At 61.0% G+C, this 57,107-nt stretch carries 51 protein-coding genes (2 of these 51 cut by a window edge); 34 read left to right on the top strand and 17 right to left on the bottom strand.

Going from position 1 to position 57,107, the window contains the following annotated elements:
- Positions 1-956, top strand: partial view of a bile acid:sodium symporter family protein gene (locus ACIPL2_RS22570; protein ID WP_401359862.1) — the 3' portion only. Its footprint begins 67 nt before the window's first position; only the last 956 of its 1,023 coding nucleotides appear in the window; the start codon falls outside the window, past its left edge; its stop codon occupies positions 954-956.
- On the opposite strand, the gene ACIPL2_RS22565 is transcribed toward ACIPL2_RS22570, so the two are convergent.
- The gene (locus ACIPL2_RS22565) at positions 943-2,220 is read right to left on the bottom strand and encodes an acetyl-CoA C-acetyltransferase (RefSeq protein WP_401359858.1); all 1,278 of its coding nucleotides are present in this window, start codon (positions 2,218-2,220) and stop codon (positions 943-945) included. The genes ACIPL2_RS22570 and ACIPL2_RS22565 overlap by 14 nt on opposite strands.
- A gap of 217 nt (positions 2,221-2,437) precedes the next feature.
- Between ACIPL2_RS22565 and ACIPL2_RS22560 the strand changes: the two genes are divergently transcribed.
- Together ACIPL2_RS22560 and ACIPL2_RS22555 are read left to right on the top strand one after the other, a co-directional pair.
- Positions 2,438-3,790, top strand: coding sequence for a 3-oxoacyl-ACP reductase (locus ACIPL2_RS22560; RefSeq protein WP_401359856.1), 1,353 nt, complete (start codon positions 2,438-2,440; stop codon positions 3,788-3,790).
- A 2-nt stretch (positions 3,791-3,792) separates the two neighbouring features.
- Positions 3,793-4,647, top strand: a complete 855-nt coding sequence (locus ACIPL2_RS22555) for a MaoC family dehydratase (RefSeq protein WP_401359853.1) — start codon at positions 3,793-3,795, stop codon at positions 4,645-4,647.
- Positions 4,648-5,267: 620 nt separating this feature from the next.
- Here the strand turns inward: ACIPL2_RS22555 and ACIPL2_RS22550 are convergent.
- Genes ACIPL2_RS22550 through ACIPL2_RS22535 form a run of 4 tightly spaced genes read right to left on the bottom strand, consistent with a single transcriptional unit; the run spans position 5,268 to position 7,567 of the window.
- Complete coding sequence (locus tag ACIPL2_RS22550) at positions 5,268-5,825, bottom strand: DUF4136 domain-containing protein (protein WP_401359850.1); 558 nt, start codon at positions 5,823-5,825, stop codon at positions 5,268-5,270.
- 54 nt (positions 5,826-5,879) lie between these two features.
- On the bottom strand, positions 5,880-6,503 hold the full coding sequence (locus ACIPL2_RS22545) for a DUF4136 domain-containing protein (protein WP_401359848.1): 624 nt from the start codon (positions 6,501-6,503) through the stop codon (positions 5,880-5,882).
- A 12-nt stretch (positions 6,504-6,515) separates the two neighbouring features.
- Positions 6,516-7,265 (bottom strand): methyltransferase domain-containing protein, encoded by a 750-nt coding sequence (locus ACIPL2_RS22540; RefSeq protein ID WP_017336359.1) that lies wholly within the window; start codon positions 7,263-7,265, stop codon positions 6,516-6,518.
- Positions 7,265-7,567 (bottom strand): MazG-like family protein, encoded by a 303-nt coding sequence (locus ACIPL2_RS22535; protein ID WP_007951009.1) that lies wholly within the window; start codon positions 7,565-7,567, stop codon positions 7,265-7,267. The genes ACIPL2_RS22540 and ACIPL2_RS22535 overlap by 1 nt, the downstream gene beginning before the upstream one ends.
- Before the next feature lie 272 nt (positions 7,568-7,839).
- Between ACIPL2_RS22535 and ACIPL2_RS22530 the strand changes: the two genes are divergently transcribed.
- A complete protein-coding gene (locus ACIPL2_RS22530) occupies positions 7,840-8,133 on the top strand; it encodes a hypothetical protein (protein ID WP_059405721.1) in 294 nt (97 codons plus the stop codon).
- Positions 8,134-8,202: 69 nt separating this feature from the next.
- Positions 8,203-9,552 (top strand): MATE family efflux transporter, encoded by a 1,350-nt coding sequence (locus ACIPL2_RS22525; RefSeq protein WP_401359844.1) that lies wholly within the window; start codon positions 8,203-8,205, stop codon positions 9,550-9,552.
- Between the two features lie 8 nt (positions 9,553-9,560).
- Here ACIPL2_RS22525 and ACIPL2_RS22520 read toward each other — a convergent pair whose 3' ends face one another.
- The 6 genes from ACIPL2_RS22520 to ACIPL2_RS22495 all read right to left on the bottom strand — a co-directional run bounded on the left by ACIPL2_RS22520 (position 9,561) and on the right by ACIPL2_RS22495 (position 16,397).
- Positions 9,561-10,337 (bottom strand): DUF4123 domain-containing protein, encoded by a 777-nt coding sequence (locus ACIPL2_RS22520; protein ID WP_401359842.1) that lies wholly within the window; start codon positions 10,335-10,337, stop codon positions 9,561-9,563.
- The gene (locus tag ACIPL2_RS22515; RefSeq protein WP_401359840.1) at positions 10,334-11,650 is read right to left on the bottom strand and encodes a type VI secretion system Vgr family protein; all 1,317 of its coding nucleotides are present in this window, start codon (positions 11,648-11,650) and stop codon (positions 10,334-10,336) included. Before ACIPL2_RS22515 ends, ACIPL2_RS22520 begins: the two co-directional genes overlap by 4 nt.
- Positions 11,651-11,884: 234 nt before the next feature.
- Complete coding sequence (speA, locus tag ACIPL2_RS22510) at positions 11,885-13,798, bottom strand: arginine decarboxylase (RefSeq protein WP_401359837.1); 1,914 nt, start codon at positions 13,796-13,798, stop codon at positions 11,885-11,887.
- Positions 13,799-14,011: 213 nt separating this feature from the next.
- A complete protein-coding gene (locus tag ACIPL2_RS22505) occupies positions 14,012-14,383 on the bottom strand; it encodes a translation initiation factor Sui1 (RefSeq protein ID WP_008031278.1) in 372 nt (123 codons plus the stop codon).
- A gap of 385 nt (positions 14,384-14,768) precedes the next feature.
- On the bottom strand, positions 14,769-15,326 hold the full coding sequence (locus ACIPL2_RS22500) for an NUDIX hydrolase (protein WP_401359835.1): 558 nt from the start codon (positions 15,324-15,326) through the stop codon (positions 14,769-14,771).
- 3 nt (positions 15,327-15,329) lie between these two features.
- A complete protein-coding gene (locus tag ACIPL2_RS22495) occupies positions 15,330-16,397 on the bottom strand; it encodes a DUF2333 family protein (RefSeq protein WP_401359833.1) in 1,068 nt (355 codons plus the stop codon).
- Positions 16,398-16,983: 586 nt separating this feature from the next.
- On the opposite strand from ACIPL2_RS22495, the gene gcbA reads away from it, so the two are divergent.
- The 16 genes from gcbA (at position 16,984) to ACIPL2_RS22415 (ending at position 37,312) form a co-directional block, all read left to right on the top strand.
- The gene (gene gcbA / locus ACIPL2_RS22490) at positions 16,984-18,654 is read left to right on the top strand and encodes a diguanylate cyclase GcbA (RefSeq protein ID WP_401359830.1); all 1,671 of its coding nucleotides are present in this window, start codon (positions 16,984-16,986) and stop codon (positions 18,652-18,654) included.
- 52 nt (positions 18,655-18,706) lie between these two features.
- Positions 18,707-20,653, top strand: coding sequence for a methyl-accepting chemotaxis protein (locus ACIPL2_RS22485; protein ID WP_401359827.1), 1,947 nt, complete (start codon positions 18,707-18,709; stop codon positions 20,651-20,653).
- Positions 20,654-20,821: 168 nt separating this feature from the next.
- Positions 20,822-22,561, top strand: coding sequence for a protein-disulfide reductase DsbD (locus tag ACIPL2_RS22480; protein WP_401359825.1), 1,740 nt, complete (start codon positions 20,822-20,824; stop codon positions 22,559-22,561).
- Between the two features lie 131 nt (positions 22,562-22,692).
- Positions 22,693-23,145, top strand: coding sequence for a type II 3-dehydroquinate dehydratase (gene aroQ / locus ACIPL2_RS22475; RefSeq protein WP_074873434.1), 453 nt, complete (start codon positions 22,693-22,695; stop codon positions 23,143-23,145).
- Positions 23,146-23,193: 48 nt separating this feature from the next.
- On the top strand, positions 23,194-23,655 hold the full coding sequence (accB, locus tag ACIPL2_RS22470; protein WP_401359823.1) for an acetyl-CoA carboxylase biotin carboxyl carrier protein: 462 nt from the start codon (positions 23,194-23,196) through the stop codon (positions 23,653-23,655).
- A 17-nt stretch (positions 23,656-23,672) separates the two neighbouring features.
- Positions 23,673-25,031, top strand: coding sequence for an acetyl-CoA carboxylase biotin carboxylase subunit (gene accC, locus ACIPL2_RS22465; RefSeq protein WP_017336341.1), 1,359 nt, complete (start codon positions 23,673-23,675; stop codon positions 25,029-25,031).
- Positions 25,032-25,188: 157 nt separating this feature from the next.
- Positions 25,189-25,485 carry a helix-turn-helix domain-containing protein gene (locus ACIPL2_RS22460; protein ID WP_401359820.1) on the top strand — a complete coding sequence of 99 codons (297 nt, stop codon included), beginning with the start codon at positions 25,189-25,191 and terminating at the stop codon, positions 25,483-25,485.
- Positions 25,486-25,487: 2 nt separating this feature from the next.
- Complete coding sequence (locus tag ACIPL2_RS22455) at positions 25,488-26,729, top strand: Fic family protein (protein ID WP_401359818.1); 1,242 nt, start codon at positions 25,488-25,490, stop codon at positions 26,727-26,729.
- A gap of 261 nt (positions 26,730-26,990) precedes the next feature.
- Positions 26,991-27,869, top strand: coding sequence for a 50S ribosomal protein L11 methyltransferase (gene prmA, locus ACIPL2_RS22450; protein ID WP_401359815.1), 879 nt, complete (start codon positions 26,991-26,993; stop codon positions 27,867-27,869).
- 30 nt (positions 27,870-27,899) lie between these two features.
- The gene (locus ACIPL2_RS22445; RefSeq protein WP_401359812.1) at positions 27,900-29,105 is read left to right on the top strand and encodes a DUF3426 domain-containing protein; all 1,206 of its coding nucleotides are present in this window, start codon (positions 27,900-27,902) and stop codon (positions 29,103-29,105) included.
- 185 nt (positions 29,106-29,290) lie between these two features.
- Positions 29,291-30,301 carry a tRNA dihydrouridine synthase DusB gene (gene dusB, locus ACIPL2_RS22440; protein ID WP_401359810.1) on the top strand — a complete coding sequence of 337 codons (1,011 nt, stop codon included), beginning with the start codon at positions 29,291-29,293 and terminating at the stop codon, positions 30,299-30,301.
- Positions 30,298-30,618: a DNA-binding transcriptional regulator Fis gene (fis, locus tag ACIPL2_RS22435; RefSeq protein ID WP_007907419.1), complete on the top strand. Its 321-nt coding sequence runs from the start codon at positions 30,298-30,300 to the stop codon at positions 30,616-30,618. The genes dusB and fis overlap by 4 nt, the downstream gene beginning before the upstream one ends.
- 81 nt (positions 30,619-30,699) lie before the next feature.
- A complete protein-coding gene (gene purH / locus ACIPL2_RS22430) occupies positions 30,700-32,307 on the top strand; it encodes a bifunctional phosphoribosylaminoimidazolecarboxamide formyltransferase/IMP cyclohydrolase (protein WP_401359807.1) in 1,608 nt (535 codons plus the stop codon).
- 171 nt (positions 32,308-32,478) lie between these two features.
- Positions 32,479-33,774: a phosphoribosylamine--glycine ligase gene (gene purD, locus ACIPL2_RS22425; protein ID WP_401359805.1), complete on the top strand. Its 1,296-nt coding sequence runs from the start codon at positions 32,479-32,481 to the stop codon at positions 33,772-33,774.
- A 99-nt stretch (positions 33,775-33,873) separates the two neighbouring features.
- Positions 33,874-36,651 carry a response regulator gene (locus ACIPL2_RS22420; protein ID WP_401359803.1) on the top strand — a complete coding sequence of 926 codons (2,778 nt, stop codon included), beginning with the start codon at positions 33,874-33,876 and terminating at the stop codon, positions 36,649-36,651.
- Between the two features lie 64 nt (positions 36,652-36,715).
- Positions 36,716-37,312, top strand: a complete 597-nt coding sequence (locus ACIPL2_RS22415) for a MarC family protein (RefSeq protein WP_059405740.1) — start codon at positions 36,716-36,718, stop codon at positions 37,310-37,312.
- 72 nt (positions 37,313-37,384) lie between these two features.
- On the opposite strand, the gene ACIPL2_RS22410 is transcribed toward ACIPL2_RS22415, so the two are convergent.
- From ACIPL2_RS22410 to ACIPL2_RS22385, 6 genes are all read right to left on the bottom strand, one after another.
- Entirely contained in the window at positions 37,385-38,146 is a 762-nt protein-coding gene (locus ACIPL2_RS22410) for a hypothetical protein (protein WP_401359799.1), read from the bottom strand.
- A 206-nt stretch (positions 38,147-38,352) separates the two neighbouring features.
- Positions 38,353-40,044 carry a precorrin-3B C(17)-methyltransferase gene (gene cobJ, locus ACIPL2_RS22405; RefSeq protein WP_401359796.1) on the bottom strand — a complete coding sequence of 564 codons (1,692 nt, stop codon included), beginning with the start codon at positions 40,042-40,044 and terminating at the stop codon, positions 38,353-38,355.
- Positions 40,044-40,775, bottom strand: coding sequence for a precorrin-2 C(20)-methyltransferase (locus tag ACIPL2_RS22400; protein WP_401359794.1), 732 nt, complete (start codon positions 40,773-40,775; stop codon positions 40,044-40,046). Before ACIPL2_RS22400 ends, cobJ begins: the two co-directional genes overlap by 1 nt.
- A complete protein-coding gene (locus ACIPL2_RS22395; RefSeq protein WP_401359791.1) occupies positions 40,775-41,401 on the bottom strand; it encodes a precorrin-8X methylmutase in 627 nt (208 codons plus the stop codon). The genes ACIPL2_RS22400 and ACIPL2_RS22395 overlap by 1 nt, the downstream gene beginning before the upstream one ends.
- On the bottom strand, positions 41,401-42,801 hold the full coding sequence (gene cobG / locus ACIPL2_RS22390) for a precorrin-3B synthase (protein WP_401359941.1): 1,401 nt from the start codon (positions 42,799-42,801) through the stop codon (positions 41,401-41,403). Before cobG ends, ACIPL2_RS22395 begins: the two co-directional genes overlap by 1 nt.
- A 74-nt stretch (positions 42,802-42,875) precedes the next feature.
- Positions 42,876-43,634: a hypothetical protein gene (locus tag ACIPL2_RS22385; RefSeq protein ID WP_401359788.1), complete on the bottom strand. Its 759-nt coding sequence runs from the start codon at positions 43,632-43,634 to the stop codon at positions 42,876-42,878.
- 266 nt (positions 43,635-43,900) lie between these two features.
- On the opposite strand from ACIPL2_RS22385, the gene cbiE reads away from it, so the two are divergent.
- From cbiE to urtC, 13 genes are all read left to right on the top strand, one after another.
- Entirely contained in the window at positions 43,901-45,112 is a 1,212-nt protein-coding gene (gene cbiE / locus ACIPL2_RS22380) for a precorrin-6y C5,15-methyltransferase (decarboxylating) subunit CbiE (RefSeq protein WP_401359786.1), read from the top strand.
- Positions 45,105-46,202 carry a cobalt-precorrin-5B (C(1))-methyltransferase gene (locus tag ACIPL2_RS22375; RefSeq protein ID WP_401359783.1) on the top strand — a complete coding sequence of 366 codons (1,098 nt, stop codon included), beginning with the start codon at positions 45,105-45,107 and terminating at the stop codon, positions 46,200-46,202. Before cbiE ends, ACIPL2_RS22375 begins: the two co-directional genes overlap by 8 nt.
- Entirely contained in the window at positions 46,199-46,933 is a 735-nt protein-coding gene (locus ACIPL2_RS22370) for a cobalt-precorrin-6A reductase (RefSeq protein ID WP_401359780.1), read from the top strand. The genes ACIPL2_RS22375 and ACIPL2_RS22370 overlap by 4 nt, the downstream gene beginning before the upstream one ends.
- 312 nt (positions 46,934-47,245) lie before the next feature.
- Complete coding sequence (locus tag ACIPL2_RS22365; protein WP_401359777.1) at positions 47,246-47,644, top strand: DUF2946 domain-containing protein; 399 nt, start codon at positions 47,246-47,248, stop codon at positions 47,642-47,644.
- Between the two features lie 48 nt (positions 47,645-47,692).
- Positions 47,693-48,172 (top strand): copper chaperone PCu(A)C, encoded by a 480-nt coding sequence (locus ACIPL2_RS22360; protein ID WP_401359775.1) that lies wholly within the window; start codon positions 47,693-47,695, stop codon positions 48,170-48,172.
- A 21-nt stretch (positions 48,173-48,193) separates the two neighbouring features.
- A complete protein-coding gene (locus ACIPL2_RS22355) occupies positions 48,194-48,625 on the top strand; it encodes a DUF2946 domain-containing protein (protein ID WP_401359773.1) in 432 nt (143 codons plus the stop codon).
- Between the two features lie 126 nt (positions 48,626-48,751).
- Positions 48,752-50,131: a PepSY-associated TM helix domain-containing protein gene (locus ACIPL2_RS22350; protein WP_401359771.1), complete on the top strand. Its 1,380-nt coding sequence runs from the start codon at positions 48,752-48,754 to the stop codon at positions 50,129-50,131.
- 192 nt (positions 50,132-50,323) lie between these two features.
- Positions 50,324-51,112: an ABC transporter ATP-binding protein gene (locus ACIPL2_RS22345; RefSeq protein ID WP_401359769.1), complete on the top strand. Its 789-nt coding sequence runs from the start codon at positions 50,324-50,326 to the stop codon at positions 51,110-51,112.
- Complete coding sequence (locus tag ACIPL2_RS22340; RefSeq protein WP_401359766.1) at positions 51,109-52,068, top strand: ABC transporter substrate-binding protein; 960 nt, start codon at positions 51,109-51,111, stop codon at positions 52,066-52,068. Before ACIPL2_RS22345 ends, ACIPL2_RS22340 begins: the two co-directional genes overlap by 4 nt.
- Positions 52,065-53,075 carry a FecCD family ABC transporter permease gene (locus tag ACIPL2_RS22335; protein ID WP_401359763.1) on the top strand — a complete coding sequence of 337 codons (1,011 nt, stop codon included), beginning with the start codon at positions 52,065-52,067 and terminating at the stop codon, positions 53,073-53,075. Before ACIPL2_RS22340 ends, ACIPL2_RS22335 begins: the two co-directional genes overlap by 4 nt.
- Positions 53,076-53,406: 331 nt before the next feature.
- The gene (gene urtA / locus ACIPL2_RS22330) at positions 53,407-54,672 is read left to right on the top strand and encodes an urea ABC transporter substrate-binding protein (RefSeq protein ID WP_401359761.1); all 1,266 of its coding nucleotides are present in this window, start codon (positions 53,407-53,409) and stop codon (positions 54,670-54,672) included.
- A 131-nt stretch (positions 54,673-54,803) separates the two neighbouring features.
- A complete protein-coding gene (gene urtB, locus ACIPL2_RS22325) occupies positions 54,804-56,300 on the top strand; it encodes an urea ABC transporter permease subunit UrtB (protein WP_401359759.1) in 1,497 nt (498 codons plus the stop codon).
- Positions 56,300-57,107 carry the 5' portion of an urea ABC transporter permease subunit UrtC gene (urtC, locus tag ACIPL2_RS22320; protein WP_401359757.1) on the top strand. 272 nt of this gene lie beyond the right edge of the window, so only the first 808 of its 1,080 coding nucleotides appear in the window; the start codon lies at positions 56,300-56,302; the stop codon falls past the right edge of the window. The genes urtB and urtC overlap by 1 nt, the downstream gene beginning before the upstream one ends.

The following is a 57,107-nucleotide window of genomic DNA, read 5'->3' as shown; positions in this document are numbered from 1 at the left end:
CGCTGCTGTCGTATTTCTTCCCGAGCTTCGGCGCCACCGGTGGTGGCATGCATGCCGAGTACGTGATCAACATCGGTGTGTTCCTGGTGTTCTTCCTGCACGGGGTCAACCTGTCCAGCGAGCAGATCAGCCAGGGTTTGAAAAACTGGAAACTGCACGTCATGGTCCAGGGTTTCACCTTTGCGGTGTTCCCGTTGATCTGGCTGGTGAGCGACAAGCTGCTGGGCTCGCATGTTCCTTCTCTGCTGATGCTCGGTTTCCTCTACCTCTGCGCCCTGCCCTCGACCATCTCGTCTTCGGTGGCGTTGACCGGCAGCGCGGGCGGTAACGTGCCGGCGGCAATTCTCAATGCGAGCCTGTCCAGCGTGCTGGGGATTTTCATCACACCGTTGCTGGTGAGTTTCGTGGTCGGCAGCGGCGCCGGGGGCATCGACCTCGGCTCAACCCTGCTCGACCTCTGCGCCATGCTGTTGTTGCCGCTGGTGCTCGGGCAATTGGTGCGGCCGTTTTTCGGCAAGTTTTTCGCTCGGCACAAGCGCTACACCAACGTCGTCGACAAGCTGGTGATCCTGCTGCTGGTGTACGCGGCGTTCTGCAATTCAATGGTGTCGGGGATGTGGCAGCAACAGGGCGACAGCGTGATTCTCACGGCGTTGATCGGCAGCGCGATGCTGCTGGCGGTGATTCTGTGGATGACCACCCGCACCGCGCGCGCCTTGAAGTTCAGCCAGGCCGATGAGATCGCAGCGGTGTTCTGCGCCAGCAAAAAATCCCTGGCGGCGGGTGCGCCGATGGCGGCGTTGATCTTCGGTGCCAACCCAGGCCTGGGGCTGATTCTGCTACCGATCATGATCTACCACCCGTTGCAGCTGATCGTCTGCTCGGTGATGGCCGAGAGTTACGCCAACCGCAAACACACCGTGCCGCAGGACGCCGAACTGCTCAGCGCTCGATAATCGCCGTCACGCCCTGGCCACCGGCGGCGCAGATCGAGATCAACCCTCGCCCCTTGCCCGCCGCATCGAGCAACTTGGCCAGGTTGGCGACAATGCGCCCACCCGTAGCGGCAAATGGATGCCCGGCCGCCAGTGAACTGCCTTTGACGTTGAGTTTGCTGCGGTCGATGGAACCCAACGGCGCATCGAGACCGAGACGGGTTTTGCAATACTCTGGATCTTCCCAGGCCTTCAACGTGCAGAGCACCTGCGCAGCGAAGGCTTCGTGGATTTCGTAGTAATCGAAGTCCTGCAAGGTCAGGCCATTGCGCGCCAGCAAGCGCGGTACCGCATACACCGGCGCCATCAACAGGCCCTCGGCCCCGTTGACGAAATCCACCGCCGCCGCTTCGCCATCGCGCCAGTACGCGAGAATCGGCAAGCCGCGCTCCTTCGCCCATTCCTCACTGCCCAGCAGCACCAGCGACGCACCGTCGGTGAGTGGCGTGGAGTTGCCGGCGGTCATGGTGCCCTTGGCACTTTTCTCGAAGGCCGGTTTCAGCGAGGCGAGTTTTTCCAGGGTCAGGTCCGGGCGCAGGTTGTTGTCGCGGGTCAGGCCGAGGAACGGCGTCATCAAGTCGTTGTGCCAGCCTTCGGTGTAAGAGGCGGCGAGTTTTTGGTGGCTTTCCAACGCCAGTTGATCCTGCTCGGCGCGCGGGATGTTCCAGGTTTGCGCCATCAACTCGCAATGTTCGCCCATCGAAAGGCCGGTGCGCGGTTCGCCGTTGCGGGGAAACTCCGGGATCAGATGACGCGGACGCACCTGCAAAAAAGTCTTCAGTTTGTCGGCGGTGGTCTTGGCGCGATTGGCTTGCAGGAGGATTTTGCGCAGGCCTTCGTTGATGCCGATCGGCGCATCGGACGTGGTGTCGACACCGCCGGCGATGCCGCAGTCGATCTGGCCGAGGGCGATTTTATTTGCCACCAGCAACGCCGCTTCAAGGCCGGTACCACAGGCTTGCTGGATGTCGTAGGCCGGGGTGGTCGGCGACAGCCGCGAGCCGAGCACGCATTCGCGGGTCAGGTTGAAGTCCCGCGAATGCTTGAGCACCGCCCCCGCCGCCACTTCGCCCAGGCGCAGGCCGTGCAGGTTGAAGCGTTCGATCAAGCCTTCGAGCGCTGCGGTGAGCATCGCCTGGTTACTGGCGGTTGCGTACGGCCCGTTGGAACGGGCGAAGGGAATACGGTTACCGCCGATAATCGCGACGCGGCGCAGCTGAGTCATGAAAAGCTCCTTCAATTCTATTGAGGCCACCGCCCGTGTAGGAGCAGAGCTTGCTCGCGAAGGCGGTGTGTCAGCTACATTAATTCCGACTGACGTACCGCCTTCGCGAGCAAGCTCTGCTCCTACAGTGATCAAGCGTAGGCCTAATCTCATGGATCGAACGACTGATCGCCATTCGTGGTCCACACTTTGAACCCCAGCTGCTGGAGCGCGTTCCATGTCTGACCGCTATATCGACTTCGCCAATTCGTCCATCGGCCATCGTTTGGTCGGGGCCCTGGGTCTGCCGTCGCCGGTTCGGCTGGAGCGCTGGCAAGCCGGCCGGCTGCGTCCCGTCGAAGGGGCGCTGTTGATCGGCGGCGGTCCGCTGGCGGAGAAAGTCAGCGCTTTCGCCAACCGCCTGACTGATGCGATTTACAGCTACGGCGCCGAGCCTTCACTGGCGACGGCCTGGATTCCCGGCCACGGCCCCAAGCTCAAGGCCGTGGTATTCGACGCCAGCGACCTGGTGCAAACCGATCAGCTCAAACAGCTGCGTGAATTCTTTCAGCCGTTGATGAAAAACCTCGATCACAGCGCGCACCTGGTGATTCTCGGGCGTGCGCCGCAGACCTTGAGCGACCCGTTCGCCGCCAGTGCCCAACGCGCGCTGGAAGGCTTTAGTCGTTCACTGGCCAAGGAACTGCGCAGCGGCGGCACCTTGCAGCTGATCCAGGTCGGCGAAGGTGCCGAGGATCAACTGGAAGGTCCGTTGCGGTTTTTCCTCTCGCCGAAAAGCGCGTTCGTCTCCGGACAAGTGATTCGCCTGGAGGCCTGCGACATCCAAGTGTCGGACTGGACTCGTCCACTGTCCGGCCGCAAGGCACTGGTCACCGGCGCGGCGCGCGGCATCGGCGCCGCCATCGCCGAGACTCTGGCTCGTGATGGTGCCGAGGTCATTCTGCTCGACGTGGCACCGGCCAAGACCGACCTCGAAGCCCTCGCTGCCCGCCTCGGCGGGCGCAGCATCACCCTCGACATCTGCGCCGAAGACGCCGCCGCACAGCTCATCGAACAATTGCCCGACGGCCTCGACATCGTGGTGCACAACGCCGGTATCACTCGGGACAAAACCCTGGCCAACATGACCCCGGAATTCTGGGACGCGGTGCTCGCGGTCAATCTCAACGCACCGCAGGTGTTGACCAAAGCCCTGCTCGACAGCGGCACCTTGAGCGACAACGCTCGAGTGATTCTGCTGGCGTCCATCAGTGGCATCGCCGGCAATCGCGGGCAAACCAATTACGCCGCCAGCAAGGCCGGGCTGATCGGGCTGGCCCAGGCCTGGGCACCGCTGCTCAAGGAGCGCGGCATCAGCATCAATGCGGTCGCGCCGGGGTTCATCGAAACCCAGATGACCGCGCACCTGCCCTTCGGCTTGCGCGAAGCGGGTCGGCGCATGAGTTCGTTGGGCCAGGGCGGCTTGCCGCAAGACGTCGCCGAAGCGGTGGCGTGGCTGGCGCAACCGGGCACCGGCGCGTTCACCGGGCAAGCGCTGCGAGTCTGTGGACAAAGTGTTTTGGGGGCTTAGGCATGATCATCGACTGGCACACACTCAACCGCGAACCGAGCCTGCCGCCGCTGTACGCCAAGGCCGCGACGCGCCGCAAAATCACCGGCACCACTCTTCCCGATTCAGGTTTGCGTTGCTGGATCAACGTTGATCCAAAACGTTTGGCGGCGTATCGCAATGTCTGTGGATTTACCGACAACGGCCTGCTGCCGCCGACTTATCCACACATCCTCGCGTTTGCCTTGCAGATGCAACTGCTCACCGCCAAGGAATTCCCGTTCCCGCTGCTGGGGCTGATCCACTTGAGCAACCGCATCCGCGTGCTGCGCCCCATGGGCGGCGTGAATCGCGCGCGGATCAGCGTGCAGGTGCAAAACCTGCAGCCGCACGCCAAAGGTGCGACGTTCGATCTGGTGACGACGCTCGACGATCAGTTGGGGCCGCTATGGGAAGCGCAAAGCCGGATGTTGTGCCGCGGGGTAAAACTCGACGGCGAACCCATCGAAGAAGTGCTGGCCTCGACACTGGCCATGACCGAAGTCGCCCGCTGGGAAGCGCCGTCAGACATCGGCCGGCAATACGCCAAAGTGTCCGGCGACTACAACCCGATTCACCTGAGCGCCGCCAGCGCAAAACTCTTCGGATTCCCGACGGCCATCGCCCATGGACTGTGGAATAAGGCGCGCACACTGGCGGCACTGGCCGAGCACCTGCCGACAGCCAATGTCGAGATTGAAGTGCAATTTCGCAAGCCGGTGCGGTTGCCGAGCGAAGTGACGTTAATGGCCAGTGCGGCAGGGTCCAGTGGGGATTTGCAGCTGGTGGGTGCGGGCGATATTGAACATATGGTTGGGCATTGGCGGCCGGTTGCCTGAGTGTTTGGCGGGGGGGATTTTTGGCGCCTGTCAGGGCGCCTTCGCGAGCAAGCCCGCTCCCACATTTTGAGTGGTGTGTATCAGTGAGGGATGGGTAGGATCGAAGGCCGTCATCGCGAGCAGGCTCGCTCCCACAGTTTGAGTGGTGTAAATGTGAGGATTTGGTCGGTTTGAAGGACGCCTTCGCGGGCGAGCCTCGCTCCTACAGAAATCAAAAGCAGAGCGGCGTTCGCTTCTGCTTCTCACCACTCATCAGGCCGAGCGTTAGCTCGCCTTCAGCTTTTGATCTTGATCCACCCGCCCCTTCGGCAGGCTGAGTGGAGGTGTTCATCCGGGGAGTGGCGCGCAGCGCCGTTCGACGCAGTCGAACACGCTGCATGTAGGTCGTCGCGAAGCAGACCGGAGGGCAGTGTCCCCGGATGGATACCGGAACGAAGGAACGCCGAGCCTAAGCGAGGGGCCGGACGCTCGGGGCGAGCCTTTTTTTGCTTACTTTTTTTTGGCGTTTGAAAAAAAAGTGAGTCGCCGTAAGGGCGAAACCCTAAGCAGCCGTTACCGCAGCAACGGATATACACACAAATCAACCAAGAACTTGGTCGGCTTTCAGGCCGCCAAACCACCTACCGGGGAGGATAGTTAGCCAATATCCGCCCGACCGTTTCGCGAATGGCCGTACTGCGATCAGACGGGTTCGTCGTGCGGCTGAGCATCTGCTCATCACTGCCTCGCCACACCAGCTTGCCATCCTTGCCATCAAGCAAATCAATCTGAATAGTCGCCACCTTGTAGCTGACATTACGGGTTTCGTTATACATCGGCGCGCCCCAATAACCGTTCCATGGATTACCCCAACCGCCGCCATAGTTGGTGGTCACTTGCTGCTGGCGCTCTTCGACGATCAGGTAGGTCTGCACGCTCAAGTCACCTCGGGTGCCAGCAGCGGCAGGACGCAAGCCGCGCTGCTCGAGCTGATCGGCAACCGATTGACGGACGCGCTGTTCAGTCAGGTCGCTTTCGATCCGTGGGTCATCGGGGCGATATTGCAGAGCGGGCTCTTTCCAACTCCAGCTGCGATAAGCGGCAAAATCGCGGCTGGCATCATAATCATGATTCACCTGGTTGGCCGCGCAAGCACTGAGCAGCACAGCCACAGCCAGTAAAGCGAGACGGCGGAACATGATTGTTCTCCGATAGAAGACATGAACCTGCGCAATGCTTCTTAACGACAGAAGCTAATTAGGAGGATACGCCGACATTGCCTTTTCTACAGCCTTCCTGATCGCATCGGCGCGTTCGCTTTGACTGCCGCGATTGCTGGTTTCGGCGCTGGCGCTCCACACTGGTTGCCCAGTGCCGGCATCGAACATATCCACCCGCACCACCACGACCTGCTCCTGATAAGTGCGAACAATCGGCACCGTGTTGTACAGGCCATAACCGCTGCCATAACGGTTGTAACCACCATAACCGCCATAACCACCGCCGTAGTAACCGTAGTCGTCCTGAACCTGGCGCAGGCGGGTTTCCAGATGCAGATCGGCGCTGACAAACAGGTCCGCCGGACGATTGTCATGCAGCGGGCGCAAGCCGCGTTGATCAAGGGCATTACTGACCGCTTCGGCGACCTGCGCCGAATCCGCCCACGCCGTGCCCGGCGGCAACTGCCCGTCGAGCCAGGCCCAGCTGCGATAGCGTGCATAGTCACGCGGCGGTGCCGGATACGCGCTGCGATCGAAGGTGTTGGCCGCGTGAGGCGGCGCCGGTGGTATAGGGTTGGAGGTCGCCACATAAGGGTTGCTGCCCTGACAGGCCGCCAACCCCAGACAGATCACCAGTAACCCTGAACGAGTTTTCATTTCGCGCTCCGATCAGACCGGCCGACAGATCCAGTGCAAGTAGCGCCCAAGCCCGGCAAAACTTGGGTGTCGACGGTGGGCGAGTTCCATTTCGAGCAAGTCCACCAGCTCGGCGCGGGCCTGGAACTCCACCGGCATGTAGTCGTGAAAAACCCGCACCCCGCTCTGAGTTTCGACCTGCCACAGGCCTTCAAGTTGCGCCGCCAGTTCTCGTGGATCGAGGGGCTGTTGCGGGGTCAGGCTCTGCTTCTCGCCGGCCATGTCATTCTTGCGCATCTTGCGGAAGTGGCCCTTGAGCAGGTTGCGGTAGATCAGCGCGTCGCGGTTGTAGAACGCCAGGGACAACCAGCCGTCTTGTTTAGTGAGCTGATGCAAAACCGGCAGGATCGCGTGGGGTTCGGCGAGCCATTCCAGCACGGCGTGGCACAGCACCAGGTCGTAAGGTTCGGTGAGCTGACCGAGCAGATCCTGCCACGGCGCCTGAATGAACGTGGCCGTCTGCCCGGCGTCGGCGAAGCGCTGGCGGGCGCCCTCAAGCATCGGCTCGGCAGGTTCGGCCAGTGTGACGTCATGACCGCGCTGGGCCAGCCACAATGACATGTGGCCAAGGCCGGCGCCGATGTCGAGTACGCGCAGCGGTCGGTCCGGCAGGGTTTCGGCCAGATCGGCCTGAAGCACCGCCAGACGGATCGCGCCTTTGGCACCGCCGTAGATTTTTTCGGCGAAACGGGTCGCCAGTTGATCGAAATGACGGTCGCTCATCAGCTGAACCGCCGTTCGCTGTCCGCGAGTTTGCTGCGCACCACTTCATTCATGTCCAACCCCAACTCACTGCACAGGAGCAATAGATAAAGCACGATGTCACCGACTTCCTGCCCGGCGTGAGCAAGTTTGTCCGCCGGCAACTGACGTGACTGGTCTTCGGTCAGCCACTGGAAGATCTCCACCAGCTCGGACATTTCCACGCTGGCGGCCATGGCCAGGTTTTTCGGGCTGTGAAATTGCCGCCAGTCATTGCGGTCACGGATGGCGTGCAGGCGTTCGGTCAGTTCAACAAGGTTCATCGGGCTCTCCTGAAGGCGTATAGCTTCGGGGGGATGGCCGGGGATGGCAAGCTTCTCCTGTAGGAGCGAGCTTGCTCGCGATGGACGTCAACGATAATGCGTGCATCCTGGATAAAACGTGTGCTCTAGAGTTCTTCGCGAGCAAGCTCGCTCCTGCAGGGTTCATCAACGGGCGGGAATCTTTGCGCCATACTCAAACGCTCCTGGTATCAGGGAACTCGACATCGCGATAATGGCCCAATCGCCATCACACTCATCAGGACGATCCTCACATGCAGGTAGAAAGCTTTTTCGAATGGCTCGGCCAAGCGCTCGGTTCGGTCATCCGGTTCATCGTTGATGGCCTCAGTGGCTTGTTCAATCTGCTCAGCCATGCGGGCAGCAACTTTGTCGAAGGGATGTCCCGTGCACTGGGCATGGACACGTCGATCATCAACATCATCGCGTTGATCCTGGGGTTGATGCTGTTGTGGTCGGCGATTCGGGCGTTCATGAATGCATCGATCATCATGGGGATTATCTGGTTGCTGCTGGGCCTTTGGCTGTTGAGCTGGATTATTCACTGACACCACAAATCCCTGTGGGAGCGGCATTGCAGATGTGTCGCTACAATGCCCGCTCCCCAAGGAGCCTGCATGTCCAACCTGATTGCCGACTGGCGCGACCGACCGACTCATCGTCGGGTCTGGGCGCTGGCCGCGCCGATGATTCTCTCGAACATTTCCGTACCGCTGGTGGCGCTGGTCGACAGCACCGTCATCGGTCACCTGCCCCACGCCCATCAGTTGGGCGCCGTCGCGGTCGGGGCCAGTCTGTATACGTTTCTGGCCTGGGCGATGGGTTTTCTGCGCATGGGTTCCACCGGGTTCGCCGCCCAGGCGGCCGGGCGCGGGGACGGTGCGGCGCTGCGGCAGATTTTGCTGCAAGGCCTGTTACTGGCCATGGGCCTGGCCGTGGTGTTGGGAGCGCTGGGGGTGCCATTGAGCGGCGTCGCGCTGCACTTCATGCAACCCTCGGCAGAGCTGGATCAGCTGACCCGCGAATTCTTCCACACCCGGCTGTTCGGCCTGCCGGCCGCATTGGCCAGTTACGCATTGGTCGGCTGGTTCCTCGGCACGCAGAACGCCCGGGCGCCGCTGGCGATTCTGCTGAGCACCAATCTGGTCAATATCGCGCTGAACCTGTGGTTCGTCCTCGGTCTGGAATGGGGCGTGGTCGGCGCCGCCCGGGCCTCGGTGATCGCCGAATGGACCGGCGCCCTGATCGGCCTGCTGATGACCCGCAAGGCCCTGCGCGCTTACCCCGGCCACATCGCCTGGGCCGCGCTGGCCGTGTGGCAGAGCTGGCGACCGCTGTTGGCGGTCAACCGCGACATCTTCATCCGCAGCCTGGCGCTGCAATCGGTATTTTTCCTGATCACCGTGCAGGGCGCGCGGCTGGGTGATGCCACCGTCGCCGCCAATGCGCTGCTGCTCAACGGCCTGCTGCTGACCGCGCACGCCCTCGATGGACTCGCCCACGCCGTGGAAGCGTTGTGCGGGCATGCCATCGGCGCGCGCAACCGGGAGGCGCTGCGCCGCTCATTGGTGGTGGCTTGCGGCTGGTCGTTGCTGGCGAGCCTGGGCTTTGCCGTGTTGTTCCTGTTCGCCGGGCATCTGTTCATCGAGATGCAGACCGACATTCAAAGCGTGCGCTACACCGCGTTCATCTACCTGCCATACCTCGCCGCACTGCCGTTGATTGCGGTCTGGAGTTACCTGCTCGACGGGTTGTTCATCGGCGCCACCCGCGCCCGGGAAATGCGCAACGGCATGCTGCTGACGGTGGTTCTGCTGCTGCCGTTCGCCTGGGCGCTGCAAGGTTTTGGCAACCATGGACTGTGGATAACGTTCTTGTTGTTCATGTTGCTGCGCAGCCTGACCCTGGGCGCATTCGCCTGGTTTCTACGCAAGAACGACGGCTGGTTCGCCGGACGAGCCCACTGAACTCGCCTTCAGGCTTGACCGTTCTGCCACGCATCGCGTAGCCCATCGAGACGCTCCTGCTGGGTGGCGCCCATCAACGGTTGCACCAACACAGCGCCGGGGTGCTGCAAGCGTAGCCATAACCAGTCGTCGAGCACCGGGCGTTCGCTGAAGTCCAGCGCCAGCCCTTCCTGCACATGGGACCATAGGGTGATGTAGTCGGTCGCGGTGGATAGGCTCCAACGCCAGGTGTGTTGCTCCAGCAGGCATGTTTGCAGTTTTTCCCGTTGGCCAGGGCTGAGACTTTCTTCGACGCCTAACGGATTGACGACAAGCCCCGGATTGAGCAACTGCTGCCAGCACTCACTGCCGATCGCGCGGTCGGCCCAGGTCCCGCCAAACCAGCGCAGCTGACTGATAGGCCCGAGCCAGCGGCTCAGTTCCCGGGCATCGCAGGCATCAAAAAAGTAACTGGCGGTGTGTGGGTTGTAGTAACTCAACAAGGCCCGGTGATGCAGGCCGAAACTGACCGTGAGCATGCGGCGCAAATGCGCCAGCAACTGTGATGACGACGCCTCGCTGAGCAGCAGCAAGCCACGCCAGATGTGCGCTTCGCTGTGGCATAAACCGGTCAACGCAGGGCATGTCCGCAGGTCGACGAGGATTGGCCCGTGTTCGCGCAATGCATGCAGCTCCGTGCCGTCGAACAACCAGAACCACCGAGCCTGCATCTGTTGCAGCAGCGCACCCGCCTGCGGTGCACCCGGCACATCCAGCAATAGCCATTGCGGGCGCCCGGCGATCATGCCGCACCGCTCCGGCCAAATTCCATCGCCACCCGGCAGGTGCAGAGCGCTTGCGTGCAATGGCTGAAACTGCCGCCACCGGGCATCAGACACAGCAGCATCAAGGGCTCACCCGAGCGCAGCCATTGCGACAGGCCCTCGACAACCTGGACCGCCTCGGTCGCGGGCACCTCAGCCTTTTCGACAGGCGTCGAATGATGAAGAACGCCGCTGATCAGCGGTCGATCCGGATCACCCTCGACAAAACTCACCACCACCTCGGTCCCTTCATTCAACGGCGAAACGCTTGCCCCCGTGAGTTCTGCGGCCAACGGCAGCCAGCAGTGGCTGGGTACCGCGCCCTCGCCCTGATAGAGCCAGTCAAACTGCACAGCCACCAGTCTGGACGGATCGGGGCTCGATTCATCGATGTCCACCACCCAGGCCCGTTGCAGGCTGTGCATCCTCGGTTTCAGCGCAGGTTGTGGCGTGACGAAAGGCGCCTCCCAGTGGATGGCACGAATCTGGTTGCGGTAGGGAGTGCCCGGTTCCTGGTTACCCTGATGTTCGACGTGGGTCAGCAGCCAGAGATGATTCCACTCGGTCAACGGATGGCCGGACAAGCGCATCAGCCGACCACTGCGCAGTGTCGTCAGGTCCGTGTGACCTTCGGCACTTTGCGCCGCTGCATCGGCGCAGCCCTGAAGCAAAAACTGACGCACCGCCGGTTGCTCGCCTTCGATCTGGAATAGCGCATTTTCACCCTGGCGAAAATTCCCCTGCCCTGCACCAAAGACCACACAGTGCCCGCGAGCGCCGTGTTCGAAGTGGTAGTGAATGTTCTCTTCGGCGCACAGGCGCTGGAGAAATTGCAGGTCCGATTCCCGGTATTGCGTACAGAAATCTCGGGGTGGGTAATCGCCACTCAACTCAAAGCGCCGCGCCTGGCCGGCAATGCCGTGTTCCCTGAGCACCTGGTCGAGGATGTGTGGCACTGAACGGGCGCTGAAAATTCGCTGGCTGAAACGCTGGGAAAGGCACGTCAACCTGGGGCCCAGCCGCACGTGGCAGAGCCGGGCTGTCGGGCCATGATCGCGCTGAACGAGTTCATGCAATTGTCCGTGGAAACCGTTCCCCTCTGGCCCAATATGCAAAAAGGCCGAACGGTACAGCAGGCTCGCAAGGTCGAGTGCCGGGTCTTTGATCAACAGATCGACGTCGAACACGAACGGCTCGCTGATGGCTTCTCTCCCGGTAAAGGCCAGGACCTCAAAGGCGTCGGGCAGACCTGCTACATCCAGACGAAATGAAGGCTCGTTGACTGGATCGAACATCGGCGATTCTCTACAGGAGGGGCGGCCGGGGATTCTCGCTGAGAGACATGGCCGAGTAGAGTGCCGAAGTACAACTTAGGAAATGGCCTACGTGAAAAGAAGACCATATGGCTTGGATAGCCGGGCGTGTGGGAAGTATCGCGTGGAAAGAGAGAGCCACCGCACCAGGTCATCTGAAATTTCCGCAGACGTGCGGAACATTTTCAGACAACCTGATGACAGTGACGACTTACCTCAAGAAGACAGGTAAGACGAACGGGTCAGGCCCAGACGCAGGGCGTCGAGGAACTGGGTGCGCTCGGCAGCCGTGATGCGGGCGCTGGCGCACTTGTCGCGGTAGTGGGTCATCAGCTCTTCTGGCGACAAGTGCACGTAACGCAGCATGTCTTCGATGGTGTCGTGGGTTTCGATACCCGCGTGGTACACGCTGCCGTCGGCATTCTGGTAGATGTTCACCGAGTCGGTGTCACCGAACAGGTTGTGCATGTCGCCGAGAATTTCCTGGTAAGCGCCGACCAGGAAGATCCCCAGCAGGTAGTCTTCACCCTCGTTCAGCGCGTGCACGGGCAAACTGGTCTCGATGCTCTGCTCGTCGACGTATTGCTTGATCTTGCCGTCGGAGTCGCAGGTCAGATCCTGCAGCACCGCACGACGCAGCGGCTCTTCGTCGAGACGGTGCAGCGGCAGGATCGGCAGGACCTGGCCGATGGCCCAGGTGTCTGGCAGGCTCTGGAACACCGAGAAGTTGCAGATGTACTTGTCGGCGAGCTTGTCGTTGAGTTCGTCGAGCACCTGGCGATGGGAACGCTGACGGGCTTTCAACGAGTTGTGCAGGCGACGGCACACGGCGAAATAGCATTGCTCGGCCAGGGCTTTCTCGGCCAGGGTCAGCTTGCCATCGGCGTACTGGGTGGCCACGTCGCTCATGTAGTGCGTGGCGCGCCAGTAGGTTTCGGTGACCATCTCGATGTCGGTCGGACCCAGCAGGTCCACCAGCCACTGTACGGTTTCCGGCAGCGCTTCCTTGTTCTCGATCTGCGGCACGTCGTCGTTGTGCTTCTCGACGTCGGTCACTTGCACCACCAGCATGGCGTGGTGCGCGGTCAGGGAGCGGCCGCTCTCGGAGAAGATGTTCGGGTGCGGCAGGCTCTGCGCGTCGCAGAATTCCTTGAGCATCCCGACCACGACACCGGCGTAATCGTCCATGTCGTAGTTGATCGAGCTGGCGTTACGCGAGTGGGTACCGTCGTAGTCGACGCCCAAACCGCCACCGACGTCGATGTGGTCCACCGGCAGGCCGAGGTTGCGCAGTTCGCCGTAGTAACGAATCGCTTCCTTGAAGCCGTGCTGGTAGTCCGCCAGGTTGGCGATCTGCGAGCCCATGTGGAAGTGCAGCAGGCGAATGCCCTGATCCAGGCCCGCCGCGCGGAAACGCTCGACCACCGAGAGCAATTGCGCCGCCGACAGACCGAACTTGGATTTCTCACCGCCCGTGTCAGCCCACTTGGACGAGGCCAGGGACGACAGACGCACGCGCAGGCCAACCTGTGGCTTGACCTTCAGCGACGCCGCTTCTTCGATCACCAGCTCAACTTCGGATTCTTTCTCGATCACGATGAACACGTTGTGACCGAGCTTCTGGCCCATCAGCGCCAGACGGATGAACTCGCGGTCCTTGTAACCGTTACAGACGATGGTGCCGCCCTTCGGCGCCAGGGCCAGCACGGCCAGCAGCTCAGGCTTGGAGCCGGCTTCCAGACCGATGGACACGTTCTGAGTGGCGATGATGTTTTCGATCACCGCTTCTTGCTGGTTCACTTTGATCGGGTACAGCGCGGTGTACTTGCTCTGGTATTCCAGACGCTCAATGTTAGCGTCGAACGCGCCGGTCAGCTGACGCACGCGGTCTTGCAGGATATCCGGGAAACGCACCAACAGTGGCAAGGACAAGCCGCTCTTGCGCAGCTGGTCGACTTGCTCGAAGAGATCGATAGGCGAACTGGTCGGACCGTTCGGGCGAACTTCGACGCGACCGGCGTCATTGATCGCGAAATACCCGGCCCCCCAATGGCGAATCCCGTAGACACTGCGGCTGTCCGCAACGGTCCATTGGCTGCCATCGTCTTTACGTGTGCGTCGTACGGACATCGAAGTCCCCTATAAAGAAGTCATAGTGCGTCGCCTGAGTTCAGGCCGGCGCAGTCTAAAGAATGAAAATGACGGTTCGTCAACGAGGGATAGACCTCGCCGACCGCAGTGAGTTTAGAAACCAGTCAGAACAGGCTCTGTGAAAACCATGTAGGCGACGCCAGGCCTGCTGTCAGGACTGGATCAAGCCGAGGGTGGTTTTCACAGAGGCTGCTAGCCGCCGGACTTCTTCGCTTTGAAACCGAGTTTGATCAGCTCGCCCAAGAGTAGCTCGACATGATCGCCCTGGATTTCAATGATTCCGTCTTTCAACGCTCCACCAGTGCCGCACCGTTTCTTCAACGTGGTGGCCAGGTCCTTGAGCGCGTCTTCGGCCAACGGCACGCCGGTGATGGTGGTCACCGTCTTGCCGCCACGGCCCTTGCTTTCGCGACGCACGCGAGCGATGCCGTCGCCGGCCGGGATAACGGTCTGTTTGCAGATACAGGCGTCCACCGGTTTACTGCAATCCGGGCAATGACGACCTGCGTCGGTGGAAAATACCAGGCCACCAAGGGCGGCGAAGGATGCGGCTTTTTTGGCCACCGGCAATCCTCTTGGGAGGACAAAGACTGGTCGCGGCACCTGGGCAGGTGCCATCGACCGCGAAGCCCCACTCAGGCAGGGGCAGCGCTACTGAAACGGTACAACCTTGTCGCGATGGACTTCAACGAAAACGCGCGGCATCAGGCTGCACGTGTCGTCTCTACATCTTTCGCGAGCAAGCTCGCTCCTACACGGTTCATTCTGTAGGAGCGAGCTTGCTCGCGAAGAACGCCATGACGACGCGTTCATGCTGAACGCACGCGTTATCGTTAACGTCCATCGCGAGCAAGCTCGCTCCTACAGAACAGCAATGCCGGTTCAGTTTGAAAAGGTCGCGCAGTGTAACGGCAAAAAGCCGACTTGCTAAGAGCCAATCAGCGCCAATTTATGCCTCTTTTGCGACGTCCTGACCACGAAACCGAAGATAGCGCTTCAACGCAGCCAAAGAGTCCGGGCAGTAAGGCTTTTGCTGGATTTCCTGCATGACCTGATCAATGGCGATAAAGCGTGCTTCGAGCACTTCCTCCGGTTGCAGGATCAACGGACCGTCCCACACCGCCGAAAACGCCGAACACCACAGCCGGTTGCCGGTGTCTTCAAAGAAAAAGTGGTCGTGAGCGGTCAGTTCCACGCCGCTCACCCCCAACTCTTCTTCCAGCTCCCGGGCCGCCGATTCCGCGTAGGTTTCAGTGGCCAGCACCATGCCTCCCGCCGCCACGTCCCAATACCCCGGATAGATCGCCTTGCTCAGGGTGCGCCGATGCACACACAGCTCACCGGCGGAATTGAACAGCATTATATAAGTGCCCCGCCCGATCAGCCCGCGCTCACGCAGGTCGGCACGGACCAGGGCGCCGAGCAGGTTGTCCTGCTCGTCGACCCAGGCGATCTGTTCGGCATCCGACGCCGCGCGATGGGCGGCTTCCCTCGCGTTATCGACCATGACTCAGCCCTGATTGAGCAGTTGACGCAAATCGATCACCGCGGCGTTGGCCCGGGAGATGTAATTGGCCATGACCAGCGAGTGGTTGGCCAGCACGCCGAAACCGCTGCCGTTGAGGATCATCGGGCTCCACACCGGTTCTTGCGACGCTTCCAGTTCACGAATGATCTGGCGCACGCTGACCGTGGCGTTCTTCTTGGCCAGTACATCGGCGAAGTCGACTTCGATGGCGCGCAGCAGGTGAGACAAGGCCCAGGCCTGACCGCGAGCTTCGTAGAACACATTGTCGATTTGCATCCACGGGGTTTCGACGATTTCTTCGTCAACCTGCGGCACCTGCCCCGGAGCAACAACTTCGGTTTTCAGCGCGGTGTTGAGCTTGACCCGGCCAACACTGGCCGACAACCGCTGCGACAGCGAACCCAGACGGGTGCCGACATCGCCCAGCCAGTTGTTCAGGTTGTCAGCGCGGGCGAAGAACAGCGCGCTCTTCTGGTTCGGATCGGACAGGCGCGTCTGATAACGACTCAGGGAATTGATGCCTTCCTGATACTCGGACTCACTGGACGGCAGCACCCAGCTTTTATTGTCAAAGTTGAAACGCGGCTCGGCCTTGGCCAGGTCGGCGTCTTCGGTGGACTGCGACTGGGAACGGGCGAAGTCTTTACGCAAGGCACGGCTCAAATCGCGAACCTGGACCAGCACGCCATATTCCCAGCTCGGCGTATTGTCCATCCACAGGCCCGGCGGGAAACGGTCGTTGGAAATATAGCCACCGGGTTTGGTCAGCAACGTACCGGCAACGGTCTTGAGGGTTTCGACCGTGGTGTAGCCGATGACCATCTGCTTGCCTTCTTTCTCGGCAGCCAGTTGGGCATTTTGCTGAACCGGGAACAGCGCAGGCTCCTGGCTCCAGTACCAGCCCAAGGCAATCGCTACCAGCAGATAAAGGCCGATCAGAGTGGCCAGCGCCCGGCTGAACAACAGGCCGCCAACATAACTGCGGGTGGCCGACTTCGGTTCGGCGGCACGTTCAGGCGCGCTGCCCGCGCGGTTCTTCCAGTCCAGCATGGCGATATCCTTTCAATCACTTGAGTTCATCGGTTCGACCACAACCATACAACAACGTGCCTTTGGCCGGCACCCGTCGTTGGGTTTATCCCGAAAAATCATGACTGAACCCGCGGTAACCGTTGCCGATGAATTCAAGCGACAACGCCGATGAGGCTCATTGAAATCTGCTGCATTTCGTGAAGCGTCAATAGCGGTGCGGCGGTTAGGTATGCCAAAGACTTCAGCAAGTCAGTCGGCGACTAACGTCTTGACGCCATGATGCTGCCAACGGCCTATAGGGGAATCCCTGACCCCTACCCGCCAAAAATCCCGCCCCAATCACACCCGCGAAAAATCAAAAATCCCTGACAGACGAGACCCGAAACTCACCCTGCCGTTTCCTTGAAATGACGCAGGTAGCTTCCGAAGCCCAAGCCCACCGGGCCTCCGCAGCGTGATAACGACACAATTCAGACCACTCGGTCAGAAACTGAATCGCATCGCTTTGCAGATTATTGACGTACGACACTCATCCAATACAAAAGAGGTGCTAGCATAGAGCCACCAGTCGACCTCAGCATGCACCCTAACTAGTAGTCAGGATATGACCGAGCCAGAAGACCCCAGCCGTGAGCGCCTCAAGCACCACTTTGCCCAGCGGGTAATTCATCAGGCACGTCAAATTCTTGAGATCTGGCAACGCCTGCAACGCAGTGAGTGGTCCACCACCGACCTATCGGAACTGAGCGAGGCCAACCTGCGCCTGCTGCGTTTCGCCGAGCGCTTCGAACAACCGGAACACTCCCAACTGGCGCGCCACATCGGCCAATCGCTGGAGGCTGTCGACGCCAATCGCGGACGCCTGAGCAGCGGATTGATCACTGACCTCAATCGCTTGATGCAGCGCCTGTCGCGCACCGGCTTGCGTCATGGCGACCAGTTCGAGCAAACCTTTCTGCCGCCGCTGCGCAAACCGATCTATGTGATGCTGCAGGATCACGAGCGCGCCGAGCGCCTGGCCAAGCAACTGGAATTCTTCGGGCTCAGTGCCCAGTCCCTGGACAGCGTATCGGCGTTTCGCTCCTCAATGGTCGAGCGTTTGCCTGCGGCGATTGTCATGGACGTGGATTTCAGTGGCACCGGTATCGGCCTGAAACTGGCTGCCGAAGCCCAGGTCGGCCTGGATGAGCCTTTGCCGTTGCTGTTTTTCAGCCTGCACGAAACCGACACCCCGACCCGTCTCGCCGCCGTGCGTGCCGGTGGCCAGGAATTCTTGACCGGCACTCTCGAAGCCTCGAGCCTGCTGGAGAAGATCGAAGTCCTGACCTGCGTCGCCCAGTACGAACCCTATAAAGTGCTGATCATCGACGACTCCCGCGCCCAGGCGCTGCACACCGAGCGCCTGCTGAACAGCGCCGGGATCGTCACCCGAACCTTGATCGAGCCGATTCAGGCGATGGCCGAGCTGGCGGATTTCCAGCCGGACCTGATCATTCTCGACATGTACATGCCGGCCTGCACCGGTACCGAACTGGCCAAGGTGATCCGCCATAACGATCGTTATGTCAGCGTGCCGATCATTTACCTGTCGGCCGAAGACGACCTGGACAAGCAACTCGACGCCATGAGCGAGGGCGGCGACGACTTCCTGACCAAACCGATCAAGCCGCGCCACCTGATCACCACCGTGCGCAACCGCGCGGCACGGGCACGCAATCTCAAGGCTCGGATGGTTCGCGACAGCCTCACAGGGCTGTACAACCACACGCACATCCTGCAATTGCTCGAAGACTGCAGCTTCCGCGCTCGCCGCGAAGACAAGCCGCTGAGCTTTGCGATGCTCGACATCGACCATTTCAAACGGGTCAACGACAGCCACGGCCACCCCATGGGCGACCGGGTGATCAAGAGCCTGGCGCTGTTCCTCAAGCAACGGCTGCGCAAGACCGACTTCATTGGCCGCTACGGCGGCGAAGAGTTCGCCATCGTCATGCCGGACACCGATCTCGAATCGGCCTACAAAGTCCTGGATGAAATCCGTCAGCGCTTTGCCGAGATTCACTACCCTGCCCAGCCCCAGGATTTATGGTGCACGTTCAGCGCCGGGGTGGTCGAGCTGTGCGAAAACACCGACGGCTTGATGATGGCCAGCCAGGCAGACGAAGCGCTGTACCGCGCCAAGCACGCCGGACGCAATCGCGTACAAGCCGCGCGGACGTCAAAGCAAAGTGCCACTTTTTCATCGGAAACGACCCTTTCGGTCATAACCCTGTAACACAAACGCAATAACTTCAGGCGCTTACCATTCTGCCGTTGGTAGACCCGCGATGCGCCTGAAGCTGCTGACCAATCTCAATACCCTCCTTTTAGTCGCCGTCTGCGTAGCCCTCGGCGCGACCCTCTGGTGGTCGCAAAAGGCCCTGGAACGTCCGTATCTGTTGATGGAGCGTTACCTGGGTTTGTCCCAACAATTCCAAAACGAAGTCGCGCGCAACATCGAGGATTACCTCGCCAGCGGCGATGCCCTGCGCCTGAGCAGCGCCAGCCAGGCCATCGACAGCCTGCAAAAGGAACTCGGTGAATTTCCGCCGGCATTGGCCGAAACCCTGCGCCCGAGCCTGACCAACCTCGACGAATTCAGCAAAACCGACCTGCTGGCCGCCGGCAAACTCGCGGGCGACCCGCAAGCATTGCTACTGCAAGCCGAGCGGGAGCTGGGCGCCAGCCTCGATCAGCTCAGCCAATACGCCAGCACCAACGCGGCCTACCTGACGCCATTGCTCGCCGCGTCGCAGCACCTGGGCAAATTGTCCCTGGCCCGGGACAAATTGGTCAGCAGCGGTCGCAGCGAACTGGCGGCCGATGTCGAGCGCGAAGTCAGCAACATCCGCGCCCAGGCTGGACTTCTGGACGCCTTGCCGTTGCTGGGCGTGACCAGCAGCAGTGAATCGAGCACCGATGATTTCGCCGCGATGATGGGCCTGGAGAACACTGAAAAAGCCGCCGCCGAAGATGCGGGTGTCGGCCTCAAGCGCGAACTCAACAGCCTCCTCACCCGCTACCCGGCCGAGTTGACGCGCACCCGCGATCAGATTCAGAAACGCGCCGACCTCAGCGCCGCGACTCACCTGAAAATCACCGCCGTGCAGCAGGCCATCGCCGGGCTGGAACCGGTGGTTCGCGCCCAGCACGGGCAGATCCAGAGCGAAGTACGGCTGATGCAAGGGCTGATGATCGGCCTGATTCTATTGATCGCGCTGCTCATTGACACCCTGCAACGACGCCTCGCCAGAACCTTGACCAACCTGGCACCTGCGCTCTCGACCTGGGCCGAAGGCGACTTCAGCCGGGACATTGAATTGGGCAAGACCAATCGCGAACTGCATGACATTCAAGCCTCGCTGAACCGCTTGCGTGCCTATCTGGTGGACCTGGTGGGGACCATTCGCCTCAACGCCGAGCAGGTCGCCGGCAGCAGCCGCACCCTGGCCGAATTGAGCAACGACTTGCACAGCGGCGCCGAACATCAGGCCGGCGACACCGCACTGATCCGCGATTCCCTCGGCGAGCTGGAAGCAACCATCCAGCAAGTCGCCGGTGATGCCAGCCAGGCCGCCGATGCCAGTCGCCATGCCGGGCTGGCGGTGGAGCATGGACAGAAAGTCATCGGCCTGAGCCTGACCGGCCTGCATGCGCTGGTGGGCGAAGTGCAAGGCAATGCGCAGATGATCGAGCATCTGGCTGAGGAGTCGGCGACCATTGGTGGTGTGTTGACGGTGATTCGTTCGATTGCCGACCAGACCAACCTGCTGGCCCTGAACGCGGCCATCGAAGCGGCCCGCGCCGGGGAAATGGGCCGGGGGTTCGCGGTGGTGGCCGAGGAAGTTCGCTCACTGGCACAACGCACCGCCGGCGCCACGGCGGAAATCCAGACGCTGATCGCCGGCCTGCAAACCGCCGCTCGGCAATCGGTGGAAGGCATGCGCGCCCAGGTCGAACATGCCGAGGCCACCGCCAACCAGGCGCAAGCGGCGGACGGCGCGCTGGATAAAATCGTCGGCGCGATCCAGACCATTTCCGACACCGCCGTGCGCATCGCCGATGTCACCGCCCAACAGAGCGGCGCTGTCAGCGAAATCCGCGATCACAGTGAGCGGATTCACCAATTGGGCGGGGATAACCTGCTGCGCATTGGCCAGGGGCGTGAGCAAGGGGAGAATCTGCTTGTGCTCGGCGGACGACTGCACACAGCCGTCCAGGCCTTCCGCGTCTGATAAATCGCCACAACCCTGTAGGAGCGAGGCTTGCCCGCGAACCAGGCGACGCGGTCTTTCAGACAAACCGCGTCATCGTTCTTCGCGGGCAGCCTCGCTCCTACAGGGTCGGGGCAATCCGTGTGACTGTCCGCTATCATGCCCTCACTTTCGATACGCGAGATTGTCATGCGCCGTTTGCTTTGCCTGCTGCTTTTAATGCTCGCCCTGCCGGCCAGCGCCGCCGGGTTGCTGGAGAGTCGGCCCAGTACCACCCTTGGCTCGATCAACAACAGCGCTGACTTCCTGCCGGTGCGCGAAGCCTTTCAGCTGAGCCTGGTCGAGAGCACGCCGCAATCGATCAAGCTGCGTTTCGTCGCGACCGAGGGTTACTACCTCTATCGCCATCGCTTTCAATTTCGCGCCGACCCCGTCGATGTCAGCCTGGGCGCGGCGCAACTGCCCAAGGGTGAACAGAAGCACGACGAGTACTTCGGCGACGTCGAGGTTTACCACGGCATTCTCGATGTCGAACTGCCGCGCACTGATCAACGCGCCTTCACCCTCGCGGTGACGTATCAGGGCTGCGCGGACAAAGGCCTGTGCTATCCGCCCGAGACCGAACGCCTGAGCATCGATGGCACCGGCAGCGCCACCACCAGTTGGGGCTGGCGCGAACTCGCACTGTTCTTCCTCGCCGGTATCGGCCTGACGTTCACCCCTTGCGTACTGCCGATGCTGCCAATCCTGTCCGGCGTGGTATTGCGCGGCCAGGTGGGTGGTTGGCGCGGTTTCAATCTGTCCCTGGCTTACGTGCTGCCGATGGCCGTTTGCTTCGCCCTGCTCGGGGCGTTGATGGGCATGTTCGGTGCGCAGCTCAATCTTCAGGCGCGGCTGCAATCGGCGTGGGTGCTGGTGCCGTTCGCGTTGTTTTTTGCGGTGTTTGCCCTGGCGATGTTCGGCGTTTTCGAACTCAAGCTGCCGCACGCCATCAGCAGTCGGCTGGACCGCATCGCCGGCCGCACCGAAGGCGGTTCCTTGTGGGGCGCGGCCGTACTGGGCGTGGTGTCCAGCCTGCTGGTTTCGCCGTGCGTCTCGGCACCGTTGGCCGGCGCGTTGCTGTACATCAGCGCCAGCGGTGATGCGCTGGGCGGCGGTTTGAAACTGTTCATGCTCGGCCTAGGCATGGGCGCACCGTTGTTGCTGGTGGCCACCGGTGGCGCTGCCTGGCTGCCGAAAAGCGGGCCGTGGCTGATCTATGTGAAAAACGCGATTGGCGTGTTGTTGCTGGGGCTGGCGATCGGTCTGCTCAGTCGAGTCATGCCGGGCCAGATCACCTTGCTGCTGATCGGCTTGCTGTCCGGCGGCGTCGGGTTGTTCATGGGCGCACTGGAGTTCGTCTACAAACCGCCGCGAAAACGCCTGGGGCAATTGCTCGGGATGTTCCTGCTGTTTTACGCGCTGGCCTGCTGGTATGGCGCGTTCAGTGGCCAGACCGATCCGCTGAATCCCATTGGCCAGCCACGCATCGTCACGAGCAGCGAACCACCGCAAGACAGCAGCAACTGGAAAACAATCACCACGCCGGCCGAGCTGGATCGTGTCCTCGCTGACGCCAAATCCTCAGCCAAACCGCTGCTGCTCGACTGGTATGCCGACTGGTGCATCAGCTGCAAAGTCATCGAACATGAGGTGCTCAACGATGCCAAGGTCGTCGAGCGTCTCAAAGGCTATCGATTGATCCGCTTCGACATCACCGCCAGCAACGCCGAGCAACGCGCCCTGCTCGATCGCTACAAACTGTTCGGCCCCCCGGCGCTGATGTTTTTCGGCAAGGACGGCGTCGAACGTGCAGATGTGCGGGTGATCGGCGAGATCAACGCCAGGGACTTCGCCGAACGTGTTGCGAAAGCAAATGACCGGATTTAATCACTCGGTCATATATTTCGCGCAAACATCGGCCATCGTGCTGGCTATTGCATAGAACTGGACAGTCACAAAGGCTTTGCGGCATAGTCGCCGGGTTCTGACAATTGCACACAGATAACAAGGAACAGCAGATGGCGACGCTACTGGTTCTGCACGGACCCAACCTGAACATGCTCGGCACCCGTGAGCCGGGCACCTATGGCGCCACGACACTGGCGCAGATCAACCAGGACCTGGAACGCCGTGCCCGTGAAGCCGGCCACCACTTGCTGCACCTGCAAAGCAACGCCGAATACGAATTGATCGACCGCATCCACGCTGCCAGCAGCGAAGGTGTGGACTTCATTCTGATCAACCCAGCAGCTTTTACGCACACAAGTGTCGCATTACGTGACGCGCTGCTGGCGGTGAGCATCCCATTCATCGAAGTGCATTTGTCTAACGTGCACAAACGCGAACCTTTCCGCCATCACTCTTACTTCTCCGACGTTGCGGTGGGAGTGATCTGCGGCCTTGGCGCCAGCGGTTACCGACTGGCCTTGGAGGCCGCGCTAGAACAGCTTGAAACACAGGCAACGACTTGAACTACAAGCGTTAAACGCCCCTGACCGACCCTTGGGAGTTGATGATTCATGGATATCCGTAAAGTTAAGAAACTGATCGAATTGCTGGAAGAGTCCGGCATCGACGAGCTCGAGATCAAGGAAGGCGAAGAGTCCGTACGTATCAGTCGTCACAGCAAGACCCCGGCCCAGCAGTACTACGCACCGGCGCCAATGCATGCGCCGGCGCCCGCGCCTGTTGCGGCTGCCCCGGTGGCTGCTGCCGCCCCTGCTGCTCCGGCCGCGCCAGCGCTGAACGGCACCGTTGCCCGTTCGCCGATGGTCGGTACGTTCTATCGCAAATCCTCGCCGTCCTCGCCGTCCTTCGTTGAAGTGGGCCAGACCGTGAAGAAAGGCGACACCCTGTGCATCGTTGAAGCGATGAAGATGATGAACCACATCGAAGCTGAAACCAGCGGTGTGATCGAATCCATCCTCGTCGAAGACGGCCAGCCGGTTGAGTACGACCAACCGCTGTTCACCATCGTTTGAACCGCGGAGAGACTTTGATGACTGCGAAGTTGGAAAAAGTTCTGATCGCCAACCGCGGTGAGATTGCCCTGCGCATCCTGCGCGCCTGCAAAGAGATGGGCATCAAGACCGTCGCCGTTTACTCAAAGGCTGACAAAGAGCTGATGCACCTGGGCCTGGCAGACGAATCCGTCTGCATCGGTCCGGCCTCGGCCGCCCACTCTTACCTGCACATTCCGGCAATCATCGCGGCCGCTGAAGTGACTGGCGCTACCGCCATTCACCCCGGCTACGGTTTCCTTGCGGAAAACGCCGACTTCGCCGAACAGGTGGAAAATTCCGGCTTCGCGTTCATCGGCCCGAAAGCCGACACCATTCGCCTGATGGGCGACAAGGTATCGGCCAAGCACGCCATGATCGCTGCAGGCGTTCCAACCGTTCCGGGTTCCGACGGCCCGCTGCCTGAAGACGAAGAAACCGCGCTGCGCATCGGTCGCGAAGTCGGTTACCCGGTGATCATCAAAGCCGCTGGCGGCGGTGGTGGTCGTGGCATGCGCGTTGTGCATAAAGAAGAAGACCTGATCTCCTCGGCGAAACTGACCCGCTCCGAAGCAGGCGCGGCGTTCGGCAACCCGATGGTCTACCTGGAAAAATTCCTGACCAACCCACGTCACGTGGAAGTCCAGGTGCTTTCCGATGGCCAGGGTCACGCGATCCATCTGGGCGACCGCGATTGCTCGCTGCAACGTCGTCACCAGAAGGTTCTCGAAGAAGCGCCGGCACCGGGCATCGACGAGAAAGCCCGCGCCGAAGTCCTCGCTCGCTGCGTCAAGGCGTGCATCGACATCAACTACCGTGGCGCAGGCACTTTCGAGTTTCTGTACGAGAACGGCGCGTTCTATTTCATCGAAATGAACACCCGCGTTCAGGTTGAGCACCCGGTTTCGGAAATGGTCACTGGCATCGACATCGTCAAGGAGATGCTCAGCATCGCCGCTGGCAACAAGCTGTCGTACACCCAGGAAGACGTCGTCATCCGCGGTCACGCACTTGAATGCCGGATCAACGCCGAAGACCCGAAAACCTTCATGCCAAGCCCAGGCACGGTCAAGCATTTCCACGCGCCAGGCGGCAACGGCGTTCGCGTCGATTCGCACCTGTACAGCGGTTATGCCGTTCCGCCGAACTACGACTCGTTGATCGGCAAGCTGATCACCTACGGCGCAACCCGTGACGAAGCCCTGGCGCGCATGCGCAATGCGCTGGACGAAATCGTTGTCGACGGGATCAAGACCAACATCCCGCTGCACCGCGACCTGGTCCGCGACGAAGGCTTCTGCAAAGGTGGAATCAACATCCACTACCTGGAACACAAGCTGGCTGGCGACAAGCACTAAGCTTTAGCCCGATCAACAAAGCCGCCTTCGGGCGGCTTTGTTGTTTCTGGAGATTTCATCCATTCCCTGCGGGGCTTAACTGACAGGCATCAGCCTGTCCGGGCTGTCTATAATCGAGCTCCAAATCAGCGCAACGCCGACGAACCAGAGCCCGCCCATGCCTGAAAAGCTACCCATCAATCTCAACGACCTCCTGCGCCAGCGTACCGTCGAGGGTGAGCGGATCGAATACAAAACAGGCTGGAATCCTGACCCGATTATTCGCACGCTCTGCGCCTTCGCCAACGACTTTGAAAATCTGGGCGGTGGCTATGTGGTGATTGGGCAGGATTGTGATGCCAACGGCCAGCCTGTTTTCCCGCCACAGGGACTTGACGAGAAGGTGCTAGACAAGGTCCAACTCGAATTGCTCGCGGCTGCCAATCCATTCAGCCCGCCTACTTTCCAGTGCTGAGCGTGCAAGAGGTCGAAGGCCGCAAGTTGATCGTACTGTGGGCACCAGGCGGGCAAAATCGCCCCTATAAAGCCCCGGCCGCAGTGACGGCAAAACATAGACGCCTGCACTACTACATCCGTCGCTACAGCAGCACAGTGGAAGCCAAGGGTGAAACCGAGCAAGAACTTTTGAGCCTGGCTGCCAAGGTACCTTTCGATGATCGCTTCAATCTGGGAGCTCGCGTCAGTGATCTCTCCAAACCTCTGATGCATAGCTTTCTGCAAGAAGTGGGCAGTGCTCTGGCTGAGGATGCGACGGACCTGCCTATCGAGGCGCTGGGGCGGAAAATGAATGTCGTGGGCGGACCGGCCGAGTCGCCGTGGCCCAAGAATGTGGGCTTGATGTTCTTTAGTTCGGCCCCTGAGCGGTTCTTCCCAGGCACACAGATTGATGTGCTGTGGTTTCCCGAGGGTGCTGGCGGTGATCGCTTTGATGAAAAGATCTTCAAAGGCCCACTCGCAACCATAACCCGCGAATCACTGGCCTATATACAGCGCAATTACCTGCATGAAACAGTGATCAAACACGCAGATCGCGCTGAGGCTACACGGATCTGGAACTTCCCATTCGCTGCAATTGAAGAGGCGCTGGTGAACGCCGTGTATCACCGTTCCTATGAGGAACGCGACCCCATTGAGGTCCGTATCAGTCAAGACGAGTTGGTCATTCTGAGTTTCCCGGGGCCTGACCGCTCGATTCGAATGGAGGATCTGCGGATAGGCCGCGCTGTGAGCCGTCGATATCGTAACCGGCGAATTGGCGAGTTCCTGAAAGAACTGGACCTGACCGAAGGCCGTTCGACGGGCATCCCCAAAATCCTCAAGGTCATGGCACTCAATGGCTCACCGGCACCGCTGTTTGAGACCGACGAAGAGCGGATTTCGTACGTCGTACGGCTTCCCGCACACCCTCAATCACAGAGCGCAGGGGTAAACAGCGGGGAAGTCACCATGGAAGTCACCATGGAAGTCGCTGCATTGCTGAAGGTCGTTGATGGCGACATGAGCCGGCAAGAACTCCAGACCGCCATGGGCCTGAAAAACGCGGATCACTTCCGCAAGGCTTACATACTGCCAGCCATCGCTGCCGGAGCCCTTGAAATGACGCTTCCCGGACAACCTAACAGCCGCCTGCAACGCTACCGTCTGACGAGCAGAGGACATCAATGGCTCACCGCCAACAATGCAAGGGGCCAGCATTAAGTTGTAATCCAGACCAACAAAGCCGCCCGAAGGCGGCTTTGTTGTTTCTGGACATTTCATATCATCCGCCCTCCTGTAGGAGCGAGGCTTGCCCGCGAAGAACGATGACGCGACCTACCAGAGGCACCGCGTCGACTGGTTCGCGGGCAAGCCTCGCTCCCACGAAGAGCACGCAGTCGTCTTCTGCGCCGCGCTCGCGTAAACTTGCGCGCTTCTCGCAGCCCGCTAGGCTGCAATCAATATTTTTCAAAGGTGCCCGCCATGCCTTGGCTGCAAGTCCGTCTCGCCATCAGCCCAGAACAAGCCGAAACCTACGAAGACGCTTTCCTTGAAGTGGGCGCCGTGTCGGTGACCTTTATGGACGCTGAGGATCAGCCGATCTTCGAACCTGAACTCAATACCACCCCGCTGTGGTCGCACACGCACCTGTTGGCGCTGTTCGAAGGTGGCACCGAGCCCGCCAGCGTGCTGGCCCACCTTGAGTTGTTGACCGGCAGCCCGTTGCCCGAGCATCACAGCGAAATCATCGAAGACCAGGATTGGGAACGCAGCTGGATGGACGGTTTCCAGCCGATGCGTTTCGGCCAGCGCCTGTGGATCGTTCCGAGCTGGCATGCCGCGCCTGAACCTGACGCGGTGAACCTGCTGCTGGATCCGGGCCTGGCGTTCGGTACCGGCACGCACCCGACCACCGCGCTGTGCCTGGAATGGCTCGACGGCCAGGACCTGAAGGATTGCAACGTCCTGGACTTCGGTTGCGGCTCGGGGATCCTAGCGATTGCTGCCCTGCTGCTGGGTGCCAAGCAAGCCGTCGGCACCGACATCGACGTGCAGGCGCTGGAAGCGTCCCGGGACAACGCCGGGCGCAATAACATTGCCGAAGAACGCTTTCCGCTGTACCTGCCGGAAGATCTGCCGCAAGTTCAAGCCGACGTATTGGTCGCCAATATTCTGGCCGGCCCACTGGTTTCCCTGGCACCGCAATTGTCCAGCCTGGTAAAGCCGGGCGGCCGTCTGGCGCTGTCGGGCATCCTTGCCGAGCAAGGTGAAGACGTCGCCAAGGCCTACGCTCAAGACTTCGATCTGGACCCGATCGCCAATCGCGATGGCTGGGTGCGCATCACTGGCCGTCGGCGCTAGAATGGACGCCTGCATAAACCGGATCGCCGCATGACCGACAGCTTCGTCACCCAGTGCCCGCATTGCCAAACCAGTTTCCGCGTCAGTCACTCTCAATTGAGCGTGGCCCGCGGAGTGGTTCGTTGCGGCTCCTGCTTGCAGGTGTTCAACGCCGCCAAGCAGTTGCTTGAGCAACGGGTCGGCAAAGATGCGCCCGCGCCGGTGCCCCCGGCCATTGTCGAAGCGCCAGCGCAGCGCGCCATCAGCCAAAAGCAATGGACCGCCGCCGAACTGGATCTGGACACCCTCGACCTGGACGAAGAACTCGCCCGACTCGAACAACGGGAAATCCAGCCGACCACGGAATTCGGCCGGCACCGCGAAGACAGCCTGAGCGCGCGCCGCGATCACGTCGAGACCGAAGAGCCCTGGTCCGACAGCCTCTTCAGCGAATCGGCTGCCGATCGTGCGCAGGCGGCTGAAGATGACTTGCCGGAACTGGAGCTCGAACCGAGCCTCCACGAGCGCACCGAACCTTCGCTGTCCCTGGAACCGGTGGAACTGGACGATGAACCCGTGCCGCCCCAGTTGCGCCTGCACGACCCGCTCGACGCCCCGCTGCATCACGAGCGCCTGTCGGCGACCGACGATATCGACGACGACCTGCCTTCGATCGAGCCCTTGCGCAAGAAGCGCGAACCGGCTGTGCGCGTGGAAGCGTTGCACGACCTGACCGACGACCCGCTGCAACTGGATTGGCAAAAGCGCCGCTCACCCTGGGGCCGGCGGTTCTTCTGGCTCCTGCTGATTGTGCTGGGTGCCGCCGCGCTCGCCGGCCAGTACATTGCCTACCACTTCGACGAACTGGCGCGGCAGGACCAATACCGTCCGTGGTTCCAGCAACTGTGCCCGCAAATCGGCTGCACGGTGCCGTCCAAAGTCGACATCGCGAAAATCAAAAGCAGCAACCTGGTGGTCCGCAGCCACCCGGACTTCAGCGGCGCGCTGGTGGTCGACGCGATCATCTACAACCGCGCCCCGTTCTCCCAGCCGTTCCCGCTGCTGGAACTGCGCTTCGCCGACCTCAATGGTCACCTGATCGCCAGCCGTCGTTTCAAGCCCGGCGAGTACCTCAACGGCGATCTCGAAGGCATGGCTGAAATGCCACCACAAACGCCGATCCACATCGCACTGGATATTCTCGATCCCGGGGCGAAAGCCGTGAACTACAGCCTGAGCTTCCACTCGCCCGAGTGAAACGGTTCAGTGCTACCGGTTTGACGGCACATTTCTGACAGAGACCGCTCATACCAAACCGCTGGCGATAACAGAATAACTGTTCAGATTTTGTTCAATTCAGCCTTTATCCAGTCATCGAGAGCGGGTATCATGCCAACCCTTTTTCGAACTCTCATGATCCGGCCCCACAACAGGGAAGTCCTATGTCGGCGGTACGCATCGGTCCATACACATTGCACAACGGCTTGATCCTCGCCCCCATGGCGGGCGTCACCGATCAACCCTTTCGTCAGCTGTGCAAGCGATTGGGCGCAGGGCTAGTAGTCTCGGAAATGGTCACCAGCGACATGAGTTTGTGGAACACCCGCAAGTCGCGCATGCGCATGATCCACGAAGGTGATCCCGAGCCACGCTCGGTACAGATCGCCGGTGGTGATGCACAGATGCTGGCGGATGCGGCCCGGGCCAACGTCGAACTGGGCGCACAGATTATTGACATCAACATGGGCTGTCCGGCGAAGAAGGTCTGCAACAAGGCCGCCGGTTCCGCACTGTTGAAGGATGAAGCACTGGTGACCGAGATCCTGCAGGCCGTGGTGGCCGCGGTTGATGTGCCGGTCACCCTGAAGATCCGTACCGGCTGGGACCGGGACAACAAGAACGGCCTGACCGTGGCGAAGATCGCCGAGCAGGCAGGCATTACGGCGCTGGCGGTGCATGGCCGCACCCGTGCCGATCTGTACACCGGTGAAGCGGAGTACGACACCATCGCCGCGATCAAGCAGGCGGTGTCGATGCCGGTCTTCGCCAACGGCGATATCGATTCGCCGGAGAAGGCCCGGTACGTGCTCGACGCGACCGGTGCCGATGGCCTGCTGGTAGGCCGGGCTGCCCAGGGGCGGCCATGGATTTTTCGTGAGATCGATCATTTCCTGCGTACCGGCGAGAAACTCCCGGCGCTGGAGCTGATCGAGGTGGAACGCATTCTGCTAGAGCATCTGGCTGCACTGCACGTTTTCTACGGAGACGTGATGGGCGTACGCATTGCTCGAAAGCATGTGGGCTGGTATCTCGCAACCTTGCCGGGCGCCAGGGAGTTTCGCGCCCAGTTCAATCGTTTGGAAGATACGGAAGCACAATGCGCCAACGTTCAGGGCTTCTTCGCCGAACGTTATAAGAGCCTGGCAGGGGACGGAGAGTGGGTGGCCGCATGACGATGATGACCGAGACTTTAGTGAGTGGAACAACACCCGTGAGCGACAACGTGAATTTGAAACAGCACCTCAATACGCCAAGCGAAGAAGGTCAGACCCTTCGCGGGAGTGTCGAGAAGGCGCTGCACAATTATTTCGCCCACCTTGAGGGCGCTGCCGTCACGGATGTGTACAACCTGGTGCTGTCCGAAGTCGAGGCTCCCCTGCTCGAGTGCGTGATGAACTACGTCAAGGGCAACCAGACCAAGGCCAGCGAGCTGCTCGGGCTGAACCGAGGCACGCTGCGCAAGAAACTCAAGCAGTACGATTTGCTGTAAGCATTCAATCAAACCAGAAAGGCGCCCGCGTAAAAACGGTCGCCTTTTTTGCTGACTCCTTTGCTTTTGATGGAAATTGAAATGACCGACCAGACTACCCGCCTGCCGATCCGCCGCGCCTTGATCAGCGTTTCCGACAAGACCGGGATCCTCGAATTCGCCAAAGAGCTTGAAGCCCTGGGCGTCGAGATCCTCTCCACCGGCGGAACGTTCAAGCTGCTGCGCGACAACGGTGTTGCCGCAGTGGAAGTCGCGGATTACACCGGTTTCGCAGAAATGATGGACGGTCGGGTGAAAACCCTGCACCCGAAAATCCACGGCGGGATCCTCGGTCGTCGCGGTATCGACGACGCCATCATGAACGAGCACGGCATCAAGCCGATCGACCTGGTAGCGGTCAACCTCTACCCGTTCGAAGCCACCATCAACAAGCCTGGCTGCGACCTGCCGACCGCTATCGAGAACATCGACATCGGCGGCCCGACCATGGTTCGCTCGGCGGCCAAGAACCACAAAGACGTGGCCATCGTGGTCAACGCCAGCGATTACGCCAGCGTCCTCGAAGGCCTCAAGGCCGGCGGCCTGACCTACGCTCAGCGTTTCGACCTGATGCTCAAGGCTTTCGAACACACCGCCGCCTACGACGGCATGATCGCCAACTACATGGGCACCGTGAACCAGGCGGCAGAAACCCTCAGCACCGAAGGTCGCAGCGAGTTCCCGCGCACCTTCAACAGCCAGTTCGTCAAGGCTCAGGAAATGCGCTACGGCGAGAACCCGCACCAGAGCGCGGCGTTCTACGTGGAAGCCAAACCGGCCGAAGTCGGCATCGCCACCGCGACCCAACTGCAAGGCAAAGAGCTGTCGTACAACAACGTGGCCGACACCGACGCCGCGCTGGAATGCGTGAAGAGCTTCGTCAAGCCCGCCTGCGTAATCGTCAAGCACGCCAACCCGTGCGGCGTGGCCGTGAGCCCGGACGCCGAAGGCGGCATCCGTCAGGCCTACGAACTGGCCTACGCTACCGACACTGAATCGGCGTTCGGCGGCATCATCGCGTTCAACCGCGAACTGGATGCAGAAACCGCCAAGGCGATCGTCGAGCGTCAGTTCGTCGAGGTGATCATTGCCCCAAGCGTCAGCGCAGAAGCCCGCGCCATTGTGGCGGCCAAAGCCAACGTGCGCCTGCTGGCTTGCGGCGAGTGGTCGGCTGACCGCGCCGCTGCCTGGGACTACAAACGCGTCAATGGTGGCCTGCTGGTGCAGAGCCGCGACATTGGCATGATCAGCGCCGAAGACCTGAAAGTCGTGACCAAGCGCGCGCCGACCGAACAGGAAATCAACGACCTGATCTTCGCCTGGAAAGTCGCCAAGTACGTTAAATCCAACGCCATCGTCTACGCCAAGAACCGTCAGACCATCGGTGTCGGCGCCGGCCAGATGAGCCGCGTGAACTCCGCGCGTATCGCTGCGATCAAGGCTGAACACGCCGGCTTGCAGGTGGCAGGCTCGGTGATGGCCTCCGACGCATTCTTCCCGTTCCGCGACGGTTTGGACAACGCGGCCAAGGTCGGCATCACTGCGGTGATCCAGCCAGGCGGCTCGATGCGTGATGCGGAAGTGATTGCCGCTGCTGACGAAGCCGGCATCGCCATGGTCTTTACTGGCATGCGCCACTTCCGTCACTGATTGTTGCTCTTGTAGGAGCGAGGCTTGCCCGCGAAAGGGCCGCCGCGGTGCATCAATGAAACCGAGGTGATGCCTTCGCGGGCAAGCCTCGCTCCTACAGGTTCGGTGTATGGCAGATGCAGGCACCCCGCGGGGTGCCTTCCCGAATTAGCGTCATCCGAGGTTTTTGAAATGAATGTTTTGATCATTGGCAGCGGTGGCCGTGAACACGCCCTGGCCTGGAAAGTGGCTCAGGATCCGCGCGTGCAGAAAGTTTTCGTGGCCCCCGGCAACGCCGGCACCGCCATTGAAGCCAAGTGCGAGAACGTTGCCATCGACGTACTGGCCCTTGAGCAGCTGGCTGATTTTGCCGAGAAAAACGTTTCCCTGACCATCGTTGGCCCGGAAGTGCCGCTGGTCGCTGGCGTGGTCGATCTGTTCCGCTCCCGCGGCCTCGATTGCTTCGGTCCGACCGCTGGCGCCGCGCAGCTGGAAGGTTCGAAAGCCTTCACCAAGGATTTCCTGGCTCGCCACAAGATTCCAACCGCAGACTACCAGAACTTCACCGAGATCGAGCCGGCCCTGGCTTATCTGCGTGAAAAAGGCGCGCCGATCGTGATCAAGGCCGATGGCCTGGCCGCCGGCAAAGGCGTGATCGTGGCCATGACGCTGACTGAAGCCGAAGACGCCGTGCGCGACATGTTGGCGGGCAATGCCTTCGGCGACGCCGGTTCGCGCGTAGTGATCGAAGAGTTCCTCGATGGCGAAGAAGCCAGCTTCATCGTCATGGTCGATGGCAAGAACGTATTGCCGATGGCCACCAGCCAGGACCACAAACGCGTCGGCGACGGCGACACCGGTCCGAACACCGGCGGCATGGGAGCTTACTCCCCGGCCCCAGTGGTTACCAGCGAAGTGCACCAGCGCGTCATGGACCTGGTGATCTGGCCGACCGTGCGCGGCATGGCCGAGGAAGGCAACGTCTACACGGGTTTCCTGTACGCCGGTCTGATGATCGACAAGGTTGGTAACCCAAAAGTTATCGAATTCAACTGCCGTTTCGGCGACCCTGAGACCCAACCGGTGATGCTGCGCTTGCAGTCGAGCCTGGTGTTGCTGGTCGAAGCAGCCCTGGCGCAAGCTTTGGACAAGGTCGAAGCGCAATGGGATCCACGTCCGAGTGTCGGTATCGTGCTGGCCGCTGGCGGCTATCCTGGCGACTACGCTAAAGGCGTGGCCATCAACGGTCTGGATGCAGCCGCGGCACTGGAAGGCAAAGTCTTCCACGCCGGGACTGCGCTCAAGGACGGTCAAGTGGTAACGGCCGGCGGTCGGGTACTGTGCGCCACGGCCATGGGTGCCAGCGTCGATGCTGCTCAGCAGCAGGCTTACAAGCTGGCGGCCAAAATCGATTGGGAAGGCTGTTTCTATCGCAAGGACATTGGCTACCGTGCCATTGCCCGCGAGCGTGGTGAAAATCAGGAATAGACCCGCCATTCGGCGAGGCAAGGGCGCTGGGCCCTTGCCGGACTATTCGGGCGCCGCGCATAGTTATATTCTGGCATCAACCTACGAAGGGATTTCGCCGTGCGCTGGCTCAGGATTGCCATAGGTTTAACCGTCACTCTGCTGACCTTGCTCTGCATGCTCCCGGCCCAGGCCGCGCAAGGCAGTGGCTGGGCGGTATTGCTCGACGAACAGGGCGACCTGCAGCTGAGCGACATCCGTTCCGCGCGCTACACCAATCAATTCAGTCCCATCGAACTCGACCGCCTCACCGCGGCCGAGCCCGAGGGCGCGTTATGGCTGCGCTTCAGGCTCGCGCCGGGCAAACACGAACAATTGCTGCGGGTATTCGCGCCCGACCTGTCGCGCCTTCATCTGTATGTGCTGGACGGCGACACGCTGATCGAGCAATTGAACACCGGCACCCAGCAGGCCCAGGCCGAGCGACCACTGCCCAGCAGTGACTTCATGTTGCCGTTGCCGCAAAGCGACAAACCCCTCGACGTGTACCTGCGACTGGTTTCCGACCACCAGTTGAGGCCTTTTATCACCTTGCAATCGGCGGTCACGACCGCGGCCAACCAGAATCAGACGCTGATCTATGGCCTGCTGTTCGGCTGCATCGGCATGCTGATCCTGCACAACCTCATTCGTTACGCCTACACCCGTTCGCGCAGCAGCCTCTGGCTGGCCGGCTGCGAAGCGCTGTTGATGCTCAGCCTGGCGCTGCTGTTGAACCTGGTGGGGCCATGGTTGCCGAACTGGCACGCCATTCAAACACCCGGCGCGTACCTCGCCTTGCTGATGACCGCACCGTGCGGCCTGATGTTCGCTTATCGTTTCTTTGCCCCACTCGGCCCGCATCCGCTGAACAAACTGCTGCTGGGCGACATACTGCTCATCATGGTCTGCAGCCTGTTGCTGCTGTTCGTCAACACGCTGCCACTGAACATCATCACCTACGCGCTGGTCGCCCTCGCTGGTTTGACCATGCTGTTCGTCAGCGCCTTTCACTGGCAGAAAGGCTATCGCCCGGCGCGGCTATTTGTGGCGGCCATGGTGGTGTTCAACCTCGGGACACTGATTATCCTGCCGGCCCTGCTGGGGCTGACCCTGATTGAACCGCAAGGCCTGATCACCATTTTACTGGTGTTCATCTGCATCAGCGGCCTCTTGATGAGCATTGCCCTGAGCGAACGCCAGCGCAGCATCACCGAGGACCGTTTCAGCGTCAGCCGTGACCTCGCGGCCAGCAACGCCGAGATCAATGCCAAGGCCGAATTCCTGGCCAAGATCAGCCACGAAATCCGCACCCCGATGAATGGCGTGCTGGGCATGACCGAGCTCCTGCTCGGCACGCCGCTCTCGGTCAAGCAGCGCGACTATGTGCAAACGATCCACAGCGCCGGCAACGAACTGCTGACCCTGATCAACGAGATTCTCGACATTTCCAAGCTCGAATCCGGGCAGATCGAACTGGACGATGTGCAGTTCGATCTCAACGCACTGATCGAAGATTGCCTGAGTATCTTCCGCGCCAAGGCCGAACAGCAGAACGTCGAGTTGATCAGCTTTATCCAGCCGCAAGTCCCGCGGGTCATCAGCGGTGACCCGACGCGTTTGCGCCAGACCTTGTTGAGCCTGCTGGAAAACGCCCTGAAGAAAACCGATGAAGGCGAGATCCTGATCGTCGTCGCCCTGGACGAACGCAGCGCCAAACCGCGCCTGCGCATCGCCGTGCAAGACAGTGGCGACCCCATGGACGCCGAAGAACGCGATGCGCTGATGCACGCCGAGTTGCACAGCAAAAACTTCCTCTCGGCCACCCGTTTGGGCGGCAATCTGGGACTGGTGATTGCCCGTCAGCTGATCCGCCTGATGCACGGAGAGTTTGGCATCAAGAGTGGCAGCAGCCAGGGCAGCACCTTGTGGCTGACCCTGCCGCTGGACCCGGACCGCCTCGAACACCCGACCTCCGACCTCGATGGCCCGCTGCAGGGTGCACGGGTGCTGGTGGTGGACGACAACGACACCTGCCGCAAAGTGCTCGTGCAACAGTGCAGCGCCTGGGGCCTGAACGTCAGTGCCGTGGCGTCCGGCAAAGAGGCGCTCGCGTTGCTGCGCACCAAGGCGCACCTGCGTGACTACTTCGACGTGGTCTTGCTCGACCAGAACATGCCCGGCATGACCGGCATGCAACTGGCCGCGAAGATCAAGGAAGACCCCAGCCTGAACCACGACATCCTGCTGATCATGCTCACCGGTATCAGCAATGCACCGAGCAAGATCATTGCGCGCAACTCCGGGATCAAACGCATCCTCGCCAAACCGGTGGCCGGCTACACCCTCAAGACCACGTTGGCGGATGAGCTGACCCAACGAAACAAAGGCCTCAGCGTCTCGCCGAACCTGCCCACCGGCCCAACCCTGCCGGTAAAAGTACCCAGCGATTTCCGCATCCTCGTGGCCGAAGACAACAGCATCTCGACCAAGGTCATTCGCGGCATGCTAGGCAAACTCAACCTGCAGCCGGACACCGCCAGCAATGGCGAAGAAGCCTTGCAAGCAATGAAAGCCCAGCGTTACGACCTGGTGCTGATGGATTGCGAAATGCCGATCCTCGACGGCTTCTCGGCTACCCAGCAATTGCGCGCCTGGGAAGTCGGCAACCAGCGGGTTCGCACGCCGGTGGTGGCGCTGACCGCACACATCCTCGCCGAGCATAAAGAGCGCGCGCGCCAGGCCGGCATGGACGGGCACATGGCCAAGCCGGTCGAGCTGTCGCAGTTGCGCGACCTGATCGAACACTGGGTTGCCCAGCGCGATCAACAGATCCGCGCGGCGACGCAAACGTCCTGAGCCGACAGACCCGGCAGCGCCTGATAGACTCCCCCTCGACTTCCCTCGCCAGTGAGCTTGCACCATGCTCCACGTGTTGTTCAGCGTTTACCTGAAGATGCTGGTGCTCTACAGCCCATTCTTCGTTTTGTCCTGCTTCATCAGCCTGACCCGCGGCTATTCGCGCAAGGAACAGCGTCGGCTGGCCTGGAAAGTGGCGACTGCCACGCTGGTGTCCAGCGTCTTGCTGTATTTGTTCGGACGGGTGATCTTCAGTGTCTTCGGCATCACCGTGGACGCGTTCCGCATCGGTGCCGGCAGCGTGCTGTTTATCTCGGCGCTGGGCATGGCCCAAGGCAAGTCGGCGGTGCAGACCGACAACGTGCAACAGGACGTGACCATCGTCCCGCTCACCATCCCGCTGACGGTCGGCCCCGGCACCATCGGCGCCTTGCTGGTGATGGGTGTGAGCCAGCCGCACTGGGACGACAAGCTCACCGCGATCATCAGTATTGCCCTGGCCAGTTTCACGGTCGGCGTGGTGCTTTATCTGTCCAACCGCATCGAGCGCATTCTCGGTGACCAGGGTTTGCAGATTGTCAGCCGCTTGATGGGGTTGTTCGTCTGCGCACTGGCGGCGCAGATTATTTTCACCGGGGTGAAGGGGTATCTGGTGCCCTGACAGCGCCACGGAATACATTTTTACCAGACACAAAAGGCGAGAACTTCAACCCCCCGAAGTTCTCGCACACCTTTACAGCAGCGTCTTGAAGTACGCCAGCCGACTCTTGTCGACTTCTGACTGAATAATATCCTTGACCACGTTATAGGCGCGTCGATTCAACGTTCGACGCGTCGCGGCGTTATACAGCCTGATGTCTTCTTTTCGAAACTTGAAAAACAATACCTTGGTAATGTTCTCGCGAGATTCCATTTGCATGGCACATGCAATCATGGTCGGCCGGCCGCCTAGGGAAACACAGGGAACAGCCTGAAAGTTTGCAGCCTTGTTCTTTTTGCTTTTAAGTTCCACCAACTTGATCGCGCCTTCATTTTTCTCCAGCGAATCAAAGGCTGCGGAGATCAGCGGCAGAACCTGTAATTTATCGGCACCCGCAACCAGCGCGATAATCTTCAGGGCCGCCTCGTCCAACGTGAGATCAATTTCCTGACTGATGTACTCTTTGTACGGATCGTTCACGGTCGGCCAACCGCAATTCGTCACCGCCTTGCTGTATTCGCCATACCACTCACGACGCTGGGTTTCACGATTGAACAGTTGGTCGGCGCGAATTTCCGCATACAGTATCGTGTCATCAAATGCCTGGCGATCATCTTCCGACAGCGCTTGATCATACGCAGCGACAGTCGAACCCAAAACGGCAGCTTCAGCAACACTGGTTAAAGTTACCATTCGCTGCTTGCGCATCCGTTGTACCGGCGCCTCGGTCAATCCAAAATATTTCAACTGCGCCGCATAGTCGAAAGGTGCATCCATCGTGGTACTTGCATTCATCTTATTCACTACCTTGTTATTAAATAAGCCTGCCTCATGCAGACCACTAAAACCTAACAACCAAACCCTCCACAGTCAAACCTGTAAAACATCAATGTTATTTAAAGTATTTCGGAACACACAAAGTTCGCAACTAATAAGCCGAAACTAAAGTACTTGTAAGAATGTCGTGGAGTTGGCCGGCATTGCGCCGACCACTCATTGGTTTATGGCTTGCTGCCATACCACCGCGGTGTGTACACCCACTCCCCACCGTCTGCACGGGGGAACACACACGTGGTCGAGGACCCGATAAGGACCATGGTGCGCATGTCCACCTGATCGGGGGTTAATTGCCCCAGGGTGGTGACCCGCAAGGTCTGCCCTGGACGACCGATATCGCGGCCCAGTACAACGGGCGTCTGCGGAAGGCGATGCTGCGCGACGATCTCCAGCGCGCGACCCAATTGCCAGGGGCGTGAGCGGGAAATCGGGTTGTAGAAAGCCAGTGCCAGATCAGCTTCGGCAGCCAGGTCCAGACGCTTCTCAATTATCGACCAAGGCTTGAGGTTGTCCGACAGCGACATCACGCAGAAGTCATGTCCCAACGGCGCGCCAGCCTGGGCAGCCGTCGCCAATGACGCAGAGACGCCCGGCAAAATCTCCAGGTCGACGTTGTGCCAATGGGCATCGGTGGACTCGTGCAACGCTTCCAACACCGCAGCGGCCATGGCAAAAACACCCGGATCGCCAGACGACACCACGACGACTGACCGCCCTTGGGCCGCCAGTTCAAAGGCATGACGCGCGCGCTGCATTTCTTCGCGATTGTCGGTGCAGTGCATCACCTGATCGGCGCGAAATGGCCCGGCCATGCGCACATAGGTTTCGTAGCCCAGCACATCATTGGCCCGGGCCAGCTCAGCCTTCACCGCCGGCACCATCAGCTCGGCAGCACCCGGCCCCAAACCAATCACCGCCAGACGCCCGCGTGGGCGACCGATCAGCAACGGGTCCAACGGTTGCTCGGCCACCGCGATGGCCATCGCGTCATCGCCGTAGAGCGCAGCAGGTTGCCCGATAGCGTTTTGGGCCAGTTCTCGAACACTCTCGGCACCCGCAGCAAAGCGCAACGGCACACCCAGCTCCAGCGCGGCTTCACGTAACGCCGGGCTGGCTATTTCAGTGTCGGCGGCCAACAGGCAGGCCAACGATTGCACGGCAATTTTTGCTTGATGCAACGCCGCGCGAATCGCAGCCGATTCAACGCCGCCACTCACCGCGACCAGCACGTTGCGCGGGTAGATCATCAATTCGTTGGCCGCAGGCTCACGTTCGGCATGGCCGACATGAACCGCCAGCCGTGCCTGTGGATCCTCAGGCAATTGCGCTTGCGCCAACCACGGCGCCGCACCTTCGATGCGCACCGTTTCACCGGCCAGCAGATCAGACACGAAACGCTTGCCCAGCTCCAGATCCCCCAAGGCATAACCGCTGGGTGGATTGAGCAGGCAGGTACCGAAACGCAATTCGCCGCTGGTGGTGATGGCGGCAGCCACGTCGAGATGGGCGGCAATCTCCCGCGCCATCACGTTCACACCACCCAGGCCGCCGAGCAGCGGCACCACCGCGCTGCCGTCTTCGGCCACCGCCAGCACGGGCGGCTCGGCGCCTTTCTCCAGCAGCAACGGCGCCAGCGTGCGAATCACGATTCCGGCCGCGCACAGGGCGATGATCGGCGTGTCCTGCTGATAGAGCTCACGCAGGGTCGCGCCGAATTCGCGATAGACACGATCCGCGCCATCGACCCGTTCAGCAAGACCGTGAATCAGTGCACCGGGGTACAACTGTTGAATGTTGCGCGCAGTGGCGAGGCTGCCATTACCAAGAATGACAATCGCCGGAGCAGAAAGGGCCATCAGCCTTGCCACCTTTCACCCGGAACGATGATCAACGAGAAGTACGGCGAGGACATCGGCTCGACCTGATCCAGCGGCACGATCTTCTGATTGGCCATGGTCGCGCGTTCGACGTACAGCGCCCGCTCGGCCAGGCCGAGTTCTTCGAGCACCTGGCGAACCTTGGGAAAATTGCGCCCCAGCTTCATGATTACCGCAGCATCGGCATCGGCCAAACGGCGCTTGAGGTCGTCGTGCGGCAACACACCGGATAACACCGACAGGCTCTGATTGCGATACACCAGCGGCGCACCCAATACCGAAGCACCGCCGAGCATCGAGCAAACGCCCGGCACGACTTGCGCTTCATAGCGCTCGGCCAGGCGGTCGTGCAGGTACATGTAGGAACCGTAAAAAAACGGATCACCTTCGCAGATCACTGCCACGTCACGGCCGGCATCGAGATGCGCGGCGAGTTCTTCGCCGGCCGCATCGTAGAAATCGCTGATCACTTGCTCGTAGGACAGCGGAGCCGGCAATGCCTCGGTGGTCACCGGGTAAACCAGCGGCAGCAAGGTTTGCGCGTCCTGCAAATGCGCTTCGATGATGCCGAAGGCATTGCCCTTTTTGCCCTTGGCCACGAAGTACGCCACCACCGGCGATTCGCGCAGCAGGCGCAGGGCCTTGACCGTAATCAGTTCCGGATCACCCGGGCCCACGCCGAGGCCGATCAAACGTCCAGGTTGCTGCATTATTCGATCTCCGTGGCGAGGGCATTGACGGCTGCGGCGGCCATGGCGCTACCGCCCAACCGGCCTTGCATGATGACGAAGGGCACGCCGCGACTGTCTGCCGCCAGCATCGCCTTGGATTCGGCGGCGCCGACAAAGCCCACCGGGAAACCGAGGATCAACGCCGGTTTCGGTGCGCCGGCGTCGAGCATTTCCAGCAGATAAAACAACGCGGTTGGCGCGTTGCCGATCACCACCACGCTGCCTTCCAGATGCGGGTGCCACAGCTCCAGCGCCGCGGCGGAACGGGTGTTGCCCAGCTCACGAGCGAGGTCCGGAACGCTTTCATCACGCAGGGTGCAGATGACCTGATTGTTCGCCGGCAAACGCGTGCGGGTCACGCCTTCGGACACCATCCGTGCATCACACAGAATCGCTGCCCCGGCGGCCAGCGCCTCGCGCCCGGCCTTGCCCGCGCCTTCGGAGAATTGCAGGCCGTCAATCGCATCGACCATGCCGCAGGCGTGGATCACGCGCACAGCGAGTTTTTCCAGATCGGCCGGGATGCGCTCGAGGTTGGCCTCGGCGCGAATGATCGCGAAGGAGTTGCGATAGATCTCCTGACCGTCGCGGATGTAATCAAGCATCAAAAAGGGCTCCGTGAGCGGGCGTCGAGCAAGGCGCCGACCGCTTCAATAGTAAGGTTGCGTGCGTGCAGGGCGCCGAAACCCGGCTGCCCCGCTTCGCGAAAATAGAGGTCGTAGTGACCGGGACTCACGGCCAGCAGCGTGACGGGCGCGATGTGCGCGGCGGCGCAGGAACGCGGGCAGCCGGACAGGTGCACGCTCAGCTCAGTGTCTTGTTGCTGGAGCAATGCAGCCAGTTGCAGCCCATCGTGTTTGGTGTCGGCCCGCGACTTTTCACAGCCAGCCGAACCGGTGCAGGCGATCACTCGCGCCAGCGCCTGTGTGGGAGAACAGAGCCAGCCGAGTTGCTGCAAGCGCTCGATGACGTGCGGCGCATCACGCTCGCGCAGGTTGGGCAGCAGCAACCCTTGCCATGGCGTGAACCGCAACGTGCCGTCGCCGTACTCATCGGCCAGGCTGGCGGCACCGCTGAGCATCAGCGGATCGAGCCGTCCAAGGGGAGCGACGGTGCCGACATAGACCCGGCCACGAGTACATTGCGGATGGACGCCAAGGTGCAGCGGCTGCGTGTCGACACGACGACACCAATCGCTCACAGGCACCGGCGCAACACTCAGGCGCTGCGTCAATTGCGCTAGAAAATCAGCCGCCGGGTACTCGGCCAGCAGGTGGCGCATGCGTGCCTGGTCGTTGCGGGCCAGGTCGAGGAACAACTCCAGAATCTTGAATACCAGCTCATGCCCAACGGCCAGGGGCACGGCGGCCAAGGGCGGGTCGACCGGGCTTCCGGCCAGACCAAACGCCAGCATCATCCGGCCTTCCACCTCGGTCGCGGACAGCCACACGTCATGGTGATGTTCGAGCATCGCCAACGCCTCACCGGCGTCGAGTTGCACGGCAAACTTGGCGGACAATTGATGAAAGCGTTGGTGACTTTGCAGGCTGGCGAGGATGTCTTCGGCCAGCGGACGAATGTCGACCAGCCTGTGCCGATCAAGCCCGGCGCAAGGGCTCAACATCAGGTTGCGCACATCATCGCCGCTGACGGTCGACGATCCCAGGCCGGCGCCCACCAGCCGCTCGACCAGCGCGGCATGCGCCTCACCGATACCGCGAATCTGCAGGTTGGCGCGATTGGTCGCTTCGATCACACCGCCGGCGAACTGCTGCGCAGCCTCGGCGACTGCCCTGGCCTGGGCACTGCTGATCGAACCGCCGGGCAACTTGATGCGACAGATGCCGCCGTCCAACGCCTGGACGACACGAAACAACCCCGGGCAAGCCGAGGGGCGCGCAGTCTCTACGAGCGGCGGTACAGAGGGTGATGTGTTCAAGGTGAACCCGTGCAAAGCACTTCCTGGGCGGAGGCCGCGTATTATGCCTGCTTTGCAACGGGGTATGAAAAGCTTGTCGGACGACCAGAGCATTCACGCCCCCGGCGCCAGACCCTGCCGAATGAATGCCGACCCCTTCCTCACATCCGCATGAGATAGCCGCGGCTGCGCTCGGTAATCTTGACCCGCATCGCGGCGGCCACCTGGTTGAAGCGCTTCTTGTCCAAGGTAAACGCCCCATAGTGCTGAACCAGCGTGACCTCGTGCTCCAGCCACTTGATGAATAGAAACTGCTCCGGACTCACTTCCGCCTCATACCAGGCGTGCAGCAGCATCAGGGTCAGTTGGCCATTGGCATCATAGGCACAGGGCATCGTTTGGAAATGCCGACCGTGCTCCCGACCGCTTTTTTGCGAGAACAGGATGGATGCCTGCAGATTGCCTTTCAACGACTTGAACGCCTCCATCGCAGCGTCGTACACAGGCACGCTTACGTTCGGTTTCAATGTGTCGAGAATGGCACTGGTGATCGGCTCATACAGTACGGTCAACTGACTTTCGAGCATCACGGGACGCTGATGTATCCAGCCGAGATGCCATAGGCCCAGCGTGTAATGTTGCAACCACTCATACCATTGGGTTTCGCGGTTATAGCGCGTGTCCGTGTATTGCTCGAGGTAAAGCGCACAGTCCAGCACGGCCTGCTCATCGTCTCCGGACACAGCCCCGCCGACAGCAACAATTGAGCTACCCGCAACGGATGCACGAACGTTGGCGGAGGTGTTGGCGGCCAATAAGCGTGACGTGGCGTGCGGGCCTCGCGCGTCAGGTGCAGGGAGCAGTCCAAGAAAGGCCAGGCGCTGTTCCAGCGTCGGATACTCCATAGAGGTGTCAAACATAAAATTCCTTTTTATATAATTAAACTCAGTATTGATGACTGCATCTTCAAACTAACCAAACACGGCGCCCTACAACAACTTCGATATGGCACAAGATATTTAACGGCGCATCACTTAGTTCATCCTTTACTCGCCATAACTCTTCCCGACCCGGCTTCCCGCCAGTACGCGGCATGCGTGAAAAACAGCACAGGCGCGGTATCATCCCGCGCAGGCCCGAACCCGGTGAAAACCCCTGCGGTGGGCGTTTTTTTGAGGAGCACGCAGTGACACCCTGGCTGACGGTAGTAGGCATCGGTGAAGACGGTTTCAAGGGTCTGGGCAAGAACGCCCGGCACGCGCTGCTGCGTGCCTCACGGATCTTCGGTGGCCAACGGCATCTGGATTTGCTGCCGCCGTGCATTCGTGGCGAACGCCAATGCTGGCCAAGCCCGTTTTCCCTTGAGCCGGTCCTGGCCTTGCGCGGCGAACCCGTCTGCGTACTCGCCAGCGGCGACCCGATGTTTTTCGGTGTGGGCGCCAGCCTTGCGCGGCAGTTGTCCGGCGATGAAATGCTGATCTTGCCGGCCCCCTCCTCTTGCTCTCTGGCCGCCGCGCGACTGGGCTGGCCGTTGCAGGAGGTGGTGACGCTGTCGGTGGTCGCCCGTCCCGTCGCCGCACTCAACGCGCAATTGTTCAGCGGTGTGCGCTTGCTGGTGCTCTGCAACGACGGCCAAAGCCCGGCCGCGATCGCTGCGCTTTTACGTGAACGCGGATTCGGCCCCAGTCGCCTCACGGTGCTGGAGCACTTGGGCGGCGCAGCCGAACGACGCATCGACGGCATCGCCAACGACTGGAGTGATCCGGTCATCGCGGACTTGAACCTGATCGCCATCGAGTGCATCGCCGAACCGAATACACAGCGCCTGTCACGACTGGCCGGCCTGCCGGACGTTGCGTTCAAGCACGATGGCCAACTGACCAAACGCGACGTGCGCGCCATCACCCTCGCCCGCCTCGCCCCGATACCCGGCGAACTGCTGTGGGACGTCGGCGCTGGCAGTGGTTCGATCGGCATCGAATGGATGCGCGCCCATCCGAGCTGCCGGGCGCTGGCCATCGAGGCGGACGAAGGGCGGCAGCAATTAATCGAGCACAACCGCGACGCCCTCGGCGTGCCCGGTCTGCACCTGATTCGCGGCAGTGCGCCACAAGCCCTCGCTGGGCTGGAACACCCGGACGCGATTTTCATCGGTGGCGGCGTCACCCGCGACGGCGTGCTGGACGCGTGCTGGGCTGCACTCAAACCGGGTGGCCGGCTGATCGCCAACGCGGTCACGCTGCAAAGTGAAATGACCCTGATGGCCTGGCGCGAGCAGCACGGCGGCGAGCTGACGCGTGTGCACATTGCTCAAGCGCAACCGTTGGGCGACTTCGATACCTGGCGTCAGGCGTTGCCGATTACTCTGCTGGACGTGGTCAAACCCTTCGATGCGTGATGAAACCGCCGAACAACCCGCACCGCTGCGTAGCGGCCTGACCACCGGCAGCTGCGCCACCGCCACCAGCCTCGCGGCGGCCCGACTGTTGCTGGGCGGAACCCACTCGGACGCCGTGGAAATCGTCCTGCCCAAAGGCAAGCAGGTGCAGATGCGCCTGGAGTTCTGCCGCTTGATCGATGACGGCGCTGAGGCCGGGACAATCAAGGATGCCGGGGACGATCCGGACGTGACCCACGGCGCCCTGCTCTATTCCCGGGTGCGACTGAGCGACGAGCCGGGCATTCGATTCAACGCGGGTCGAGGTGTCGGCACGGTGACTCGGCCGGGGCTGGTGCTGGGCGTCGGCGAACCGGCAATCAATCCGGTGCCGCGCAAGATGATGACTGATCACCTAATGCTGCTGGCCGAAGAACTCGATTATCGCGGCGGTTTCGAGGTGACGGTGAACGTCGAAGGCGGCGAGGCGCTGGCGTTGAAAACCATGAATCCGCGGCTGGGGATTCTCGGCGGGCTGTCGATTCTCGGCACCAGCGGCATCGTCCGGCCATTCTCCTGCGCGGCCTACATTGCCTCGATCCATCAGGGCATCGATGTGGCCAAAACCAATGGTTACCTGCACATCGCCGCGTGCACCGGCAACGCCAGCGAAGACACCATGCGCCAGGTCTACAATCTGCCGGAAATCGCCCTGATCGAAATGGGCGACTTCGTCGGGGCGGTGCTCAAACACCTGCGCAAGGTGCCGGTGGATAAACTCAGTATTTGTGGTGGCTTCGGCAAGATCAGCAAACTGGCGGCCGGTCATATGGACTTGCACAGCCGGCATTCGAGCATCGACCTGCCGCAACTGGCCAAGTGGGCCGCTGCGGTCGGCGCTGATGAGGCGTTGCAGCAAAACATCCGCGAAGCCAACACCAGTCAGCAGGCGTTGGCCATGGCCAGTGCCGTCGGGATTGCCCTCGGTGATGCGGTGTGTCAGCACGCCCTCGACTTCGCCCGCAGCGTGGTGCCGGCGCAGGTGCAAGTCGAGGTGTTTGCGATTGATCGCCAGGGCGGGATTGTCGGCCACGCAGGCGTTTTTCAATGAAGCGCATCTTGTTGCTGGGCGGCGTGACGGAAGCCCTGGCCATTGCCAGAACCCTTGGGCCACACCACATCTATAGCCTGGCCGGCGTCGGTCGCGTGCCGACGGACCTGACCTGCGAAGTTCGCGTCGGTGGCTACGGCGGCGCCGAAGGGCTGGCACAGTTCATTCGCGATCAAGGCATCGATCTGCTGCTGGACGCGACTCACCCGTACGCCGCACAAATCAGTCAGAACGCCGCGACAGCCGCGCAGTTGACCGGCATTCCTTGCTGGGCACTCCGGCGCCCGGCCTGGCAACCCCAGGCTGGGGATGACTGGCGAGAAGTCAGCGACTGGGCCGAATTGATCGACGCCTTGAAACCCTTCCGCCGACCGCTGTTCACCCTCGGCCGCGAACCGTTGCAGCACCTGGATGAAATCCCGCCGGAGCAATTCTGGACCTTGCGCGCACTGGAGGTGTATCCGGGCAACCAGCGTTGTGAAGTGATTGGCGCACGTGGGCCGTTTTTGATTGAGGATGAGCGCGAGCTGTTCGAACGTCGGCAGATTGATGTGCTGATCAGCAAAAACAGCGGGAGTACCGCGACCGAGCCGAAGCTGGAAGTGGCGCGGGAGCGTGGGGTGCCGGTGTTGGTATTGAAGCGGCCAGGGTTGCCGGGGGTTGATCGGGAGTTTGGCTCGGTGGCAGAAGTGTTGGCAGCCCTGACAGCAGAATCAACACAAAACCTGTAGCAGCTGGCGAAGCCTGCGTTCGGCTCGGGCCGCGATCGGACGCAGCAGTCGTCAATCCGGCTTGCACGGTATGTCTGATGTACCGCGTGCTCTGATTTTACGACTGCTGCGCAGCCGAACGCAGGCTTCGCCAGCTGCTACAAAAATGTGTGGGGCCTGGGCTGGACGGTACTGGCAATCTGGAATTCGCGACTATCATGAAGGCTATGAAAGCCTCGCGCTGCGACACCACACCGCACGCGGTCTTTTTACTTATCGGCACTGATCAGGCTAAATAGCCGCGCCTGATCGCCCACCCACCGGATTTGTCCCATGTCCCGACAACGGCTCGCAATTGCCTGGATCGCCTGCTTCGCAGTGCTGTTCAACCTGCTCGCCATGCCGATGTCCGGAGCGATGGCGCAGACGGCGAAATCGCCTGCCGAACAATTGTTGTGGGGCAGTTTCTGTTCGTCCAGCGGGACGAAGATGGTGGCGATTTCCCTGGGTGATATTGAGCAAAAAGCACCGCAGAGCGATGACCATTCCACCATGCAGCATTGCTGGTGCTGCTCCGGTTCCGCGCCGTTGGTAGCGTTGCCGAACTCTGTTCCGCAGCTGTATTTCGCACGTTTCGAATCCAATCGAAGCCTGCCGCCCGCCGCTCTCGATACGCCGACACCGCGCCAGCAATGGCCGAGCCTCAACCCCCGCGCGTCCCCTCTGGTGTGATTTCTTCTCGCAATTGACCTGCGTCTTGAATCGTTCTGGAGAACTGCCATGTTGAACAAATTTATCGTTCTGGCCGCACTGCTGCTGCCTGCGTGCTTTGCCAATGCCCACGAATACAAGGCCGGTGAACTGCAAATCGCTCATCCCTGGTCGCAAGAGTTGCCGCCCAATGCGCCAACTGTTGCAGCGTACTTCGTGATTCACAACGAAGGCAAAACCGCCGACCGACTGCTCAGCGTCGACTCGCCGATCTCAGGCACGGCCGAGCTGCACCAGCATGTGATGCAAAACGATCTGATGAAAATGCAGCAGGTGCCCAGCGTGGAAATCCCCGCCGGTGGCGAAGTCACGTTTGCGCCGATGGCCTACCACGTGATGCTGCTAAACCTGAAGGACCGCAGCCTGCTGAGCGACGGCAAGCGCTTCCCGCTGACGATGCATTTCGAGAAGGCCGGTGACGTGACGGTCGAAGTGTCGGTGCAGAAGCAGGCGCCGGACGCCATGCAAGCGCACGTGCACACTCAGTAATCAGCAGAGCTGAATACGCCCATGCGCCCGCTTAGCGCCAGGTCATCCACACACCGTCGTCAGCCATCAAGCCTGACGCGCGGCAGCTGGATCAGCCTGTTTGCCATGTTGATGATCTTTATCGGCCCGCTGATTTCCCAGTCGATGCCGATGGATCAACGCGCCTTGGCGTTGATGCAAGTCTCCATGAGCGTGTCGATGGAGCACGCCGAGCATGGCGCGCAACCCGACGCCGAGCATTGCCCGCCAACAACTTCGCATCATGCGCTCTGGGAAAAATGCGGCTATTGCAGCCTGCTGTTCAACTGCCCGGCGCTGACCGGTGGTGTCACGTTCGCGGCCTTCGACGCTCTGCCTACCAACACGTTCACCGTCCCGTCCCCTCGCCTGGGTCATGCCCGGCAAACCTTCTTCCCCGGTGCCCGCACCCGCGCCCCGCCCATCGCTGCGTAGTGGATAGAAGTTTCTAACAAGAAAAATCAAGAGATCGCAGCCCTCGTCAGCCCTGTAGGAGCTGTCGAGTGCAACGAGGCTGCGATCTTTTAAAAATTGGCTGAATCGCCAAGCGGAGCACAACCGATGAAACAGCCCAAAGTGAATTTCTACAACCTGGCGTGGCGCTGGCATTTCTATGCCGGTCTGTTCGTCGCGCCGTTCATGGTGATGCTGGCCCTGACCGGCACTATTTACCTGTTCAAACCGCAACTCGATCCGTTGATGTACGGCAGCCTGCTGAACGTCCCGGCCGGGCATCACAGCCTGCCGGCCGACGACCTGCTCAAACGGGTCAAAACGGCTTATCCGCAAGCAACCATCAAGCAGTACCTGCCGCCGGTCAACGCCGAACGCAGCGCTCAATTTGTGGTGCTCAACGGTGGTAATGAACTGAACGTGTTCATCGATCCGTACCAAGGCGACATCCTCGGTGAGCAAGACGCGAAGAAAAATCTGCAAGCGGTTGCACGGGCGATTCACGGCGAATTGATGATCGGCACGGTCGGTGATCGACTGATAGAACTGGCCGCTGGCTGGGGCGTTGTGCTGGTGGTCTCCGGGGTGTTTTTGTGGTGGCCGCGCGGTCAGGCGGCCGGCATCTTGTGGCCACGGTTGAACAGTCGCGGCCGAGTACTCTGGCGCGACCTGCACGCGGTGACTGGCTTCTGGGGCGCGTCGTTGCTGTTGGTGATGTTGCTCAGCGGCATGACCTGGACCGGTTTCTGGGGCAAGCAATACGCGGGTGTCTGGAACGTGTTCCCGGATGCGATGTGGAATGACATGCCCAAGTCCGACGTCGAGGCGCGCAGCCTCAACAGCGCCACTCGCCAGACCGTGCCCTGGGCCATGGAAAACACCCCGATGCCGATGTCCGGCGATCACGCTGAACACATGAACCACGGCAACGCGCCAGCCGGCCCTGCGGCACCGACCATCAGCCTGCAAGACGTGAAAAACATCGCCGAGCAACGCAGGGTCGAACCGGGCTACAGCATCACCTTCCCGACCACCGCCACCGGCGTGTTCACCATCGCGGTGTTCGCCGATGACCCGCGCAACGATGCCACCCTGCATGTCGATCAATACACCGGCGACGTCCTCGCCGACGTGCGCTACGAGCATTACGGCCCTGTCGCCCGTGCCACGGAAATCGGCGTGATGCTGCACGAGGGCAAGATGTTCGGGTTGTTCAATCAGCTCATGGTGTTGCTGATCTGCCTGATGATTTTGCTCAGCGCCGTCAGCGGTGTGGTGATCTGGTGGAAGCGTCGTCCACAAGGAAAACTCGGTGTGCCTCCGCTGCGCCATGACCTGCCGAAATGGAAAACGGCGATGGTGATCATGTTTGGTTTGGCCGTGGCGTTTCCGCTGGTGGGCGCTTCGCTGGTGGTGGTGTGGTTGCTGGATCGGGTGCTGCTGTCGCGCTTCAACCGACAAACTGAATCTGCCTCAACTTCATCATGAAACAGGCGAGATGCGCGGGGGTAAAGGCACTGTAAACTGCCCGCGCGTCACCCTGGCGACTCAGGGTTTTCTCTGTGCTCGGCCCCTACAGCGTTTGTGTCGATCACACATGTGTGAACGACCCAGCCCTGTAGGAGCAGAGCTTGCTCGCGAAGGCGTCATCAGCCGCACCAAAAATCCCAGAGCACATGCATGACCTCGCTGAACCTCACACACCTCACTTGGTCCCCACTTGGCCACGGCCATTGTCATCACCAGTTCCAGCTGCGTGACGCCTCGCTGCAGGTGGCCGCCGGTGAATTCGTCGGGCTGATCGGGCCCAACGGCAGTGGCAAGACCAGCCTGCTGCGTTGCGCCTACCGCTTCAGCAAACCGCACAGCGGTGAGGTAAAACTCGACCACCACAACGTCTGGAAGCAGTCCTCACGCTGGTGCGCGCAACGCATCGCAGTGGTACTGCAGGAATTCCCAGACGCCTTCGGCCTGACCGTCGACGAGGTGGTCGCCATGGGCCGTACGCCGCACAAAGGCCTGTTCGACGGCGACACGATCGAGGACCGAAACCTCGCGACCCAGGCCCTGCAATCGGTAGGCCTCAACGGCTTTGAAGACCATGCGTTCGCCACGCTCTCCGGTGGTGAAAAACAGCGCGTGATTCTCGCTCGCGCCCTGGCCCAGCAACCGCAATTGCTGATCCTCGACGAGCCGACCAACCACCTCGACCCACGCTATCAGCTGGAGCTGTTGCAATTGGTCAAACGCCTGAAGATCGGCACCCTCGCGAGCATCCACGACCTCAATCTCGCCGCGGCCTTTTGCGATCGGCTGTACGTGATCAATCACGGTCGCATCGTCGCCAGCGGCACACCCAAAGACGTCCTCACTGGGGCAATGCTGCGCAACGTATTCGGCGTCGACGCGCTGATCGATGAACACCCCTTGCACGGCTACCCACGAATCACCTGGATAACCCAACCATGACTTTGCGTTCCCTGCTGCGTTCCAGTTTTTGCATCGCCGCGTTACTGGGCAGCACCCAGGCGTTTGCCGAGGCCACGCATTACCCGCTGACGATTCAAAGTTGCAACCGCGACGTGACCTTCAAGCAAGCGCCGAAACACGCGGTCAGCCACGACATCAACATGACCCAGATGATGCTCGCCCTCGGTTTGAAATCGCGGATGGCCGGCTACAGCGGCGTGACCGGCTGGAAGTCCGTGACGCCTCAGATGCAGACCATCCTCGACGGTCTGCCGGAACTGGCGGCGAAGTACCCGTCGGTGGAAACCCTGCTCAACGCCAACGTCGATTTCTTCTTCGCCGGTTGGGATTACGGCATGCGCGTCGGTGGTGATCTCACGCCGCACACCCTCCAGCCGTTGGGCATCAATGTCTATGAGCTGACCGAGTCCTGCGCGTTCGTGATGAAGCGTCCACCGGCCACGCTGGACGATACGTACAACGACCTGCGCAACCTCGGCAAAATCTTCGACGTGCAGGATCGCGCCAACGCCTTGATCGCCGGGATGCAGGCGCAGGTCGCCGAGGTCCGCAAGGCTCTGCCCGCCGACAAACCCCGCGTGTTTCTCTATGACAGCGGTGAAGACCGGGCCATGACGTCTGGCCGGCTCGGCATGCCGCAAGCGCTGATCGACGCCGCCGGCGGGCACAACATTCTCGACGACGTCGACGCCAGCTGGACTCGGGTCAACTGGGAAAACGTGGTCGAACGCAATCCGCAGGTGATCGTGATCGTCGACTACGGCGAAGTCAGCGCCGAACAGAAAGAGCACTTCCTGCTGAACAACAAAGCCCTACAATCGGTGGACGCGATCAAGCACCAGCGCTTCATCGTCATCCCTTATGTGCAGGCCACGCCGGGGATCGATAACGTACTGGCGGTCGAAACCCTGGCCAAGGGTTTCCACGGCGAATGATCAATCGTCGCTACGCTTTGCTTCTTTTGGCCCTCGGCGCGCTGTTGCTGGTGTCGTGCGTGGTGTCGCTGGGCTTCGGCCCGGCGCGGGTGCAGGTGGACGTGGTGGGGCGGATTCTGCTGCACAAGGTGTTCGGGCTCGGTGAGATCACCTGGAGCGCCGGGCAGGAACACATCGTCTGGCTGATCCGCGTGCCGCGCATGCTGCTTGGCGCATTGGTCGGCGCCGGGCTGGCGTTGATCGGCGCGGTGCTGCAAGCGGTGACGCGCAATCCATTGGCCGATCCGCACCTGCTCGGGGTCACCTCTGGCGCGACCCTCGGCGCGGTGATCGTGGTGTTGCATGTGGGCGAAATCGTCGGCCTGCTGACCTTGCCCATCGCTGCATTCATCGGGGCATTGTTGAGCATGCTGATCGTGTTGATGATCGCCAATCGCAATGGTCGACTCGACAGTGATCGGCTGCTGCTGTGTGGCGTGGCCGTGTCGTTCGTGATGATGGCGATTGCAAATTTGCTGCTGTTTCTCGGCGATCACCGCGCCAGTTCGGCGGTGATGTTCTGGATGCTTGGCGGGCTCGGACTGGCGCGTTGGGAGTTGCTGGCGGTACCCGCCGCCAGCGTGTTGCTGGGGCTGGTTTTGCTGCTGGGCATGGCCCGACCGTTGAACGCGTTGATGGCCGGTGAACAGACGGCGGTGACCCTCGGCCTCAATGCGCGCACGGTGCGGTTGCGGGTGTTTTTGATTGCGTCGCTGATGACCGGGGTGTTGGTGTCGATCAGCGGCTCGATTGGGTTTGTCGGCTTGATGGTGCCGCACATAGCGCGTCGATTGGTCGGGGCTGAGCATCGGCGGTTGTTGCCGGTGTGCGTGTTGCTCGGCAGCCTTTTCCTGGTCTGGGTCGACGTCGCTGCGCGGACGATGATTGCCCCGGAAGACTTGCCCATCGGCGTCGCCACCGCCGCCATCGGCGGCCTGTTCTTCATCGGCCTCATGCGCCGCCGTTGATTCCCACAAGAACACCACTGAACCTGTGGGAGCTGGCTTGCCTGCGATGACGGCGGCACATTAACCTTTCTGTGACTGAACCACCGCTTTCGCGGGCAAGCCCACTCCCACAGGGTTAAGCGTCGCTCACAGATTCTGCGCCCCAATGTGGCGCACCTCGGCGCACCAATGCCTTGTGCGCGTCCCTTCATGGTGCGCCCTCTAAACCGCGCAACCGCTCTAATACGACATTTCCCTGCCTTTTGCCGACCAGGCACAGCCCTTGCTAAAGAGCCTTCAGTAGTCCGCATCTGCCCACCAAGAAAATTCATAAGTTCATGGAGATCGCACAATGAAGCGTCGCAGCTTGATCAAGGCTTTCACACTCACGGCAAGCATTGCCGCGATGGGCATGACCTGGACTGTCCAGGCCGCCGAGACCATCAAGGTCGGTATTCTGCATTCGTTGTCCGGCACCATGGCGATCTCCGAAACGTCACTCAAAGACATGGCGTTGATGACCATCGACGAGATCAACGCCAAGGGCGGCGTGAACGGCAAGATGCTGGAACCGGTGGTGGTCGACCCGGCATCGAACTGGCCGCTGTTCGCCGAAAAAGGCCGTCAGCTGCTGACCCAGGACAAGGTCGCGGTGGTGTTTGGTTGCTGGACGTCGGTGTCGCGCAAATCGGTATTGCCGGTGTTCGAAGAGCTCAACGGCTTGCTGTTCTACCCGGTGCAATACGAAGGCGAAGAGATGTCGCCGAACGTGTTCTACACCGGCGCCGCCCCGAACCAGCAGGCGATCCCGGCGGTGGAATACCTGATGAGCGAAGAAGGCGGCAGCGCCAAGCGTTACTTCCTGCTCGGCACCGACTACGTCTACCCGCGCACCACCAACAAAATCCTGCGCTCGTTCCTGCATTCCAAAGGTGTGGCGGACAAGGACATCGAAGAGGTCTACACCCCGTTCGGCCACAGCGACTATCAAACCATCGTCGCCAACATCAAGAAATTCTCGGCGGGTGGCAAGACGGCGGTCATCTCCACCGTCAATGGCGATTCCAACGTGCCGTTCTATAAAGAGCTGGCCAACCAGGGCTTGAAAGCCACCGACGTGCCGGTCGTGGCGTTCTCGGTGGGCGAAGAAGAACTGCGCGGCATCGATACCAAACCGTTGGTGGGCAACCTGGCGGCGTGGAACTACTTCGAATCGGTCGAGAACCCGGCGAACAAGAAATTCGTCGCCGACTGGAAAGCCTACGCCAAGAAACACAACCTGCCGGGCGCCGACAAAGCAGTGACCAACGACCCGATGGAAGCCACCTACGTCGGCATCCACATGTGGGCGCAAGCGGCAGAAAAAGCCAAGTCCACCGACGTCGACAAAGTCCGCGAAGCCCTCGCCGGCCAGACCTTCGCCGCGCCGTCGGGTTATACGCTGACCATGGACAAGACCAACCATCATTTGCACAAGCCCGTGATGATCGGCGAGATCCAGGCTGACGGTCAGTTCAACGTGGTGTGGCAGACCGAAGGACCGATCCGCGCCCAACCATGGAGCCCGTTCATTCAGGGCAACGACAAGAAGCCGGAGTATGCGGTGAAGAGCAACTGAGGTACCTGACTGCATTCACACGAAACCTGTAGGAGCGAGGCTTGCCCGCGAAGCTTTTAGCGGCCTCGAGGTCCCCTTCGCGGGCAAGCCTCGCTCCTACAAGGTTCCTCATCGCCTTTCAGGACGTTGCCATGTCCCTTTATCGTCTATTTCTCGCCATCGCACTCTTGCTGCCGATGGCCACCCACGCCGGCGACGCCGAAGACTTCGTCGCGGCCAATCCCGTGCAGCAAGCCAAACTGCTGGAAGCCTGGGCCGCGCAGCCTGACCCAGCTCGAATCGAACTGATCAACGCCCTGCAACAAGGCGAGTTGACCGTCGACGGCCAGCCGAAAAACCTGCGCCTGAATAACCGCCTGCGCGGTCTGATCGACACCGCGCTGGCCAGCCACCAATTGCTCGCCGCCGACGCCAAAATGCGTCTGGCCGCTGCGCAGCAATTACAGAAAAGCGCCAAACCGGCGCAGTTGAAATTCATCGACCTGCAACTGGCGGCTGAAAAAGACGAAAGCGTTCATGCCGCGCTGAGCCTGGCGCTGGCCAATTTACAACTGGTGGACAGCGACCCGGCCGTGCGCCTCGCCGCTGTGCGTCTGCTCGGTGAGACCGGCGATCCACTGGCCCGCACCCGCCTCGAAAGCCTGCTGGAACCGGGTGTCGAAACCGATGCCGGTGTGCGCACTGCCGCCGAAACCAGCCTGGCGCAGGTCAAGCGCAAACTGCTGATCGGCGAGGTGCTCGGCCAGGCCTTCAGTGGCATGTCCCTCGGTTCGATTCTGCTGTTGGCAGCGTTGGGGCTGGCGATCACTTTCGGCCTGCTCGGCGTGATCAACATGGCCCACGGCGAGATGCTGATGCTCGGCGCGTACTCGACGTACGTGGTGCAGTTGATGTTCCAGCGCTTCGCTCCGCAAGCCATCGAGTTCTACCCGTTGATTGCGTTGCCGGTGGCGTTTTTTGTCACGGCCGCGATCGGCATGGCGCTGGAACGCACGGTCATTCGTCACCTCTACGGCCGCCCTTTGGAAACCCTGCTCGCCACCTGGGGCATCAGCCTGATGCTGATCCAGTTGGTGCGGCTGGTGTTCGGCGCGCAGAACGTTGAAGTGGCCAACCCGGCGTGGTTGTCGGGCGGGATTCAAGTGCTGCCCAACCTCGTGCTGCCGTACAACCGCATCGTGATCATCGCCTTCGCCCTGTTTGTGGTGGTGTTGACCTGGCTGCTGCTGAACAAGACGCGCCTGGGCTTGAACGTGCGCGCCGTCACCCAGAACCGCAACATGGCCGCCTGCTGCGGCGTGCCCACCGGACGCGTGGACATGCTCGCCTTTGGCCTCGGTTCGGGCATTGCCGGGCTCGGCGGCGTGGCGCTGAGCCAGATCGGCAACGTCGGCCCGGACCTTGGCCAAAGCTACATCATCGACTCGTTCCTGGTGGTGGTGCTCGGCGGTGTCGGGCAGTTGGCCGGCAGCGTGCTGGCGGCGTTCGGGCTCGGCATCGCCAACAAAATTCTCGAACCGCAAATCGGTGCGGTGCTCGGCAAGATCCTGATCCTCGCGCTGATCATTCTGTTCATCCAGAAACGTCCGCAAGGCCTCTTCGCACTGAAAGGACGGGTGATCGACTGATGAACCAGCCCCTGATGCTCACGGCCACGCAAAAGGCCGGCCCCAAAGTCACGATCGCCGTTGGCGCGGTGATGCTTGTTTTGCTGTTGGCGTTGCCGCTGCTGTCGTTGTTGGCACCGGACAGTGCGTTTCATGTTTCGGCGTACACACTGACGCTGGTGGGCAAGATCCTTTGCTACGCCATCGTCGCCCTGGCGCTGGACCTGGTCTGGGGTTACGCCGGCCTGCTGTCCCTCGGTCACGGCCTGTTCTTCGCCCTCGGCGGTTACGCCATGGGCATGTACCTGATGCGCCAGGCCTCGGGCGATGGCTTGCCGGCGTTCATGACGTTCCTGTCGTGGACCGAGTTGCCGTGGTACTGGACCGGCACCAGCAGCTTCCTCTGGTCGATGTGCCTGGTGGTATTGGCGCCGGGATTGCTGGCGCTGGTCTTCGGCTTCTTCGCCTTCCGCTCGCGGATCAAGGGCGTGTATTTCTCGATCATGACCCAGGCCCTGACCTTCGCCGGGATGCTGCTGTTCTTCCGCAACGAGACCGGGTTTGGCGGCAACAACGGCTTCACCAACTTCCGCACCATTCTCGGCTTTGGCATCACTGAACCGGGCACTCGCGCCGTGCTGTTTTTCGCCACGGTGCTGTTGCTGGTGGCGAGCCTGTTCATCGGTTGGCGTCTGGCGCAGAGCAAATTTGGTCGAGTACTGACGGCGCTGCGTGATGCGGAAAACCGCCTGATGTTCTGCGGCTACGACCCGCGTGGTTTCAAGCTGTTTGTCTGGGTCTTGAGCGCGGTGCTGTGCGGCTTGGCCG

Source organism: Pseudomonas sp. NPDC086251 (genome assembly GCF_044746405.1).
Taxonomy (GTDB): Bacteria; Pseudomonadota; Gammaproteobacteria; order Pseudomonadales; family Pseudomonadaceae; genus Aquipseudomonas.
This window is presented reverse-complemented; position numbering and strand designations above follow the sequence as displayed.

What these genes read in the sequence shown, in the direction of transcription:
- fis (WP_007907419.1), top strand. Translation starts at nt 30,298, where the DNA reads ATGACGATGATGACCGAGACTTTAGTGAGTGGAACAACACCCGTGAGC.
- ACIPL2_RS22535 (WP_007951009.1), bottom strand. Translation starts at nt 7,567, where the DNA reads ATGAACCTTGTTGAACTGACCGAACGCCTGCACGCCATCCGTGACCGC.
- ACIPL2_RS22345 (WP_401359769.1), top strand. Translation starts at nt 50,324, where the DNA reads ATGACCTCGCTGAACCTCACACACCTCACTTGGTCCCCACTTGGCCAC.
- ACIPL2_RS22555 (WP_401359853.1), top strand. Translation starts at nt 3,793, where the DNA reads ATGATCATCGACTGGCACACACTCAACCGCGAACCGAGCCTGCCGCCG.
- ACIPL2_RS22360 (WP_401359775.1), top strand. Translation starts at nt 47,693, where the DNA reads ATGTTGAACAAATTTATCGTTCTGGCCGCACTGCTGCTGCCTGCGTGC.
- ACIPL2_RS22350 (WP_401359771.1), top strand. Translation starts at nt 48,752, where the DNA reads ATGAAACAGCCCAAAGTGAATTTCTACAACCTGGCGTGGCGCTGGCAT.
- ACIPL2_RS22545 (WP_401359848.1), bottom strand. Translation starts at nt 6,503, where the DNA reads ATGAAAACTCGTTCAGGGTTACTGGTGATCTGTCTGGGGTTGGCGGCC.
- ACIPL2_RS22355 (WP_401359773.1), top strand. Translation starts at nt 48,194, where the DNA reads ATGCGCCCGCTTAGCGCCAGGTCATCCACACACCGTCGTCAGCCATCA.
- ACIPL2_RS22385 (WP_401359788.1), bottom strand. Translation starts at nt 43,634, where the DNA reads ATGTTTGACACCTCTATGGAGTATCCGACGCTGGAACAGCGCCTGGCC.
- purD (WP_401359805.1), top strand. Translation starts at nt 32,479, where the DNA reads ATGAATGTTTTGATCATTGGCAGCGGTGGCCGTGAACACGCCCTGGCC.
- accC (WP_017336341.1), top strand. Translation starts at nt 23,673, where the DNA reads ATGACTGCGAAGTTGGAAAAAGTTCTGATCGCCAACCGCGGTGAGATT.
- ACIPL2_RS22500 (WP_401359835.1), bottom strand. Translation starts at nt 15,326, where the DNA reads ATGGTCGATAACGCGAGGGAAGCCGCCCATCGCGCGGCGTCGGATGCC.
- aroQ (WP_074873434.1), top strand. Translation starts at nt 22,693, where the DNA reads ATGGCGACGCTACTGGTTCTGCACGGACCCAACCTGAACATGCTCGGC.
- purH (WP_401359807.1), top strand. Translation starts at nt 30,700, where the DNA reads ATGACCGACCAGACTACCCGCCTGCCGATCCGCCGCGCCTTGATCAGC.
- ACIPL2_RS22515 (WP_401359840.1), bottom strand. Translation starts at nt 11,650, where the DNA reads ATGTTCGATCCAGTCAACGAGCCTTCATTTCGTCTGGATGTAGCAGGT.
- urtA (WP_401359761.1), top strand. Translation starts at nt 53,407, where the DNA reads ATGAAGCGTCGCAGCTTGATCAAGGCTTTCACACTCACGGCAAGCATT.
- ACIPL2_RS22520 (WP_401359842.1), bottom strand. Translation starts at nt 10,337, where the DNA reads ATGATCGCCGGGCGCCCGCAATGGCTATTGCTGGATGTGCCGGGTGCA.
- ACIPL2_RS22540 (WP_017336359.1), bottom strand. Translation starts at nt 7,265, where the DNA reads ATGAGCGACCGTCATTTCGATCAACTGGCGACCCGTTTCGCCGAAAAA.
- urtB (WP_401359759.1), top strand. Translation starts at nt 54,804, where the DNA reads ATGTCCCTTTATCGTCTATTTCTCGCCATCGCACTCTTGCTGCCGATG.
- ACIPL2_RS22530 (WP_059405721.1), top strand. Translation starts at nt 7,840, where the DNA reads ATGCAGGTAGAAAGCTTTTTCGAATGGCTCGGCCAAGCGCTCGGTTCG.
- ACIPL2_RS22375 (WP_401359783.1), top strand. Translation starts at nt 45,105, where the DNA reads ATGCGTGATGAAACCGCCGAACAACCCGCACCGCTGCGTAGCGGCCTG.
- prmA (WP_401359815.1), top strand. Translation starts at nt 26,991, where the DNA reads ATGCCTTGGCTGCAAGTCCGTCTCGCCATCAGCCCAGAACAAGCCGAA.
- cobJ (WP_401359796.1), bottom strand. Translation starts at nt 40,044, where the DNA reads ATGGCCCTTTCTGCTCCGGCGATTGTCATTCTTGGTAATGGCAGCCTC.
- ACIPL2_RS22480 (WP_401359825.1), top strand. Translation starts at nt 20,822, where the DNA reads ATGCGCCGTTTGCTTTGCCTGCTGCTTTTAATGCTCGCCCTGCCGGCC.
- dusB (WP_401359810.1), top strand. Translation starts at nt 29,291, where the DNA reads ATGTCGGCGGTACGCATCGGTCCATACACATTGCACAACGGCTTGATC.
- ACIPL2_RS22445 (WP_401359812.1), top strand. Translation starts at nt 27,900, where the DNA reads ATGACCGACAGCTTCGTCACCCAGTGCCCGCATTGCCAAACCAGTTTC.
- ACIPL2_RS22460 (WP_401359820.1), top strand. Translation starts at nt 25,189, where the DNA reads ATGCCTGAAAAGCTACCCATCAATCTCAACGACCTCCTGCGCCAGCGT.
- ACIPL2_RS22340 (WP_401359766.1), top strand. Translation starts at nt 51,109, where the DNA reads ATGACTTTGCGTTCCCTGCTGCGTTCCAGTTTTTGCATCGCCGCGTTA.
- ACIPL2_RS22550 (WP_401359850.1), bottom strand. Translation starts at nt 5,825, where the DNA reads ATGTTCCGCCGTCTCGCTTTACTGGCTGTGGCTGTGCTGCTCAGTGCT.
- ACIPL2_RS22525 (WP_401359844.1), top strand. Translation starts at nt 8,203, where the DNA reads ATGTCCAACCTGATTGCCGACTGGCGCGACCGACCGACTCATCGTCGG.
- ACIPL2_RS22400 (WP_401359794.1), bottom strand. Translation starts at nt 40,775, where the DNA reads ATGCAGCAACCTGGACGTTTGATCGGCCTCGGCGTGGGCCCGGGTGAT.
- ACIPL2_RS22365 (WP_401359777.1), top strand. Translation starts at nt 47,246, where the DNA reads ATGTCCCGACAACGGCTCGCAATTGCCTGGATCGCCTGCTTCGCAGTG.
- ACIPL2_RS22335 (WP_401359763.1), top strand. Translation starts at nt 52,065, where the DNA reads ATGATCAATCGTCGCTACGCTTTGCTTCTTTTGGCCCTCGGCGCGCTG.
- ACIPL2_RS22410 (WP_401359799.1), bottom strand. Translation starts at nt 38,146, where the DNA reads ATGAATGCAAGTACCACGATGGATGCACCTTTCGACTATGCGGCGCAG.
- accB (WP_401359823.1), top strand. Translation starts at nt 23,194, where the DNA reads ATGGATATCCGTAAAGTTAAGAAACTGATCGAATTGCTGGAAGAGTCC.
- ACIPL2_RS22395 (WP_401359791.1), bottom strand. Translation starts at nt 41,401, where the DNA reads ATGCTTGATTACATCCGCGACGGTCAGGAGATCTATCGCAACTCCTTC.
- speA (WP_401359837.1), bottom strand. Translation starts at nt 13,798, where the DNA reads ATGTCCGTACGACGCACACGTAAAGACGATGGCAGCCAATGGACCGTT.
- ACIPL2_RS22485 (WP_401359827.1), top strand. Translation starts at nt 18,707, where the DNA reads ATGCGCCTGAAGCTGCTGACCAATCTCAATACCCTCCTTTTAGTCGCC.
- ACIPL2_RS22560 (WP_401359856.1), top strand. Translation starts at nt 2,438, where the DNA reads ATGTCTGACCGCTATATCGACTTCGCCAATTCGTCCATCGGCCATCGT.
- ACIPL2_RS22495 (WP_401359833.1), bottom strand. Translation starts at nt 16,397, where the DNA reads ATGCTGGACTGGAAGAACCGCGCGGGCAGCGCGCCTGAACGTGCCGCC.
- ACIPL2_RS22565 (WP_401359858.1), bottom strand. Translation starts at nt 2,220, where the DNA reads ATGACTCAGCTGCGCCGCGTCGCGATTATCGGCGGTAACCGTATTCCC.
- ACIPL2_RS22415 (WP_059405740.1), top strand. Translation starts at nt 36,716, where the DNA reads ATGCTCCACGTGTTGTTCAGCGTTTACCTGAAGATGCTGGTGCTCTAC.
- gcbA (WP_401359830.1), top strand. Translation starts at nt 16,984, where the DNA reads ATGACCGAGCCAGAAGACCCCAGCCGTGAGCGCCTCAAGCACCACTTT.
- ACIPL2_RS22370 (WP_401359780.1), top strand. Translation starts at nt 46,199, where the DNA reads ATGAAGCGCATCTTGTTGCTGGGCGGCGTGACGGAAGCCCTGGCCATT.